General features: G+C 54.8%; 57 protein-coding genes and 1 riboswitch (2 of these 58 running past the window's edge). Of the genes, 34 read left to right on the top strand and 23 right to left on the bottom strand.

From position 1 onward, the window contains the following. Positions 1-801, top strand: the 3' portion of a protein-coding gene (aroG, locus tag IV433_RS10505; RefSeq protein ID WP_152325451.1) for a 3-deoxy-7-phosphoheptulonate synthase AroG. 252 nt of this gene lie to the left of the window's left edge; only the last 801 of its 1,053 coding nucleotides appear in the window; its start codon lies off the left edge, out of view; the stop codon is at positions 799-801. Positions 802-891: 90 nt separating this feature from the next. Next, entirely contained in the window at positions 892-1,110 is a 219-nt protein-coding gene (locus tag IV433_RS10500; protein WP_195814159.1) for a DUF7661 family protein, read from the top strand. Between the two features lie 87 nt (positions 1,111-1,197). On the opposite strand, the gene gpmA is transcribed toward IV433_RS10500, so the two are convergent. The 7 genes from gpmA to IV433_RS10465 all read right to left on the bottom strand — a co-directional run bounded on the left by gpmA (position 1,198) and on the right by IV433_RS10465 (position 8,074). Continuing rightward, on the bottom strand, positions 1,198-1,950 hold the full coding sequence (gene gpmA, locus IV433_RS10495) for a 2,3-diphosphoglycerate-dependent phosphoglycerate mutase (RefSeq protein WP_152325453.1): 753 nt from the start codon (positions 1,948-1,950) through the stop codon (positions 1,198-1,200). Between the two features lie 205 nt (positions 1,951-2,155). Then, positions 2,156-2,488, bottom strand: a complete 333-nt coding sequence (locus IV433_RS10490) for a PsiF family protein (protein ID WP_195814158.1) — start codon at positions 2,486-2,488, stop codon at positions 2,156-2,158. Positions 2,489-2,651: 163 nt separating this feature from the next. Further along, complete coding sequence (gene galM, locus IV433_RS10485) at positions 2,652-3,698, bottom strand: galactose-1-epimerase (RefSeq protein WP_195814157.1); 1,047 nt, start codon at positions 3,696-3,698, stop codon at positions 2,652-2,654. Further along, the gene (gene galK, locus IV433_RS10480; protein ID WP_195814156.1) at positions 3,692-4,840 is read right to left on the bottom strand and encodes a galactokinase; all 1,149 of its coding nucleotides are present in this window, start codon (positions 4,838-4,840) and stop codon (positions 3,692-3,694) included. Before galK ends, galM begins: the two co-directional genes overlap by 7 nt. Beyond that, the gene (gene galT / locus IV433_RS10475) at positions 4,840-5,889 is read right to left on the bottom strand and encodes a galactose-1-phosphate uridylyltransferase (protein ID WP_195814155.1); all 1,050 of its coding nucleotides are present in this window, start codon (positions 5,887-5,889) and stop codon (positions 4,840-4,842) included. The genes galK and galT overlap by 1 nt, the downstream gene beginning before the upstream one ends. Before the next feature lie 19 nt (positions 5,890-5,908). Next, positions 5,909-6,925, bottom strand: coding sequence for a UDP-glucose 4-epimerase GalE (gene galE / locus IV433_RS10470; RefSeq protein WP_195814154.1), 1,017 nt, complete (start codon positions 6,923-6,925; stop codon positions 5,909-5,911). A 243-nt stretch (positions 6,926-7,168) separates the two neighbouring features. Then, complete coding sequence (locus tag IV433_RS10465; RefSeq protein ID WP_195814153.1) at positions 7,169-8,074, bottom strand: LysR substrate-binding domain-containing protein; 906 nt, start codon at positions 8,072-8,074, stop codon at positions 7,169-7,171. A 137-nt stretch (positions 8,075-8,211) separates the two neighbouring features. Here IV433_RS10465 and IV433_RS10460 point away from each other — a divergent pair, with 137 nt between their 5' ends. After that, positions 8,212-8,976, top strand: coding sequence for a hypothetical protein (locus IV433_RS10460; protein WP_195814152.1), 765 nt, complete (start codon positions 8,212-8,214; stop codon positions 8,974-8,976). Between the two features lie 35 nt (positions 8,977-9,011). On the opposite strand, the gene modF is transcribed toward IV433_RS10460, so the two are convergent. Beyond that, complete coding sequence (gene modF, locus IV433_RS10455) at positions 9,012-10,481, bottom strand: molybdate ABC transporter ATP-binding protein ModF (protein ID WP_195814151.1); 1,470 nt, start codon at positions 10,479-10,481, stop codon at positions 9,012-9,014. A gap of 246 nt (positions 10,482-10,727) precedes the next feature. Then, positions 10,728-11,510, bottom strand: a complete 783-nt coding sequence (modE, locus tag IV433_RS10450; RefSeq protein ID WP_195814150.1) for a molybdenum-dependent transcriptional regulator — start codon at positions 11,508-11,510, stop codon at positions 10,728-10,730. 188 nt (positions 11,511-11,698) lie between these two features. On the opposite strand from modE, the gene IV433_RS10445 reads away from it, so the two are divergent. The 4 genes from IV433_RS10445 to modC all read left to right on the top strand — a co-directional run bounded on the left by IV433_RS10445 (position 11,699) and on the right by modC (position 14,796). After that, complete coding sequence (locus tag IV433_RS10445) at positions 11,699-11,857, top strand: AcrZ family multidrug efflux pump-associated protein (RefSeq protein ID WP_152325463.1); 159 nt, start codon at positions 11,699-11,701, stop codon at positions 11,855-11,857. A 185-nt stretch (positions 11,858-12,042) separates the two neighbouring features. Then, on the top strand, positions 12,043-12,816 hold the full coding sequence (gene modA / locus IV433_RS10440) for a molybdate ABC transporter substrate-binding protein (protein WP_195814149.1): 774 nt from the start codon (positions 12,043-12,045) through the stop codon (positions 12,814-12,816). A 227-nt stretch (positions 12,817-13,043) separates the two neighbouring features. Next, positions 13,044-13,733 (top strand): molybdate ABC transporter permease subunit, encoded by a 690-nt coding sequence (modB, locus tag IV433_RS10435; RefSeq protein ID WP_104922867.1) that lies wholly within the window; start codon positions 13,044-13,046, stop codon positions 13,731-13,733. A gap of 1 nt (position 13,734) precedes the next feature. Continuing rightward, positions 13,735-14,796 carry a molybdenum ABC transporter ATP-binding protein ModC gene (gene modC / locus IV433_RS10430; RefSeq protein ID WP_195814148.1) on the top strand — a complete coding sequence of 354 codons (1,062 nt, stop codon included), beginning with the start codon at positions 13,735-13,737 and terminating at the stop codon, positions 14,794-14,796. Here modC and IV433_RS10425 read toward each other — a convergent pair. Then, on the bottom strand, positions 14,793-15,047 hold the full coding sequence (locus tag IV433_RS10425) for a helix-turn-helix domain-containing protein (RefSeq protein WP_195814147.1): 255 nt from the start codon (positions 15,045-15,047) through the stop codon (positions 14,793-14,795). The two genes, modC and IV433_RS10425, sit on opposite strands and share 4 nt — an antisense overlap. A gap of 143 nt (positions 15,048-15,190) precedes the next feature. On the opposite strand from IV433_RS10425, the gene IV433_RS10420 reads away from it, so the two are divergent. Continuing rightward, positions 15,191-15,463, top strand: a complete 273-nt coding sequence (locus tag IV433_RS10420; RefSeq protein WP_195814333.1) for a helix-turn-helix domain-containing protein — start codon at positions 15,191-15,193, stop codon at positions 15,461-15,463. 63 nt (positions 15,464-15,526) lie between these two features. On the opposite strand, the gene IV433_RS10415 is transcribed toward IV433_RS10420, so the two are convergent. After that, positions 15,527-16,348 (bottom strand): pyridoxal phosphatase, encoded by an 822-nt coding sequence (locus IV433_RS10415; RefSeq protein ID WP_152325467.1) that lies wholly within the window; start codon positions 16,346-16,348, stop codon positions 15,527-15,529. A 181-nt stretch (positions 16,349-16,529) separates the two neighbouring features. Here IV433_RS10415 and pgl point away from each other — a divergent pair, with 181 nt between their 5' ends. Both pgl and IV433_RS10405 read left to right on the top strand, forming a co-directional pair. Further along, entirely contained in the window at positions 16,530-17,531 is a 1,002-nt protein-coding gene (gene pgl / locus IV433_RS10410; RefSeq protein WP_195814146.1) for a 6-phosphogluconolactonase, read from the top strand. A 254-nt stretch (positions 17,532-17,785) separates the two neighbouring features. Continuing rightward, on the top strand, positions 17,786-19,297 hold the full coding sequence (locus IV433_RS10405; protein WP_195814145.1) for a methyl-accepting chemotaxis protein: 1,512 nt from the start codon (positions 17,786-17,788) through the stop codon (positions 19,295-19,297). Between the two features lie 72 nt (positions 19,298-19,369). On the opposite strand, the gene IV433_RS10400 is transcribed toward IV433_RS10405, so the two are convergent. From IV433_RS10400 to IV433_RS10390, 3 genes are all read right to left on the bottom strand, one after another. Next, positions 19,370-20,650 (bottom strand): putative acyl-CoA thioester hydrolase, encoded by a 1,281-nt coding sequence (locus IV433_RS10400; protein WP_195814144.1) that lies wholly within the window; start codon positions 20,648-20,650, stop codon positions 19,370-19,372. A 170-nt stretch (positions 20,651-20,820) separates the two neighbouring features. After that, positions 20,821-21,516, bottom strand: coding sequence for a type 1 glutamine amidotransferase domain-containing protein (locus IV433_RS10395; protein WP_195814143.1), 696 nt, complete (start codon positions 21,514-21,516; stop codon positions 20,821-20,823). Between the two features lie 27 nt (positions 21,517-21,543). Next, positions 21,544-22,581, bottom strand: a complete 1,038-nt coding sequence (locus IV433_RS10390) for an NADP-dependent oxidoreductase (protein ID WP_195814142.1) — start codon at positions 22,579-22,581, stop codon at positions 21,544-21,546. A gap of 270 nt (positions 22,582-22,851) precedes the next feature. Between IV433_RS10390 and aphA the strand changes: the two genes are divergently transcribed. Further along, positions 22,852-23,565: an acid phosphatase AphA gene (aphA, locus tag IV433_RS10385; protein WP_195814141.1), complete on the top strand. Its 714-nt coding sequence runs from the start codon at positions 22,852-22,854 to the stop codon at positions 23,563-23,565. Between the two features lie 60 nt (positions 23,566-23,625). Here the strand turns inward: aphA and IV433_RS10380 are convergent, their stop codons facing one another. Next, positions 23,626-24,405 (bottom strand): ABC transporter substrate-binding protein, encoded by a 780-nt coding sequence (locus IV433_RS10380; RefSeq protein ID WP_101077340.1) that lies wholly within the window; start codon positions 24,403-24,405, stop codon positions 23,626-23,628. Between the two features lie 35 nt (positions 24,406-24,440). Beyond that, on the bottom strand, positions 24,441-25,595 hold the full coding sequence (locus IV433_RS10375) for a methionine aminotransferase (RefSeq protein ID WP_195814140.1): 1,155 nt from the start codon (positions 25,593-25,595) through the stop codon (positions 24,441-24,443). Positions 25,596-25,752: 157 nt separating this feature from the next. Between IV433_RS10375 and IV433_RS10370 the strand changes: the two genes are divergently transcribed. Beyond that, positions 25,753-26,715, top strand: a complete 963-nt coding sequence (locus tag IV433_RS10370) for a LysR substrate-binding domain-containing protein (protein WP_195814139.1) — start codon at positions 25,753-25,755, stop codon at positions 26,713-26,715. Positions 26,716-26,757: 42 nt separating this feature from the next. Here the strand turns inward: IV433_RS10370 and bioA are convergent, their stop codons facing one another. Next, entirely contained in the window at positions 26,758-28,035 is a 1,278-nt protein-coding gene (gene bioA / locus IV433_RS10365; RefSeq protein ID WP_195814138.1) for an adenosylmethionine--8-amino-7-oxononanoate transaminase, read from the bottom strand. 136 nt (positions 28,036-28,171) lie between these two features. On the opposite strand from bioA, the gene bioB reads away from it, so the two are divergent. The 4 genes from bioB (at position 28,172) to bioD (ending at position 32,013) form a co-directional block, all read left to right on the top strand. After that, the gene (gene bioB / locus IV433_RS10360; protein ID WP_195814137.1) at positions 28,172-29,209 is read left to right on the top strand and encodes a biotin synthase BioB; all 1,038 of its coding nucleotides are present in this window, start codon (positions 28,172-28,174) and stop codon (positions 29,207-29,209) included. A 2-nt stretch (positions 29,210-29,211) separates the two neighbouring features. Next, complete coding sequence (gene bioF / locus IV433_RS10355; protein WP_195814136.1) at positions 29,212-30,363, top strand: 8-amino-7-oxononanoate synthase; 1,152 nt, start codon at positions 29,212-29,214, stop codon at positions 30,361-30,363. Continuing rightward, complete coding sequence (bioC, locus tag IV433_RS10350) at positions 30,347-31,138, top strand: malonyl-ACP O-methyltransferase BioC (RefSeq protein WP_195814135.1); 792 nt, start codon at positions 30,347-30,349, stop codon at positions 31,136-31,138. Before bioF ends, bioC begins: the two co-directional genes overlap by 17 nt. A gap of 188 nt (positions 31,139-31,326) precedes the next feature. Beyond that, entirely contained in the window at positions 31,327-32,013 is a 687-nt protein-coding gene (gene bioD / locus IV433_RS10345) for a dethiobiotin synthase (protein ID WP_195814134.1), read from the top strand. 9 nt (positions 32,014-32,022) lie between these two features. Here the strand turns inward: bioD and IV433_RS10340 are convergent, their stop codons facing one another. Next, positions 32,023-32,733, bottom strand: coding sequence for an ABC transporter ATP-binding protein (locus tag IV433_RS10340; protein ID WP_195814133.1), 711 nt, complete (start codon positions 32,731-32,733; stop codon positions 32,023-32,025). A gap of 1,144 nt (positions 32,734-33,877) precedes the next feature. Here IV433_RS10340 and uvrB point away from each other — a divergent pair. From uvrB to IV433_RS10325, 3 genes are all read left to right on the top strand, one after another. Then, complete coding sequence (gene uvrB, locus IV433_RS10335) at positions 33,878-35,884, top strand: excinuclease ABC subunit UvrB (protein WP_152325483.1); 2,007 nt, start codon at positions 33,878-33,880, stop codon at positions 35,882-35,884. A gap of 52 nt (positions 35,885-35,936) precedes the next feature. After that, positions 35,937-36,305, top strand: coding sequence for a VF530 family protein (locus IV433_RS10330; protein WP_101077330.1), 369 nt, complete (start codon positions 35,937-35,939; stop codon positions 36,303-36,305). Between the two features lie 87 nt (positions 36,306-36,392). Then, a complete protein-coding gene (locus tag IV433_RS10325) occupies positions 36,393-36,917 on the top strand; it encodes an isochorismatase family protein (RefSeq protein WP_195814132.1) in 525 nt (174 codons plus the stop codon). A gap of 89 nt (positions 36,918-37,006) precedes the next feature. Here the strand turns inward: IV433_RS10325 and IV433_RS10320 are convergent, their stop codons facing one another. Next, the gene (locus IV433_RS10320; RefSeq protein WP_195814131.1) at positions 37,007-37,915 is read right to left on the bottom strand and encodes a gluconeogenesis factor YvcK family protein; all 909 of its coding nucleotides are present in this window, start codon (positions 37,913-37,915) and stop codon (positions 37,007-37,009) included. Between the two features lie 296 nt (positions 37,916-38,211). Beyond that, a riboswitch (molybdenum cofactor riboswitch) is annotated at positions 38,212-38,369 on the top strand. On the opposite strand from IV433_RS10320, the gene moaA reads away from it, so the two are divergent. The 6 genes from moaA to IV433_RS10290 all read left to right on the top strand — a co-directional run bounded on the left by moaA (position 38,359) and on the right by IV433_RS10290 (position 41,920). Beyond that, positions 38,359-39,345, top strand: a complete 987-nt coding sequence (gene moaA / locus IV433_RS10315) for a GTP 3',8-cyclase MoaA (RefSeq protein WP_195814130.1) — start codon at positions 38,359-38,361, stop codon at positions 39,343-39,345. It overlaps the preceding riboswitch by 11 nt. 31 nt (positions 39,346-39,376) lie before the next feature. Beyond that, positions 39,377-39,889 (top strand): molybdenum cofactor biosynthesis protein B, encoded by a 513-nt coding sequence (gene moaB, locus IV433_RS10310; RefSeq protein WP_101077326.1) that lies wholly within the window; start codon positions 39,377-39,379, stop codon positions 39,887-39,889. A 2-nt stretch (positions 39,890-39,891) separates the two neighbouring features. Then, positions 39,892-40,395 (top strand): cyclic pyranopterin monophosphate synthase MoaC, encoded by a 504-nt coding sequence (moaC, locus tag IV433_RS10305; protein ID WP_195814129.1) that lies wholly within the window; start codon positions 39,892-39,894, stop codon positions 40,393-40,395. Next, positions 40,392-40,637 (top strand): molybdopterin synthase sulfur carrier subunit, encoded by a 246-nt coding sequence (gene moaD, locus IV433_RS10300; protein WP_195814128.1) that lies wholly within the window; start codon positions 40,392-40,394, stop codon positions 40,635-40,637. Before moaC ends, moaD begins: the two co-directional genes overlap by 4 nt. A gap of 1 nt (position 40,638) precedes the next feature. Beyond that, positions 40,639-41,091, top strand: a complete 453-nt coding sequence (moaE, locus tag IV433_RS10295) for a molybdopterin synthase catalytic subunit MoaE (RefSeq protein WP_195814127.1) — start codon at positions 40,639-40,641, stop codon at positions 41,089-41,091. Between the two features lie 118 nt (positions 41,092-41,209). Next, positions 41,210-41,920 (top strand): Bax inhibitor-1/YccA family protein, encoded by a 711-nt coding sequence (locus IV433_RS10290; RefSeq protein WP_013576373.1) that lies wholly within the window; start codon positions 41,210-41,212, stop codon positions 41,918-41,920. Between the two features lie 487 nt (positions 41,921-42,407). Here the strand turns inward: IV433_RS10290 and mdtG are convergent, their stop codons facing one another. Then, complete coding sequence (gene mdtG / locus IV433_RS10285; RefSeq protein WP_195814126.1) at positions 42,408-43,613, bottom strand: multidrug efflux MFS transporter MdtG; 1,206 nt, start codon at positions 43,611-43,613, stop codon at positions 42,408-42,410. A 380-nt stretch (positions 43,614-43,993) separates the two neighbouring features. Between mdtG and rhlE the strand changes: the two genes are divergently transcribed. Continuing rightward, a complete protein-coding gene (gene rhlE / locus IV433_RS10280) occupies positions 43,994-45,397 on the top strand; it encodes an ATP-dependent RNA helicase RhlE (RefSeq protein ID WP_195814125.1) in 1,404 nt (467 codons plus the stop codon). Positions 45,398-45,468: 71 nt separating this feature from the next. On the opposite strand, the gene IV433_RS10275 is transcribed toward rhlE, so the two are convergent. Beyond that, on the bottom strand, positions 45,469-46,116 hold the full coding sequence (locus IV433_RS10275; RefSeq protein ID WP_101077319.1) for a helix-turn-helix transcriptional regulator: 648 nt from the start codon (positions 46,114-46,116) through the stop codon (positions 45,469-45,471). A 120-nt stretch (positions 46,117-46,236) separates the two neighbouring features. Here IV433_RS10275 and IV433_RS10270 point away from each other — a divergent pair, with 120 nt between their 5' ends. The 4 genes from IV433_RS10270 to pbpG all read left to right on the top strand — a co-directional run bounded on the left by IV433_RS10270 (position 46,237) and on the right by pbpG (position 50,326). After that, positions 46,237-47,682: an MFS transporter gene (locus IV433_RS10270; protein WP_195814124.1), complete on the top strand. Its 1,446-nt coding sequence runs from the start codon at positions 46,237-46,239 to the stop codon at positions 47,680-47,682. A gap of 58 nt (positions 47,683-47,740) precedes the next feature. Then, positions 47,741-48,670, top strand: coding sequence for a tRNA dihydrouridine(16) synthase DusC (gene dusC / locus IV433_RS10265; RefSeq protein ID WP_195814123.1), 930 nt, complete (start codon positions 47,741-47,743; stop codon positions 48,668-48,670). A 51-nt stretch (positions 48,671-48,721) separates the two neighbouring features. Then, positions 48,722-49,147, top strand: a complete 426-nt coding sequence (locus IV433_RS10260; RefSeq protein WP_195814122.1) for a VOC family protein — start codon at positions 48,722-48,724, stop codon at positions 49,145-49,147. 240 nt (positions 49,148-49,387) lie between these two features. Next, entirely contained in the window at positions 49,388-50,326 is a 939-nt protein-coding gene (pbpG, locus tag IV433_RS10255) for a D-alanyl-D-alanine endopeptidase (RefSeq protein ID WP_195814121.1), read from the top strand. Positions 50,327-50,431: 105 nt separating this feature from the next. On the opposite strand, the gene IV433_RS26465 is transcribed toward pbpG, so the two are convergent. Together IV433_RS26465 and IV433_RS10250 are read right to left on the bottom strand one after the other, a co-directional pair. Then, a complete protein-coding gene (locus tag IV433_RS26465) occupies positions 50,432-50,515 on the bottom strand; it encodes a small membrane protein YohP (protein WP_019105993.1) in 84 nt (27 codons plus the stop codon). A 108-nt stretch (positions 50,516-50,623) separates the two neighbouring features. Further along, positions 50,624-51,256 (bottom strand): aspartate/glutamate racemase family protein, encoded by a 633-nt coding sequence (locus tag IV433_RS10250; RefSeq protein WP_195814120.1) that lies wholly within the window; start codon positions 51,254-51,256, stop codon positions 50,624-50,626. A 266-nt stretch (positions 51,257-51,522) separates the two neighbouring features. Here IV433_RS10250 and IV433_RS10245 point away from each other — a divergent pair, with 266 nt between their 5' ends. From IV433_RS10245 to IV433_RS10230, 4 genes are all read left to right on the top strand, one after another. After that, positions 51,523-52,242 carry a gluconate 2-dehydrogenase subunit 3 family protein gene (locus IV433_RS10245; protein ID WP_195814119.1) on the top strand — a complete coding sequence of 240 codons (720 nt, stop codon included), beginning with the start codon at positions 51,523-51,525 and terminating at the stop codon, positions 52,240-52,242. Positions 52,243-52,298: 56 nt separating this feature from the next. After that, positions 52,299-54,071, top strand: coding sequence for a GMC family oxidoreductase (locus IV433_RS10240; RefSeq protein ID WP_152325501.1), 1,773 nt, complete (start codon positions 52,299-52,301; stop codon positions 54,069-54,071). 2 nt (positions 54,072-54,073) lie between these two features. Beyond that, complete coding sequence (locus IV433_RS10235; RefSeq protein ID WP_195814118.1) at positions 54,074-55,381, top strand: c-type cytochrome; 1,308 nt, start codon at positions 54,074-54,076, stop codon at positions 55,379-55,381. A 228-nt stretch (positions 55,382-55,609) separates the two neighbouring features. Beyond that, positions 55,610-56,057: the 5' portion of a hypothetical protein gene (locus tag IV433_RS10230; protein WP_195814117.1), read on the top strand. It continues 209 nt past the right edge of the window; the window shows 448 of its 657 coding nt (coding positions 1-448); it begins with the start codon at positions 55,610-55,612; its stop codon lies off the right edge, out of view.

Below are 56,057 nucleotides of genomic sequence, written 5' to 3'. Positions count from 1 at the left end.
GGTGAACTGGAAGTGGTCATGCGCGTTTACTTCGAAAAACCGCGTACGACAGTCGGCTGGAAAGGGCTGATCAACGACCCTCATATGAACAACAGCTACCAGATTAACGATGGTTTGCGCATTGCCCGCAAATTGTTACTGGATATTAACGACACCGGCCTGCCTGCGGCGGGTGAATTCCTGGACATGATCACGCCACAATATCTGGCGGATTTGATGAGCTGGGGCGCGATTGGCGCACGTACTACAGAATCTCAGGTTCACCGTGAGCTCTCCTCCGGTTTATCCTGCCCGGTAGGTTTCAAAAACGGTACCGACGGCACCATCAAAGTGGCGATCGACGCAATCAACGCAGCCGGTGCGCCGCACTGCTTCCTGTCTGTGACCAAGTGGGGCCATTCCGCTATCGTCAATACCAGCGGGAACAACGACTGCCACATCATTCTGCGCGGCGGCAAAAAACCAAACTACAGCGCGCAGGACGTGCTGGAAGTGAAAGACGGCCTGAAAAAAGGCGGCCTGCCAGCCCGCATCATGATCGACTTCAGCCACGCCAACAGCAGTAAACAATTCAAAAAACAGATGGAAGTCTGTGAAGACGTTTGCGGTCAGGTTGCCGGTGGCGAACAGGCGATTATGGGCGTGATGGTTGAAAGCCATCTGGTCGAAGGCAATCAGAGTCTCGACAGCGGCGAGCCACTGGTTTACGGCCAGAGCGTGACCGATGCGTGCATTGGCTGGGAAGATACCGAAGTGTTACTGCGTAGCCTCGCGAACGCAGTCAAAGCGCGCCGCGGCTAATCCGTCACAGCAATTCTGAACTGAGCCCCGTTAATGCGGGGCTTTTTTGTGCGAGCCGTTATCATCGCGAGATGTCGCAGGAGAAAATCTATGCTGATTTATAACGTCTTTGGTCGGTTCCTGGGTGTTGAGAAAACGCCGGATGGCTGGCAGGTATTTCGTGCTGAAATGACGGAAAGAAAGTTCTCACGGCTTTATGACATCATTATTCCTGACGATATGACTGAAGCGGAAATCCCCGGCTGGCTGGGCGATATTTATCACGAGTCAGCGACGGAATTACATCCTGAGGTCTTGCGTATCGAGTAATGTTGGTTTTACGCTGAGTCCAGACCATTAAAAAAGGCATGCTTTCGCATGCCTTTTTGTATTTCTGATTAGCTCAGAAACCGCTAATTACTTCGCTTTACCCTGGTTTGCCACGGCCGCTGCTTTTGCTGCGATTTCATCGGCATTGCCCAGATAATAACGTTTGATTGGTTTGAAGTTTTCGTCGAATTCGTAAACCAGTGGAACACCGGTAGGGATGTTCAGTTCCAGGATTTCGTCTTCGCTCAGGTTATCCAGATATTTAACCAGCGCACGCAGGGAGTTACCGTGTGCAGCAATGATCACACGCTCGCCGCTTTCGATGCGAGGTTTGATGACATCAGTCCAGTAAGGGATAACGCGGTCGATGGTCAGCGCCAGGCTTTCTGTGGTTGGCAGCTCTTCAGGTTTCAGTTTGGCATAACGCGGGTCATGACCAGGGAAACGCTCATCAGCACGATCCAGTTCTGGTGGAGTCACAGCAAAACCACGACGCCATTGTTTAACCTGCTCGTCGCCGTACTTCTGCGCTGTTTCAGCTTTGTCCAGACCCTGCAACGCGCCGTAATGACGTTCGTTCAGTTTCCAGGATTTCTCAACCGGCAGCCATGGCTGGTTCAGTTCGTCCAAAACGCTCCACAGAGTATGGATGGCACGTTTCAGCACGGAGGTGTAAGCGAAGTCAAATTGGAAGCCTTCGTCTTTCAGCAGCTGACCCGCAGCTTTTGCTTCAGTACGGCCCTTGTCGGACAGTTCAACATCATGCCAACCGGTAAAACGGTTTTCTTTGTTCCACTCACTTTCACCGTGTCTTACCAGCACCAGCTTGGTTACAGCCATAGCTAAACTCCTCAGTTAACTGAATTTTCAATGATAACAGTTATCATTATAGGGGCTGGGCATCCCGATCGGCAATCTGAATGTATTCAGGAAACCTATGTGTGACGCCCGTTTGTCTTAAACATAACGAATTTGCTGTGGCGATGTAAAACAAAACGCGCAGACGGTCACCCGGACAGCGCGTTTTGTGCAAAAGGACAGCGGATTAGCTGGCTTTTTTCAGGCAGGTACTCATGAAGGTTTTGCGGGCGTCGCCTTTAAGTTCTTGTTTCGCAGCATCAGTATTACAGGTTTTCATCTTTTTCTGCTGAGGATTCATTTTATCGTCTGTTTTGGCCTCGGCTTTCAGGCAGTTGCTCATGAATTTTTTGCGCTCATCGCCCTTAAGCGATTGTGTGGTGGCCTGCTGATTACAGTCGGTCATTTTCTGGCGCTGCTCAGTCTGAGCGGGGGAAGGCACTTTTACGGGATCCGCGGCCAGAGCAGAACCCGCTGCACATAAGGTCGCCAGCAGGGATAACACAACGGGTAAACGCATAACGAACTCCTTTTTGAACGTCCTTTTCGCAGGACACTCTCTAAGCGTAGATGCGGGAGGCGGCTTTAGCTGAAAAAGTGCTGACGCAGATGCGTGATGAGTCACAAATTTGCAGAAGGGAAAAACGCGAAGGGCAGGTTCGGATGAGCCTGCCCGGAGAAGATTACAGCGCGAAGAACTGGTAGGTCGTGGCAGATTTGTACGTCTGGCCCGGTTTAATCCAGCAGCTTGGCTGCGGCCAGGTTGCGTGGTTCGGGCTGTCTGGCAGGAATTCACTTTCCAGCGCAACGCCGCTGTAGCTGGCATATTCGCCGCCGCTGCGGTTTGGCGTGCCACCGAGGAAGTTGCCGCTGTACAGCTGCACTGCCGGTGCCGACGTGAACATCGTCATTTTTACTTTGCCATCGGCTGACCACAAATGCGCAGCCGGATTTGTGCCGGCATTGCAGGTGCGGTTGAGCAAATACGCGTGGTCGTAACCTTTCACGCGCTGCTGATCGCGATCGCTGAGGAAATCTTTCGCCAGCGTTTTCGGCGCATTGAAATTCATGCCGGTATTTTCAACGGACGTCGGATCGGCACACGGGATCCCGTCGCTGTCGACCGGCAGGAAGCGGTCAGCAAACAGTTGCAGCTTGTGCTGTCGTGCATCGGTGCCTTCGCCGTCGAGATTGAAATAAGCGTGATTGGTCAGATTGACCGGGCACAGCTTATCCACCGTTGCTTCATAGCGGATTTCCAGACGGTTATCGTCGGTCAGCTGATAATGCACTTTCGCCGTCATATTGCCCGGATAACCCTGATCGCCGTCGGCAGAAAACAGCCCGAACGTCAGTTTCTGCGCGGTTTGCTCAAGAATTTTCCAGCGACGCGCATGAAAACCTTCCGGGCCGCCGTGCAGCTGATGTACGCCCTGATTGGCGACGACCAGATGCGGTTTGCCTTCAATCTCGAACTGCGAGCGGGCGATGCGGTTGGCGTAGCGCCCGACGGTCGCGCCAAGATAGGCGCTCTGATTCATATAGTCGTGCGGTGTCTGGCAGCCGAGCAGCAGTTCGCGGCTCGAGCCGTCAGCCAGCGGCAGCGTAAAGGATAACCAGGTCGCGCCCCAGTCCATGAATGTGGCGGTTGCGCCCGCCGCATTCTGTAGCGTCACCTGTTCAAACGGCTGGCCATCGGGCGCCAGCTGTGTGTTTTCAGGTTTTAACATATGCCAGCCCCCTGGGAAGCGGTGCAAACGTAGAAGGTTTCTTTCAGGCCGCTGTGGGCGTGATATTGCTGCTCAACGGCGTGACGGACTTTGTCTACCATCTCTGTCGGAACGAGTGCCACGATGCAGCCGCCGAAGCCGCCGCCGGTCATGCGCACACCGCCTTTATCGCCAATCACTTCTTTGACGATTTCGACCAGTTTGTCGATTTGCGGAACGGTGATTTCAAAATCATCGCGCATGGAGGCGTGAGATTCCGCCATCAGTTCGCCCATGCGTTTCAGGTCGCCGCTGGCCAGTGCGTCAGCCGCTGCCAGAGTACGATCGTTTTCCGTGATCACGTGGCGCGCACGGCGTGCAACCACCGGATCCAGTTCATCCTGAATGGAGAAGAACAGGGCAGGGTCTACGTCGCGCAAGGCTTTCACGCCGAAGAAGCGGGCGGCCACTTCGCACTGTTCGCGGCGGGCGTTGTATTCGCTGTCAACCAGACCGCGTTTCACGTTGGAATTGATGATCACCACGGCTGCGTTTTCCGGCATAGACACGGCGCGGGTTTCCAGCGAACGGCAGTCGATCAGCAGGGAATGGTTTTCTTTGCCGAGGGCAGAAATCAGCTGATCCATAATCCCGCAGTTGCAACCGACGAACTGGTTCTCTGCTTCCTGACCGTTCAGCGCCAGCGCCACGCCGTCCAGCGGCAAATCATAAAGAGATTTCAGCGCCTGGCCGACGGCAACTTCCAGAGATGCAGAAGAACTCAGCCCTGCGCCCTGAGGCACGTTGCCGCTGATCACCATGTCTGCGCCGCAGAAATCTTTATTACGCAACATCAGATGTTTCACCACGCCACGCACGTAGTTGGCCCACGGATGCGCGTCACTGTGCAGGATCGGTTCGTCGAGAGAGAACGTATCTTCCTCGTTGTCATAATCGGCGGCGATCACGCGGATCACGCGGTCGTTGCGCTGTGCGCAGGCGATCACCGTTTCATAATCGATGGCGCAGGGTAAAACGAAGCCGTCGTTGTAATCGGTATGTTCGCCAATCAGGTTAACGCGACCCGGCGCTTTGATGGTGATCGTGGCAGGGTAACCGAATTTGTCGGCAAAGATTTCCAGGGTTTTGGTTTTCAATTTCATTATTGTTCTCCGGCTTCACGATAGTGGATATCACTCACCGCCCGCAGACGCTCGGCAGCTTGTTCCGCCGTCAGGTCGCGTTGGTTCTCAGCCAGCATTTCGTAGCCGACCATAAATTTGCGAACCGTGGCTGAACGCAGCAACGGCGGGTAGAAATGGGCATGCAGCTGCCAGTGTTCGTGGTCGCCTTCGGTAAACGGCGCGCCGTGCCAGCCCATGGAATACGGGAAAGAGCACTGGAACAGATTGTCATAGCGGCTGGTCAGTTTTTTCAGCGCCAGCGCTAAATCACTGCGCTGGGCATCGGTCAGCCCGGTAATGCGCTTAACGTGAACTTTTGGCAGCAGCAGCGTTTCGAACGGCCACGCCGCCCAGTAAGGCACCACGGCCAGCCAGTGTTCAGTTTCAACCACCGTGCGGCTGCCGTCTGCCAGCTCACGCTGCACGTAATCCACCAGCATTGGCGAACCTTGCTCGTCGAGATAAGTGCGTTGCAGACGGTCTTCGCGCTCGGCTTCATTAGGCAGGAAACTGTTTGCCCAAATCTGGCCATGCGGATGCGGGTTAGAGCATCCCATCGCCGCGCCTTTATTCTCAAAAACCTGCACCCACGGATAGGTTTTCCCTAAATCCGCGCTTTGCTCCTGCCAGGTTCTGACGATTTCCGTCAGGGCTTCTACGGAAAGCTGCGGCAGCGTTTTGCTGTGGTCCGGTGAGAAACAGATAACCCGGCTGGTGCCGCGTGCGCTCTGAACCCGCATCAGCGGGTCATCGTTTTCCGGCGCAAACGGCGTGTCCGGCATCAGCGCCGCGTAATCGTTGGTGAACACGAAAGTGCCGGTGTATTTCGGGTTCACATCGCCCGTTACGCGGGTATTGCCCGGGCAGAGAAAACAGTCCGGATCGTGCGAGGGCAGAACCTCCTGCGAAACGGCTTCCTGCTGGCCTTGCCACGGGCGTTTGGCCCGGTGCGGGCTCACTAAAATCCACTGATCGGTCAGCGGATTGTAGCGGCGATGTGGATGATCAATCGGGTTAAACGTCGTCATAAACTTTCCTTGGTCTGCCTTAATCCGGGTAGCCCTGCGGGTTTTTCGATTGCCACAGCCAGGTGTCATTGGCCATGTCTTCCAGCGTGCGTGTCACTTTCCAGTTGAGTTCTTTGGCGGCTTTGGACGGGTCAGCCCAGTAGGCTGGCAGGTCGCCCTCGCGGCGCGGTGCAAACTTGTAGTTCACCGGTTTGCCACAGGCTTTGCTGAAGGCCTCAATCACTTCCAGCACGCTCTGGCCGAACCCTGCGCCGAGGTTGTAAATGTGTACGCCCGCTTTGTTGTGCAGGGTTTTCATTGCGGCGATGTGGCCGTCGGCCAGATCGACCACGTGGATGTAATCGCGAACGCCGGTGCCGTCAGGCGTCGGATAATCGTTACCGAATACCGCCACAGATTCGCGGCGACCCACGGCCACCTGAGCAATAAACGGCATCAGGTTATTGGGCACGCCCTGCGGATCCTCACCCATCAGGCCAGACGGATGCGCGCCAACCGGGTTGAAATAGCGCAGCAGGGTAATGCTCCACTCCGGTTCAGCACGTTGCACGTCTTCGAGAATTTGTTCGACCATCAGCTTGCTGCGGCCATAAGGGCTGGAAGGATTGCCGGTCGGGAAATCTTCGACATACGGGGTTTTCGGCTGATCGCCATACACGGTCGCGGATGAGCTGAAAATCAGGTTCTTAACGCCCGCGGCGCGCATTGCTTCAACCAGCACCAGCGTGCCGGAAACGTTGTTATCGTAATACGCCAGCGGTTTAGCGACGGATTCCCCGACGGCTTTCCAGCCCGCGAAATGAATCACGGAATGGATGTGGTGTTCGCTGAAGATCTTATCGAGGAGTGCGCGGTCGCGGATATCGCCTTCATAGAACAGCGGCGTTTTGCCGGTCAGCGTATTGATACGTTCCAGAACGCTAACTTTACTGTTGTGAAGATTATCCAGAATGATTGGCGTATAGCCCGCATCAATCAGTTGCACGCATGTATGGCTACCAATGTAACCGCTACCACCTGTGACTAAGACGTACATAATCGCTCCTCGATGAATATCATGATGCAACGATAACACGCTGCATGACTGAAAAAGGTGATCCATCCCCAATAAAATGGAATCGCTTACACAAACAGTTTACCACCTTTCAGTGCCGCTATACAGGTGCTGTGCGCCGTACAGAAAGCCTGCTGGAGCGCGCCGGAAGCCAGAAATACCGCTAAGTGTAATCGCTTACATTTTGTGGTGTGATTTACTCACCGCAGACTTTTGCGTCATTTTTCAGACTCCAGCCGGAGGGAAAGCCGACATTTTATCCAGTAACCAGTGACGCAGGATCCCGATATCCTCGCGTGCGCTTTTCTCTTTTGTGGTCACCAGATAATAATTTGCACCGGGGAGATGGTGCGGGAAGGGAACGGTGAGGATGCCTTTTTCAATGAAATCCCGCGCCAGCAAACTGCTGACAATCGCCACGCCCTGGCCGGCAATGGCTGCCTGAATCGCATGAGTTTCATCGGTAAAACGCAACCCGTTGTCGATGTTGAGATCTTTCGGGCCGAAATGCGCACGCCAGTTTTCCCAGTCGGGTGAAGGGCGGGGAATGTGACGATTCTCAACATGAAACAGCGTGACGCCCGTCAGGTCTGCCGGGTTTTTCAGCGCCAGCGCCGGGCTGGCGACCAGAATAAACGTGTCGTGATAAAGCAGTGCGGAATTCAGCGACTCATCGGCAGATTCGCTGTAACGGATCGCCACATCCACCGTATTACGCGTTAAATCCACCAGCTCAATGCCGGTATGCAGTCGCAAATCCATCGCCGGTGCTGCCTGTTTTAAATCCGCCAGCCGCGGAACCAGCCAGTGCGTCAGAAAATTCGAGGTGGTCGTCAGCGTCAGCGCAGGCGGTAATCCTGCGTGATGAATTTCTTCCACGGCAGCCTGTAAACCGGCAAAAGCATGGCGCGTTGCCTGCCGCAAAATTTGCCCGGCGGCGGTCAGTTTCACCTCGCGGGCGCTGCGTTCAAAAACGGCGGTGCCCAGCGCCTCTTCCAGAACACGGATCTGGTGACTGATCGCCGTAGCCGTCACGCCGATTTCTTCGGCAGCGCGTTTAAAGCTGGCCTGCTGTGCCACCGCGTCGAACGCTTTCAGTGAACCCAGAGGCGGTAAACGGATTTTCTTCATGATGAGTTATTTTCATCCGTGGCTGAAATCTATGACTTTGAGTCTCCTAAAATAGGCAGTGTAAGCTCCTTTATCAACACGATGAGGATGAATAGCGTTCATCCTGATATCGCAAAGTTTGGAAAAAGGAGTTCTGTATGTCTGTCATTAATTTCCGGGTGCCAGCGCTGGCCTTTTCGCTCGGCGCTTTGTTTATTCTGTCACTGACCATGACGCTGCTGGGTGTGGCGCATCAGGGGCTGGACACACCGCTAACGCACAGCTTTGCGGGCGCGGCGGCTATATTTTTCACGTTGTTTATGATCAGCGAGCGTTATAACCCGCAGCCGCTTTTGCCGCAGACCTTGCGGGTTTGCACCGAATTGCAGATAAGCCTCTGGACCAGCGTTTTCTTTGCCGCCCTTTGCGTACCGGCTTTCTTCCTGCTGGCCTGGCTGCTGAAAAACAGTTACGGGTTTGGTCTGCTGCAAATCCTCCTGAGCATTGCCCTGATCTTGCTGATGGTCCGGGCGGGCCATGCGCTGGGAGAAAAGGTTCAGGCCGAATTCACCCGCGATAAACGCCTGCTTCTGGGCTTTACGCTGGCCGCCGCCGGAACAGGGATGATTGCTGTGATGCAGGAAGGTTGCGCGTTCTGGCTGGCGCCGCTGCCCGCGATGATCCTCAGCGGTATGGGGCTCGGGATGGTGAATCACGCCAGAAATATCAGATTGCAGGTGATTGCGGCGCAGGGAAGGTGGCTCAACGGCGTGGCGCTTATCGCCAGCACTGTGGTTACACTGGCGTTGCTGACAATGATTGTGACGATTTATCCGGGCTATGCGGGGCTCGAAAACGGGTTCACACTGTTAGGGATTTTTGCCCTGGCGGGCATGGTGGTGGCGCTGATGGCCGAGGCGTAAAACCGCCCTCCGTGAACCGGAAGGCGGGTGAAAAATCAGAGCGCGTCAATCTGATAACGGTAGATATCGTCTTCAGGGATAAAGCTCAGGCGGTGCGTGATGCACTCCGGCGCATCTTCAGCGTGATGCGAAACGAACAGCAATTGGGTGTCGCCTTCACCTATCAGAATATCGACGAAACGACGCACCAGCTGGCGGTTTATCGGATCCAAACCTTGCAACGGCTCGTCGAGGATCAGCAACGCCGGATGTTTCACCAGTGCGCGGGCAATCAGCGCCAGACGTTGTTGTCCCCACGACAGGCTGTGAAACGATGTGTCACCGGCATTGCCGCCGAGGCCGAGCAATTCCAGCCACTGATTTGTGAGGAATCTCTGGCGATCAGAAACCGCCTGATAAATGCCAATCGAATCGAAGAAACCGGAGGTGATCACGTTGCGGACGCTGGTGCTGACGCGGTAATCCAGATGCAGGCTGCTGCTGACATAACCGATGTGGCGCTTGATGTCCCAGATGGTTTCACCGCTCCCGCGGCGGCGGCCAAACAGCGTCAGGTGATTGCTGTAACCCTGCGCGTGATCGCCTGTGATCAGGCTGAGCAGCGTCGATTTCCCTGCGCCATTCTGCCCGGTGATTTGCCAGTGCTGACCGTGATCAACCTGCCAGCTTAAGTTGTGCAGGATCGGTTTATCGTTGTATTGGACCACGCCGTCTCGCAGCACGATCAGCGGAGCATCCTGTGGCGGCGTAACTCGCGCCGTCGGATCTTCTGCTTCCGGCACTGCCATGCCGCTGAGGCTTTCGCTGTGCGCCAGTTGTGCGACCAGCGCATCGGCCATGACCTGTTCGCGCGGGCCGACGGAGGCCAGGGTGCAATCCGCCAGCACACCGACGTTTTGCACAAATGACGGAATATCGTCGAAGCGGTTGAGCACCAGCACCATCGTCTGGCCTTCGCCGGAAAGGGTTTCCAGCAACTGCGCCAGCTGCGCGCGGGCATTGACATCGAGCCCGTCGAACGGCTCGTCGAGCACCAGCAGGTCTGGCCGCTGCATCAGTACCTGACACAGCAATGTCTTGCGGGTTTCGCCGGTGGATAAATATTTGAACCGCCGATCGAGTAATTTTTCGAGTCCAAACTGGGCGGCCAGGGCGGCGCAACGGGCAGGATCGCGCACTTCTTCCTGAATGATTTCCGCCGTCGTCCGGCCGGTATCGTCTTCCCCTTCACTCAGTAAATCGGTGTTATTGCGTTGCCATTCATCGGCGACCAGTTTCTGGAGTTGCTCAAACGACAGGCGAACGATGTGCGGAAAACTGTTTTCACGCGTCCCTTTCAGCAGGGTTATATCGCCCGCCAGTGCGCGGGCCAGCGCAGACTTACCGCTGCCATTCGAGCCGACGAATGCCCAGCTGTCGGCCTGATGAATACTGAGATCGGAAAGTGTGAGGGTTCGGGTATCGCTGAGGCGAAAAACGCCTTGCGAGATATGCAACGACGACATTGTTCATCCCTTTTTCCCGTCATATTTCAAGTTACATATGCGTTGGCTACGTTCGCTCACCCGAATCACTTACTTATGTAAGCTCATCGGGATTCACTCTCTTGCCGCCTGCCTGAAACTCGAATTATTTAGGGAAATGAATTTTGATTGATAAATTAAGGGATAAGCGCTGCACTCTCTCAAGTCAATTGACAATTCTGCAAAATGTTAACGCTGATTCTGCAAGATTCTGATTTTTTTATCTTTTCAGCACAGAGTGGCGAGGATCACCTTGTCATCATCAAACTGCGCGAAGACGCTCTGGCCGGTTTTCAGTGCCAGACGGTCAACGTCGCTGTTGGGCACCGTGGCGCACAACGTTTCGCTGCTGGGTAATTTCACCAGCACTTCGCAGTTGTTCTCACCGCGCTGAATACTGATGACGTCACCCTGCAACGCGTTATGCGGATTTTCTGCCGTATAGCCGAGCGTGATCCACGGCGCTTTGATCAGCACCAGCACTTCTTTGCCCGGCGTCAGTGCCAGACGGTCGGCGCTTTGTTCGGTGATCGCTGCACGAATTTGCGTTTTGCCGTCGGCCAGCATGATGTCGATATGCTGCTGAACAACCTCATGCGAACGGTCAATAACGTTGCCGAAAAACTGATTGCGGGCGCTGGTTTGCAGTGAGAAACGCGAAATCGCCGCAAGCAGGCTGTCGAGCGGCAGGGAGTCTTCTTTCAGTACATCAAAGGCTTTTTGCTGGATTTGCGCCAGCAGTTCATACAGCTGAATCAGGCGTTCGCCGTAAGGCGTCAGAACGGCGCCGCCGCCCCCTTTACCGCCGGTGCTGCGTTCAACCAGGGTCTGGTCTGCCAGCTGATTCATTTCATTGATAGCATCCCATGCGCTTTTATAGCTGATGCCTGCGAGCTTCGCGCCCTGACTGATTGAACCGGTATGGCGCACCTGTCGCAGCAATTCGATGCGGCGCGGATCGGCGAACAATCGCTGCTGGAGTTTAAGGGTTAAGAGAATTTCGGCTTGCATTGCAGCGTCCTTATTAGAATCATTATTCATTGTCGCCGCTAAACCCGCAGGCAGGCAAGTTGGCTAAATGCTAAAGTAATCACAGTCCCGTACTGTTATTATCCGCAACAGATTGATTTTTCGTTTTGACTTCAAGCACGAAGTCCAACAACGCCTTCGGGCCGTTCAGCCAGTTAAGTGAGGCTATCATGTTAGAATTATTAGAAAGTTTGCTTTTCGCTGCCATCATGGTACCGATTTTCATCGCGGTTATCCTGGGTCTGATCTGGGGACTGGGCGAAATTTTCAACGTTATTTCCAATGTCGGCCACTCTAAAGAGTCCCGAAATACCCCGATTGTAAAATGAGTTAAGGGGTTTAACCCGCTTTCCGAAGAGCCCGGCCATTGTGCCGGGCTTTCTATTTTCAGGGCGAGATCAAGAAACCGCAGGTTCTTAATGTCTGCGGGGATAAAACGGATGACATCATTTTTTTCGACGCTATATTGGTGCTTACATAACGTAACATCTACTTATAAGGAAGAAGAAAACTGATGAAAACTTCATGGGGCAAATTGTTAACCGCTACCGTCATGGTCGCCGGTCTGGGCGTTCAGGCTCAGGCTGCTGAAAAAATTACGGTCTTTGCCGCCGCGTCGCTGACCAATGCGTTGCAGGATATCGCCACGCAATATCAGAAAGAAAAGGGCGTGCAGGTTGTCTCCTCTTTCGCCTCCTCTTCAACGCTGGCGCGCCAGATTGAACAGGGCGCACCGGCAGATATGTTCATCTCTGCCGACCAGCAATGGATGGATTACGCCATCAGCAAGCAGGAAATCGTTGATAACACCCGTTACACCCTGCTGGGCAACGAACTGGTGCTGATTTCTGCGAAGAGCAGCAAAATCGATAAAGTCGATATTTCTGAAAAAACCGAATGGACCAAACTGCTGGGCGACAGCCGTCTGGCTGTGGGCGATCCCGACCACGTTCCGGCCGGTATTTATGCCAAAGAAGCCCTGCAAAAACTGGGTGCCTGGACCACGCTGGAATCCAAACTGGCGCGCGCCAGTGACGTTCGTGCGGCAATGGCGCTGGTAGAACGTGAAGAAGCGCCACTGGGTATCGTTTATGGCTCTGATGCGGTTGCCAGCAAGAAAGTTAAAGTGGTGGGCATCTTCCCGGCAGCCAGCCACAAGCCGGTTGAATATCCGATGGCGATTGTGAAAGGCCACGAGAATGCGACCGTCAGCGGTTTTTATGATTATCTGAAAACGCCAGCGGCCGCTGAAATCTTCAGGAAATACGGTTTCACACCGCGCGGATAATCCGTTTATCGCCGAATCCCTTAAGTCATCCCTCCGGGGATGACTTCATATTTGTTCCACGTTGTTATGTAATACTAAAGCGCTGATCCTTTCCTGTTATCGCGAATGCAAAATGCCACGAGCACCCAATCTTAAGTCCCCCTGTGGCGGCTGATTAAAGGCTTTATCTTTTTTGCCGATATTTTATGTTTACGGCTTCACATTTTATTCAGGACAAATGAACCGACATGATGTTGAGTGAATATGAGTGGCAGGCGGTACTTCTCAGTTTGAAAGTCTCGAGCCTGGCCGTTGTTTGCAGTCTGCCGCTTGGTATTCTGATGGCGTGGATTTTGGTCCGCTGCCGCTTCCCCGGCAAATCCCTGCTCGACAGCATTATCCATCTGCCGCTGGTATTACCGCCGGTGGTCATTGGTTATTTGCTGCTGGTGGTGATGGGGCGACGCGGCGTGGTGGGGCAGTGGCTCTATAACTGGTTCGGCTTCAGTTTCAGTTTCAGCTGGCACGGCGCCGTGCTGGCGTCCGCCGTTGTGGCGTTTCCGCTGATGGTGCGGGCTATCCGCCAGTCGCTTGAGGCTGTCGATCCCAAACTTGAGCTTGCCGCCCGGACGCTCGGTGCGTCGCCGTGGCGGGTATTTTTCACCATCACACTGCCGCTTTCGGTGCCCGGCGTTATCGTCGGCATCGTGCTGGCCTTCGCCCGCTCACTGGGTGAATTTGGCGCGACCATCACGTTTGTTTCCAATATTCCGGGGGAAACGCGCACCATTCCGCTGGCGATGTATACCCTGATTGAAACCCCCGGCGCAGAAAGTGCCGCCGCACGACTTTGCGTGCTGGCGATCCTGCTGTCTCTGGCGGCGTTACTGATTTCTGACTGGCTGGCAAAACGCAGCCGCATACGGCTGGGAGGCTGAAATGCTTGAACTCGATTTCAGCCAGAAGCTGGGCGACCTGGATTTACAGATTTCACAGGAACTGCCCGCACAGGGCATCACCGCGATTTTCGGTTTGTCCGGCGCGGGTAAAACGTCCCTGATCAACGCCATCGGCGGGCTGACCAGGCCGGACTCAGGGCGTATCGCGCTCAACGGGCGAATTTTATCCGACACGCAGAACAACATTTTTCTGCCGCCGGAAAAACGCCGCGTGGGGTATGTTTTTCAGGATGCGCGCCTCTTTCCGCATTATCGCGTGCAGGGAAATCTGCAATATGGCATGGCGCCGTCGATGCGCGGCCAGTTCGACAGCATCGTCCGTCTGCTGGGTATCGGCGCTTTGCTTGATCGTTTCCCGCTGACGTTGTCTGGCGGCGAAAAACAGCGCGTGGCGATTGGCCGTGCGCTGCTGACCGCACCGGAAATTCTGCTGATGGACGAACCGCTGGCAGCGCTGGATCTTCCGCGTAAACGCGAGCTGATGCCCTATCTGGAGCGTCTGGCGCAGGAAGTCAGCATTCCGATTTTGTATGTGACGCACAGCCTGGATGAGATTCTGCGTCTGGCGGAAAAAGTGATGGTGCTGGACGCCGGTAAAGTGCTGGCGATGGGCGCGCTGGAAGAAGTGTGGGCGAGTAACGTCATGCGTCCGTGGCTGCCGAAAGAAGAGCAGAGCAGCGTGCTGAACGTCAGCGTGCTGGAACATCATCCGCGTTACGAAATGACGGCGCTGGCGATTGGCGACCAGCGTTTATGGATCAGTAAAGTCGAAGAAGCGCCCGGCACGCCGCTGCGCGTGCGCGTGAATTCCACCGACGTTTCGCTGGTGCTGCAACCGACCGCCAACAACAGCAGCATCCGCAATATTTTGCCCGCGAAAGTGCTGGAATGTCTGGACGTGGGCAATCAGGTGGAAGTGAAACTGGCGATGGCCGATCACATTCTCTGGGCACGCATTACGCCGTGGGCGCGCGATGAACTGATGGTGCGTTCAGGCCAGTGGCTGTATGCGCAAATTAAAAGTGTGTCGGTGAACCGTTAAGCTTTTGACGCGTGATACAGCGCCAGAACTTTTTCGGCGAATTCGTCATCGATAATATAGAAATAACACTCCGGCACATTCAGCACGCGGGCGAAATGACACATGGTGTCGAAGTTCGGGCTGTAGGTGCCGTTTTCATATTGTGAAACCCGCGAACGCGCGGTGCTTTCATCAATTCCCGCCATAACGCCGAGTTTTTCCTGCGTCAGTTTCGCCTTTGTTCGGGCAGATTTCAGTCTGTATGAGATCATCGTCAATAACCACAAAAAGAGTATTGACGTTATGTTTAGCATTACTTAACATCATTGTTGTTTAGAGTTACTAGACATCGTAAGGTGAAAGTGTAGTTCACTTTCCGGAATGCCGTACAAACAACAAAGGATGAACGATGAGAATGGAAGATGACTGGCACCCGGCAGATATCATCGCCGGGTTACGTAAGAAAAGAACCACGCTGGCGGCGGTATCGCGGGAAGCCGGTTTAGGTTCCTCTACGCTGGCAAATGCGCTGGCGCGTCCGTGGGCAAAGGGCGAAATGATTATCGCTAAAGCGCTGGGCGTTCCACCGTCGGCTATCTGGCCGAGCCGGTATTTTGATGCACAGATGCGGTCAATTCCGCGCAGCATACGGCCCGTGAAAATCAAACCCGAATTAAAGACCGACTGATGATTTTGTGGCAGAAAAAACGCCTTCCTCTTTAGAAGGGGAAGGCGCGAAAAAGCGCAGGGATTAGTTCAGGACTTTCGTGCGGATAACGTCTGCAATGCCCGGCGTTTCGTGGTCGCCAATGACCAGCGCCGCGCGTTCTTTTATCGCATCCGCCGCATTGCCCATCGCCACGCCCAGACCGACATTTTCCAGCATGCTCAGATCATTGTAGTTATCGCCGAACGCGACCACATCCTGCATGCTCATCCCCTGAGATTCGACCCATTCCTGCAAGCGACGGCCCTTGCTGTTGCCGCCTTTTGCCACGTCTACCTGATCGTGCCACGACCATTCGCAGGCCAGACCCAGATCGTTTTCCACCTGTGCGGCAAACGTATGCAGGGCATCAAGATCCTGATGCGACGTGGCGAATTTCCAGATGGACTGCGCCTCGTCTGCGGCTTCACGCAGGCTGTTCACCTGAACGATATTCGGACGCTGATGTTCCGGCAGGCTCTGACCCCAGGCAATCGAACGGGTCACGTGGCCGCTTGGTTGCTGATACAGCATCGCATCATCGACATACAGCAGGCCGTGAATGCCGTGATGATCCAGCAGGTCGATGACTTTTTTAGCTTTCACGCTGTCGAGCGGATCGGAAGTTAATACCTTACGTGCCTGATAATCATACAAATAAGTCCCGTTACAGCAGATAGCAGGTGTATCGAGCTCCAATGCCTGATAAAACGGATGGATTGCCACATGATGGCGACCGGTGACGACAACCACTTTAATGCCTTGCGCGCGGGCATCGGCCAGCGCAGCAAGGGATTCAGGAAGAATACGTTTTTGACGGTCCAGCAGCGTACCGTCGAGATCGAGCGCAATAATGCGATAAGTCATGAGCAGTCCATCGTAAGTGTGGGTGGATCGAAGAAATTATCATCATGTTACCGTGTTAAGCCTGCTAATTAAACCTTGGATCCGGCACCTTTAGTGCCGCCAGTGCGTTGAGTTATCGTGTTAACCTGAGCTACGCTTTTTAAAAGTCTACCCACTCATTCGGTTTTAATAAGGAGATGTGATGAAGCAAGTCGTCTACGTTGCCAGCCCTGATAGCCAGCAAATCCACGCTTTTCGTCTGGCGGATAATGGTGAACTGAGCCTGCTGCAAACGGTGGAAGTGCCGGGACAGGTTCAGCCGATGGTGCTCCATCCTGACGGTCATCGTTTGTATGTCGGCGTGCGCCCGGAGTTTGGCGTACTGACGTACCACATTGACCACGAAGGGAAACTGGAAGAAGCCGCAATGGCTCCGCTGCCGGGCAGCCCGACGCATCTGGGGATCGACCTTCAGGGGCGTTTTGTGTTCTCGGCTTCTTACAGCTTCAACAACGTCAGCATTCATCCGCTGGATGAAAAAGGTCACGCGCTGGCACCGGTTCAGGTTCTGGAAAACATCCAGGCGCCGCACTCTGCCAATATCGACCCGACCAACCAGTTGCTGATGATCCCGGCGCTGAAAGAAGACCGCATTCGTCAGTACGATTTCAGCCAGAAGGGCGAAGCGACGCCACATCAGACCGCCAGCGAGCTGCGCACTGTTGAAGGTGCCGGTCCGCGCCACATGGCATTCCACCCGAATCATCACTTTGCCTACTGTGTAAATGAGCTCAACAGCAGCGTTGATGTGTACCAGAAAGACGTCGGCACCGGCGAATATCGTCAGGTTCAGACGCTCGGCGTTATGCCGGCTGATTTTACCGGCACCTGCTGGGCGGCGGATTTGCACATCACGCCGGACGGAAAATTCCTCTACACCTCAGACCGTACGGCCAGCCTGATTTCTGTTCTGTCGGTTTCCGAAGATGGCAGCGAGCTTACGCTCACAGGGCACCATGCGACGCAAACTCAGCCGCGCGGTTTCAATATCGACTTCACTGGTCAGTACGTGATCACGGCGGGTCAGAAATCCGATGCCATTGAAGTGGCGAAGATTAATCCGCAAAACGGCCAGCTGACCACGCTGAAAACTTACCCGGTGGGCAAAGCGCCGATGTGGGTAAGCATTCTGGAAATTGATTAATCACTCTGGTGTATTAGTGAGATTGTCTAATGTTTATGTTTTAACATCTCAATAATACCGCCACGGAATAATGATCAAGCCCCTGTAATAAGGGGCTTTTTTATTGCCTGAACCTTTCGGGCGATTGATAAGAAATATTTTAACTTCTCTCTAAATGTTAATCATTGCCGGTCGATAACTCTCCCGTTATTCACTCATTCTTCGGTGGCATTGCCACTTCAGAGTCAGTCCATTTGGAAATCAGGGAGAAGAAAATGAATGTACTTTCAGGGATCGCTGGCAAAGTTCGTCATGCCACCATCGCTGGCAAACTCGGTGCCGGTTTTGCACTGGTGCTGTTGCTGGGATCCTTTATCGCTGTGTCGGGCATTTATCATCTGACCAGCATCAATCAACGCGCCGAAAAGGCCACGCTGCTTAAAACCGTTAACGACTTGCTCAGCGGTGCAAAATTTTCCCGGCTTTCATACATGGCCAGCAAAGACCCAAAATATGTTGAGGAAAACCGCCAGGCGCTGGATAAGCTCGAAGCCCGGCAGGCGCAGGTCGCGGCCTATTCCTGGGATGCCGAAGATCAGCCTCTGGTGGACGCCATGCCTGAAAACATCCGCCGTTACCGCGAAAGCTGGCAGCAAACGCTTAATCCTCCGGCTGGCAGCGACCTGCAACAAATCACCGCACAACTGGCGCAGGCCGGGCTGGCGCTGACATCCGCATCCAATACGCTGCTCGATCATGAAATGGGTAACCTGCACGAAGAAGTCACCCGAACCATTCAGGAAATGCTGGCGATTATCGCCGCGACGGTGATCGTGGGTGTGCTGATTTCCTGGCGTACGACGCGCGGGCTGACCCTTCCGCTGCGCCGCACACTTGCCACCGCTGAACGGATTGCCGCAGGCGACCTCTCAACGCACGCCACCAGCCACAGTCATGACGAAGTGGGGCAACTGACCCGTGCGATTGAAGGTATGAATAAAAACCTGCACGGCATCATCGGTGATATCCGCGAAGGGGTGACTCAGGTCACGCGTGCCTCGAGTGAGATTGCAGCGGGTAACATTGATTTGTCGGCGCGTACCGAAGAACAGGCGGCAGCGCTGGGGCAAACGGCGGCCAGCATGGAGCAGCTCACCTCGACGGTGAAACAGAACGCCGATAACGCCACGCAGGCCAGCCAGCTGGCGTCCGATGCGGCCGTGACGGCTGCACGCGGCGGCAAACTGGTCACCGACGTGGTGGGCGTGATGAAAGAGATTGCCGTCAGTTCGAAGCAAATTTCTGAAATCACCACCGTCATCAACAGCATTGCCTTCCAGACCAACATTCTGGCGCTGAATGCCGCCGTTGAAGCGGCGCGTGCCGGTGAACAGGGCCGCGGCTTTGCGGTGGTTGCCAGCGAAGTGCGCAGCCTCGCGCAGCGCAGCGGGCAGGCCGCCAAAGAGATCGAAGGGTTAATCGAAAAATCGGTGACCAACGTGAATAACGGCTCAACGCTGGTGGAGAAAGCGGGCGATACGATGGAAGAGATTGTCGGTTCCGTCCGTCATGTTACGCAGATCATTCATGAGATTGCGTCGGCGTCGGATGAACAAAGCCGGGGGATCAGCCAGATTGCGCTGGCTGTGGCCGAAATGGACACCGTGACACAGCAGAACTCCGCGCTGGTTCAGCAGTCGGCCAGTGCTGCGGCGTCGCTCGATGAGCAGGCGCTGAATCTGGAACGCACGGTTTCGGTATTCCGTCTCGGCAACGAAAGGGCATAACCGGTAAGATCGTCAGGTAAAAAAATGCCGCCGGAGTTTCCTCCGGCGGCATTTTTATTGCGTCAGACTGAATTACTTCGCAGGCTGAGTCAGCACATTGTTGTACTGCCACAGGCGGTTGAAGTTGGTGTCATTCAGGTTGCGCTGCTGTTTTTCATCTTTCGGCACGTTACCCACAAACGGATGACCGGAGAAGACGGCGTCGCCCCACGGGTTCATCTGGTCGTAGCTGTTGTCGAAGCTGCTGTCGCGAATGACCAGCTGGCTGCTGGCATCGTTAGCATCCCACGCGCGGCCCATTTTCGCTTTCGCTGCCTGCTCGAAACCACGGTCGCCGGTCAGATTGCTGTCGATCACCAGGAAACCGTAAGGTGCTGTGGCTGGTGTATTCGGTGCGAAGATGGACGCCTGTTTCACGCCGCGGCTGCTGACGGTGTGGAATTCAACGTGGTCGAATACGGCATTAGCACGACCAAACACGTAATCCACGTCACCCACGATCAGGCTGTTATGCACGTAAGCACGGCTGTAACGGCTGTTGTCTGTCTGGTTGTGGATGTTGGCGGTGTTCACCATAAAGGTGTTCTGGCGGCCAATCAGACGGACGTTGTCGAGAATCACGTTGTCGCCGTCGGTACGCAGAGCAACGGCTGAATGATCGCCGCCGTCAACGGTATCAAGCAGGGCGTTACCAATGGTCAGGTTCTGTACTTGCAGGCCGTTGCTTTGTGACCAGACGGTCGCCGTACAACCTGTGCCGATAGTTTCGGTCGTCAGATTCGCACAGTTCTGGAACATATAGAATGCGCGGTCGCCCGGCAGGAACTGGCCGTTAGGGCTGACGGTTGCGCGGTACGCCGCCGGTGCCGCAGAGGCTTCCAGCGTTTGCGTCAGCGTGACATCCGCAGAGCTGTTACCTGCACCGAATAAGGTCACTGGCGGTGCGCCAGCCGGAATGTAAACCGCGCCGTTGTATGTGCCCGGCAGGATTTTAATGAAGATACGCTCACCGTGGTTACGCACGGCCAGTGCTGCATTTACCGCCTGTTGTACGGTGGAATACGATGCGCCATCGGTGCCTAACTGCGGGCCAACCACAAAGTTGGTTTTCGCCGCGTCAGTGCTTGCCAGTTTAGGGAACCAGCCCTGTTGCTGAACCTGCAAAGAAGGGCCGCCAAAGGCCAGATAATTTTTCGCTGTAAAGTTGGCCGCTTCGTCCGCTGATAACACGGGCAGTGACGCGGTGCCCGGCGCAACCTGGCTGGATAAGCCTTGATGGCTGCTGCTACATGCCGCCAAAATCAGGCTGGCAGACAACATAGCGCACGCGCGTGACAGGGTGGAAATTTTCACTATGACTGACTCCTTGATGAAGAAAGTTATTCTTTTTTTTCAATGTCGCGGCCATTGCCGCAATAAAAAAACGGCGGCCAGTAAAACTGACCACCTTTTCTGCGTCTTTTATACCACAGGAATCAGCTGTATATCACTGTCAGTGATGCTTTGCCGCCAGCCGCGTCAGATCATTTGCTGAACTCTGCGCCGCCGAGCAATTTCAGCAAGGCTTGTGCGACGGCTTTGGACGACGCCGGATTCTGCCCGGTGATCAGCTTGCCGTCGGTGAGAACGTACGGACGCCAGTCAGCGGCTTTGCTGTAATCGCCGCCGTGCTTTTTCAGCTCGTCTTCTACCAGGAAAGGCACGATGTCCGTCAGCCCGACGGCGTCCTCTTCGCTGTTGCTGAATCCGGTCACGCGCTTGTCTTTGACCAGCGGCGTGCCATCGTCAAGCAGCACGTTGCGCAAAACGCCGGGCGCGTGGCAAACGGCGGCAACCGGTTTGCCTGCCGTCCAGAACGCCTTAATCAGCTCCACCGAATGCGCGTCTTCCGCCAGATCCCACAACGGGCCGTGGCCGCCGGGATAAAAAATAGCATCGAAATCAGCAACATTCACCTCCGCCAGTTTCACCGTTGTGGCGAGCGCGTGTTGAGCGCTTTTATCCTGACGAAAACGCGCCGTGGTTTCAGTCTGTGCATCCGGTTCATCGCTTTTTGGATCAAGCGGCGGTTGCCCGCCTTTAGGCGACGCCAGCGTCAGTGTCGCGCCGGCATCCAGAAATTCGTAATACGGTGCGGTGAATTCCTCCAGCCAGAAACCGGTTTTCTTACCGGTTTCGCCGAGCTTATCGTGCGATGTCAATACAATCAGTAATTTCATGTTACCTCCTGTGGACGCAGTCAGGGATCAATCCTGCCCGACACGAACGACCAGTTTGCCAAAGTTTTTACCCTCAAGCAGACCGAAGAACGCCTGAGGTGCGTTTTCCAGCCCTTCAACAACATCTTCGCGGAACTTCACTTTCCCTGCTTCAAACCATTCGCCCATCTGTTTTGCAAATTCCGGATAACGATGGCCGTAATCATCAAAAATAATGAAACCCTGCATGCGCAGACGCTTTCTCAAAATCGTGCTGGCAAGCAGTGACAGGCGGTCGTGGCCTTCTTTCAGGCCGGTGGCGTTGTATTGCGAAACCAGACCGCATACCGGAATACGGGCTTTGGTATTGAGCAACGGAAGAACCGCGTCAAACACCGCGCCGCCGACATTTTCGAAATAAACGTCGATGCCGTCAGGGCAGGCGGCTTTGAGACGTTGGTCCAAATCTGGCGCGCGGTGATCTAAGCATTCGTCGAAGCCGAAATGCTCCACGGCGTAGCGACATTTCTCTTCACCCCCGGCGATACCCACCACGCGGCAACCTTTGATTTTACCGATTTGTCCGACCAGGGATCCGACCGGCCCGGTGGCTGCGGCGACCACCAGCGTCTCGCCCGGTTTCGGTTCGCCGATATCCAGCAGCCCCATAAACGCGGTGAAGCCCGGCATCCCCAGTACGCCCAATGCCAGAGACGGTTGCCTGAGCGCAGCGCCTTCCAGCTTTTTCACTTCATCTGCGTTCACAACGGCGTAATCCTGCCAGCCGGTTCTGCCCACGACGAGATCGCCGGTCTTGAAATCCGGGTTGTGGGATTCCACCACGCGGGACACTCCGCCGCCGGTCATCACTTCACCGATTTGCACCGGCGCGGCATACGAAGGCGCGTCGGACATCCGCCCGCGCATGTAAGGGTCAAGAGAAAGCCAGACGGTGCGCAGTAAAAGCTGGCCTTCTTTGGCCGCGGGCAGCGGGGCTTTTTCCAGACGGAAATTGTCATCAACAGGTTTACCATGAGGGCGGGACGCCAGAACGATGCGGCGGTTTTCAGACTGAGATTGAGACATACCAATACCTTCCCGTTTCATATAAGAGAGTTAAAAGTCGACGTAATTGGGAATAAGTATAGGACGCGAAGTTGTTTTCGCATGAAGCGGTTTATGCCATGTTCTTATGAGTCATGCGTTTTATACCCAAACTGTGACCATCATCTTTTCCTATGACTTTGTCCGAGAAATCCCTTTAAGTCTGTGAAGGGCGCAGGTATGTTCGGTAAGGTTTTTGACCACTTGCTCCGTTTTATCTTTCAGATTAATAAGCATAAAAAAGGGATCCCGATGCGTAAAATACCTCTGGCACTCAGTGCCGTTTTCCTGCTGCTCAGCCTTGGCCAAACGGCGACGGCAAAAGACGCTGCATCCGCGCCGCTGTATCCGGGCGTTAACGTTGCACAACTTGCCCAACAGTCGCCGGTTCACTGGGTTTCTGTCGCGCAAATTGAAAACAGTCTGCAAGGCCGTCCGCCGCTGGCGGTGGGTTTCGATATTGATGACACTGTGTTGTTTTCTTCGCCGGGCTTTTACCGTGGCCAGCTGGAATTTTCTCCGGGCAAACAGGACTATCTGAAAAACCCGAAATTCTGGGAAAAAATGAATAACGGCTGGGACGAATTCAGCATGCCGAAAGACGTGGCGAAAAGCCTGATTGCCATGCACCTCAAACGCGGCGACAGCATTTATTTCGTTACCGGGCGCAGTGAAACCAAAACCGAAACCGTCACCAAAACCTTGCAGAATGATTTCCAGATCCCGCAAGACAAAGTCAATCCGGTGATTTTTGCCGGTGACAAAGCCGGGCAGAACACCAAAACGCAGTGGCTGAAAGATAAGCAGATGAAGATTTTCTACGGGGATTCGGACAACGACATCACCGCCGCACAGGCCGCCGGTGCGCGCGGCATCCGCGTATTACGTGCGTCAAACTCCAGCTATAAACCGTTACCGCAGGCCGGCATCTTTGGCGAAGAAGTGATTGTGAATTCTGAGTACTGATAAGAAAAGCAGTGGCAGGATTTGCGCCTCACCGGAATACAGGTGAGGCGCAGAAAAAAATTACTTCACACTCACATCAATATCGCCGAAATATTTCTTCGAAAGCGTCTTCACTACGCCGTCGTTCTGCACTTTGGCGATGGCGGTGTCGAGTTTTTCTTTCAGCGCGGTATCACCTTTACGCAGGCCGAAGGCAATGCCACTGCCGAGGATTTTATCGTCGCGCACGGCGTCGCCGACAAAGCCGTAATCCTTGCCATCAGGACGTGACAAGAATCCGCTCTGGCCTGCCGGAGCCAGCACTAACGTGCCGTCCAGACGTCCTGAGGACAAGTCCAGATACACCTGGTTCTGATCCTGATAAGAAACAATATCCACGCCTTTCGGTGCCCAGTGCGCCTGCGCGTAACTTTCCTGAATCGAGCCCTGCAATACGCCGATGTGTTTACCTTTCAGCGCATCAACGGTCGGCAGCAGGCCGGAATCTTTTTTGGCAATCAGCTTCGTCGGTACGCGGTAAATCACGTTGGTGAAGTCGATCGCCTGACGACGCTTTTCGGTTACGTTCATGGCGGAGTTGATTGCATCGAATTTACGCGCCTGAAGGGCGGCAATCAGGCCATCGAAAGAGGTGTCGTACCATTCGCATTTCACGCTGGCCGCGGCGCAAACGGCATTACCCAAATCAATATCAAAGCCCTGCAATTCGCCGGTGGCGCTTTTGGATTCAAACGGCGGATACTGCGCTTCCAGACCGAATTTCAGCGTGGAACCGTCTGCCAGCGCAGAAAAAGACGCCACGGCACAACCTAACAGCAATGCGATTTTCAATTTTTTCATTATTCACAATTCCCCTGCGGTATCAGAAAGTAGGCTCAGACGCGACACAGACGGCGTGCGCCTTCATACAGCGTGTCGTTATCTTTGGCAAAGCTCAGGCGGATAAGCCCGGTGGGTTTGTTATTACTGTAAAAGGCCGACAGCGGGATGGTGGCAATCTGGTGATCCCGGATCAGGCTCAGCACAAATTCATCGTCGGTCAGCGGGCTGAAATGACTAAAACGCGCCAGCATAAAGAAACTGCCACGGCTTGGGAGTAATTCAAAGCGGGATTCGCTCAGCGCTTCCGCCAGCAAATCGCGTTTTTTCTGATAAAAATCCGCCAGACCGAGATAGCTTTGCGGATCGGCCAGCGCTTCGGCAAACGCAACCTGCATCGGCGTGTCGGCGGAGAACACCATAAACTGATGAACTTTGCGGATTTCGTCCATCAGTTCCGCCGGTGCCAGGCAATAACCCACGCGCCAGCCGGTGACGTGATAGGTCTTGCCGAATGACGACACAATGACGCTGCGCTCGGCCAGCTGCGGATGGCAGGCCATGCTTTCGTGGCGCTCGCCGTCGAAAACGACGTGCTCGTAAACTTCGTCCGACAAAATCACGATGTCAGTATCTTTGGTCAGCGCCGTCAGACGTTCGATGTCGAAATCAGTGAAAATCGCGCCGGTCGGGTTGTGCGGGCTGTTGATGATGATCATGCGCGTGCAGCTGTTAATGGCGCTCGCAACCTGATCCCAGTCGATGCTGAAATCTTCCATCGACAGGCCGATCGCCACCGGTTTTGCGCCCTGTAAGCGGACAATTGGCGCGTAGCTGTCAAACGACGGTTCGAAATAAATAACTTCATCGCCCGGATGCACCAGTGCGCTGATGGCGGAATACAAGCCTTCGCTGGCGCTGGCAATCACGGTGACTTCGCTGTCGGCGTCATAATGGCAACCGTAAAGTGCTTCAACTTTGGCGGAAAGCGCATGGCGCAGCGCGGCCACTCCGCTCATCGGTGCATACTGGTTATGACCGTCGCGCATGGCTTTGGCAACGCTGTCGATAAGCGCAGGCTGGCAGGAGAAATTCGGTGCGCCCTGCGATAAGTTCAGGGCATTGTGCTCGGCGCTTAGCTGGCCAATCACGGTGAAAATAGTGGTGCCGACATCCGGTAATTTAGACTGCGGCGACATCGCGCTTTTCATAGCATTTTCCCCAAAGGAAACAGGCCGGGCGGCCATGAGAAGGTTAAAACGGGTGTTTAACGATTAAGCAGCAGTTCGCCTGTGCCGACAATGGAAAATTTGTCATACTCGCCATGATCAGCCGTCATGGCTAAATGCTGAATCTACCGGGGGCTCCGTGACACTTTCGCCTGAACTGTCGTATCTGAATGCACTGAATTTACCGTCGCTCAACGTGCTAAAAACCTTTGCTGTCGTCGCGCAAACCCTGAACCTGACGCATGCCGCCACGTTGCTGCACATCACGCAGGGCGCGGTCAGCCGCCAGATAACCGGGCTGGAAACGTCGCTGGGGTATCCGTTGTTTTTACGTCAGGCCCGCGGGCTGACGCTGACCCCGCGCGGCGCGCAACTATTACCGCCCGTGCAGCAGGCACTGTCGCTGATGGGTGATGCGCTGAAACGCGTCGGTTCACACCCGGACACGCTGCGGATCAAATGCCCGACCTGTTCGATGCGCTGGTTATTGCCACGCGTGATCCAGCTGCAAAACGACCGGCCTGATATGCGCATCGAACTGACGGCCTCGATTGCGCACGGCGTGGATTTCAGCAATGAGCATTTTGATGCCGCCGTGATTTTCGGGCGGCCACCGGAATCGCAGCGCCGCGCGCATCATCTGTTTGACGAAGTGCTGACGCCGGTCTGCACGCCGGATTTTTTGCCCCGTCATAAAGGGAAAACTGCGGTTGCCGATCTGGCGGATAAAACGCTGCTGCACCCGACCCGCGACCGCCGCGACTGGCTTTTGTGGCTGCGGGAAGAGGGCGTGCAGGGGTTGCCGTCGGAGAAATCACAGCATTTCGACACGCTGGATCTGGCAATTAATTCGGCGCTTCAGGGTTATGGCGTGGCGATCGGCGATCTGACGTTAATCGAAGATGACTTGCAGGCGGGCAGGGTGATTGCGCCTTTCCCGTTATGCGTGACGAGCGGCGCATCTTATACGTTGTTGTATCCGGAAAACCCGACGCCCGCACTGAAAGTGGCAATTGATTTTCTCAATGAACAGGCGCGTCTCAGCCGGGAAAAGCTGAGCGCGCTATTGTCGACGTCACACCGGCTGGTCAGCGCCGTGTGAGCAATGCCGTGTTATCAATAAAGTGTGATCAATACCTGGTGATCAATAGAGCGCGCCGAGGGCGCTGGCAATGGCACCGGTCAGTTTACGGAGTTCTTCCTGCGTGATGATGTACGGCGGCATCAGGTAAATCAGCTTGCCGAACGGACGGATCCACACGCCCTGTTCCACGAAATGTTTTTGCAGTTGCGCCATGTTGACCGGCTGGTGCATTTCCACCACGCCAATCGCGCCGAGCACGCGCACGTCGGCCACTGCCGGATGTCCGGCCAGCGGCAGTAATTCATTTTTCAGCTGTTTCTCGATATTGAGTACCTGCGCCTGCCAGCGGTTTTCCGACAATAAGCGCAGGCTGGCATTGGCGACCGCGCAGGCCAGCGGATTGCCCATAAACGTCGGGCCGTGCATGAAACAACCCGCTTCGCCGTTGCTGATCACTTCCGCGACATGCCGCGTGGTCAGCGTGGCGGAAAGCGTCATATAGCCGCCGGTCAGCGCTTTGCCGAGGCAGAGAATATCTGGCGAAATTTTCGCATGGTCACAGGCAAACAGCTTGCCGGTGCGGCCAAAACCGGTGGCAATCTCATCGGCAATCAGCAGTATGCCGTACTGATCGCACAGGTTACGCACCCGTTTAAGATACAGCGGATGGTAAATCCGCATCCCGCCCGCGCCCTGAACCACCGGCTCTAAAATCACCGCGGCAATTTTGCTGTGATTTTCATCGAGCATTTTGGCGAAAGGCGCAATATCCGCTTCGTCCCATTCGCCGTCAAAACGGCTCTGCGGCGCGTCGGCAAACAGATGCTGCGGCAGATATCCCTGATACAAACTGTGCATCGAATTTTGCGGATCGCAGACCGACATTGCGCCGAAGGTATCGCCGTGATAGCCGTTGCGCAGCGTCAGCAGCGTCTGACGTTTCTCGCCGCGCGCCTGCCAGTATTGCATCGCCATTTTCAGTGCCACTTCCACCGCCACCGAACCTGAATCCGCCAGAAACACGCATTCCAGCCCGGCAGGCGTCATTTCTACCAGACGGCGCGACAGCGCGATGGCTGAAGGATGCGTGATGCCGCCAAACATGACGTGCGACATTTTGCCAATTTGCTCAACCGCGGCCTGATTCAGTTGCGGGTGGTTATAGCCGTGGATCGCCGCCCACCAGGACGACATGCCGTCCACCAGCTCACGCCCGTCGGCCAGATGTAAAAGCACGCCGGACGCCGATTCCACCGGATACGCGGGCAGCGGTTTGGTCATGGATGTGTACGGATGCCAGATGTGGCGCTGGTCGAATTCGATATCGGCGGGGCTCATAAAGGATTCCTGCGGGCGGTAAGTTGTAAACTAAAAAATGTAATTATCGTTGACCGTAAACTAAAACGAATCGAGAATGGTTGACAGTATACCGACCATAAAAACGTTCACGAAACATTTATTTTGGAGTTGTCGAATGACTATCCGCACCCAATGGACGCTTGAAAAAACTCAGGCACTGTTTTCCAAACCTTTCCTTGAGCTGATGTTTGAAGCCCAGCAGGTTCACCGTCAGCACTTCGATCCGCGTCAGGTTCAGGTCAGTACGCTGTTGTCGATCAAAACCGGTGCCTGCCCGGAAGACTGTAAATACTGTCCGCAGAGTTCCCGTTACAAAACCGGGCTGGAATCTGAGCGTCTGATGGAGGTCGAGCAGGTGCTTGAATCCGCCCGTCAGGCGAAAGCCGCCGGTTCGACCCGTTTCTGCATGGGCGCCGCGTGGAAAAACCCGCACGACCGTGACATGCCGTACCTCGAGCAAATGGTGCAGGGCGTGAAAGAACTGGGGATGGAAACCTGCATGACGCTCGGCACGCTGAACACCTCGCAGGCGCAGCGTCTGGCGCATGCCGGTCTGGATTTCTACAACCACAATCTGGATACCTCGCCGGAATTTTACGGCAGCATCATCACCACCCGCAGCTATCAGGAACGTCTGGATACGCTGTCGGAAGTACGCGGCGCGGGCATTAAAGTCTGCTCCGGCGGGATTGTTGGTTTAGGTGAAACCGTCAAAGACCGTGCCGGTCTGCTGATGCAGCTGGCGAACCTGCAGGTGCCGCCGGAAAGCGTGCCGATCAACATGCTGGTGAAAGTGAAAGGCACGCCGCTGGCTGATAACGACGATGTCGATCCGTTTGATTTTATCCGCACTATCGCCGTGGCGCGCATCATGATGCCGCAGTCGTATGTCCGTCTTTCCGCCGGTCGCGAACAGATGAGCGAACAGACGCAGGCGATGTGCTTTATGGCCGGTGCCAACTCCATTTTCTACGGCTGCAAGCTGCTGACCACGCCGAACCCGGCGGAAGATAAAGATCTCATTCTGTTTGGCAAACTGGGGCTGAACCCGCAGGTGTTCGAAACCGAAATGGGCGATAACCAGCAACAGGCCGCGCTGGCCGAACAGCTGGTTCATGCCGATACCGCACAGTTTTACAACGCCGCCGTCTGATCATGAGCTGGCAAACGCGGATTAACGATGCCGTTGCCGCCCGCAAAGAAGCGGCGGCTTTTCGTGTGCGTCAGCCGAACAACGGCGGCAGCGCGCGGTTTCTGACACAGGGTGACAAACGGTATCTGAATTTTTCCGGTAACGATTATCTCGGCCTGAGTCAGGACGCGGACGTGATTGCCGCATGGCAGAAGGGCGCTGAAAAATACGGCGTGGGCAGCGGCGGTTCCGGGCACGTCACCGGCTACAGCGTGGCGCACGCCGAATTTGAACAGCAGCTGGCGCAGTGGCAGGGCTATCCGCGCGCGCTGCTGTTTATCTCCGGCTTTGCGGCCAATCAGGCCATTCTTGCCGCGCTGATGCAGGGCGACGATCGCGTGCTGGCGGATAAACTCAGCCACGCTTCTTTGCTGGAAGCCGCTGCCCATGCGCCTTCACAGCTGCGGCGCTTTCACCACAATCAGCCGGATTCCCTGCAACGCTTGCTGGAAAAACCGGTGGACGGTGAAACGCTGGTGGTGACCGAAGGCGTGTTCAGCATGGACGGCGACGCTGCACCGCTGGCGGAACTGCATCGTCTGGCGCAATCGCACGAAAGCTGGCTGATGGTGGATGACGCGCACGGCGTGGGCGTCACCGGTGAAGAAGGGCGCGGCAGTTGCTGGCAGCAGGGCGTACGGCCTGAACTTCTGGTGGTCACATTCGGTAAAGCTTTCGGGTGCAGTGGCGCGGCGGTGCTGTGTGATGATGCCACCGCAGATTACCTGTTGCAGTTCGCGCGTCATCTGATTTACAGCACGGCGATGCCTGCGGCGCAGGTTTGCGCGTTACAGGCCGCGCTGGTACGAGTCCGGCAAGACGACGGCCTGCGTGATAAACTGGCGGCCAATATTGCCCGTTTCCGCGCCGGGGCTACCGGATTACCTTACCGGCTGACCGCTTCACAAACGGCCATCCAGCCGGTGATCGTAGGCGAAAATCAGCCTGCTTTAGATCTGGCGGCGGCATTGCGCGAACGCGGGTTGTGGGTCAGTGCTATCCGTCCGCCGACGGTGCCTCCGGGCAGCGCGCGGCTGCGTCTTACGCTGACGGCGGCACACAGGCCGGAAGATATCGATTTTTTGCTGGAGTCCCTTCATGGGTGCAGTCACTGAATTAGTGAATAAACAAGCGGTGGCCGACGCGTTCAGCCGCGCCGCCGTCAGTTATGAAAGCGCCGCACAATTGCAGCGTGATGTGGGTGAAACGTTGCTGTCGCTGGCCGAACCCTACCTGAAAAATGCTGGAAAAACGGTTGTTGACGCCGGTTGCGGGACGGGCTATTTCAGCCGTTACTGGCGCGCTCAGGGGAAAAACGTGATTGCGCTGGATCTCTCCGAAGGCATGCTGAGCCGTGCCCGTGAGCTGGATTCCGCCGATGAATATGTGCCGGGAGATATCGAGCGTTTACCGTTTGCCGATAACTCGGTTGATATCTGTTTCAGCAATCTGGCGGTGCAGTGGTGTAACGCGCTGCCGCGTGCGCTGGAAGAAATGCACCGCGTCACCCGCAACGGCGGGCTGGTGATTTTCTCCACGCTGGCCGAAGGTTCGCTCAATGAGCTGGCCGCCGCGTGGATGAAAGTCGATGGCCGCCGTCACGTGAATCAGTTCCTGACGCCCGACAAAATAGCCGAAGCCTGCGCGCCGTATCGCCATGAAGTGACCTTCAGCGATCACGTCGCCGAATTCCCGGACGTGATGTCGCTGATGCGTTCGCTCAAAGGCATTGGCGCGACGCACATCAAAAATGGCCGCCTCGGCGGACTGGGCGGGCGCGAGCGCCTGCAATTGCTGGAAAAACATTACGTCCGCCGCGACGGCGTTCTGCCGCTGAATTACCGGCTGGTCTACGGCATTTTGCAGGTGGAAGAACTCATTCCCCGCTGATTTACTCCTCCCCGGTTGAAGCTGGCACGAGCAGCTCCCTCCCCTGCGAAGGGGAGGGTTGGGGTGGGGTATTAATGGCAGGCACGTAGTCGTTTGTAAAACCCCCTCCCGGCCTCCCCCTTCGCAGGGGGAGGAGCAGGCCAAATCTCAGCACGGGTGTGGTTACTTAAACCAAAACCAGGCTTCAAATGAAAAAATACTTTATTACCGGCACCGATACCGAAGTCGGTAAAACCGTTGCCACAACCGCATTTTTACAGGCGGCAGCGCGCGCCGGGCACAAAACTGCCGGGTACAAACCGGTGGCGTCAGGCAGTGAAATGACGGCAGAAGGGCCGCGCAACAGCGACGCACTGGCGCTCCAGGCCTACAGCACCGTCGGGCTGCGTTATGACGAAGTCAATCCGTGCACGTTTATCGAGCCGACGTCGCCGCATATCGTCAGCGAGCTGGAAAATCGCCCAATTGACCCGCAGGTTTTATCCGCCGGATTGCGCCATCTCGAACCGCTGGCCGACTGGGTGGTAGTGGAAGGGGCGGGAGGCTGGTACACGCCGCTGACCGCAGATTATACGTTTGCGGACTGGGTGATTGCCGAGCAACTGCCGGTGGTGTTAGTGGTGGGAATGCGGCTGGGCTGCATCAATCACGCCGTGCTGACGGCGCAGGCCATCGCGCAAAGTGGTTTGCATCTGGCGGGCTGGATTGCCAATGATGTGCAGGAAACGGGGAAGCATCATCAGGCATACATGGCGACGCTCACGCGTATGCTGCCTGCGCCGCTGCTGGGCGAGATCCCGTTCCTGAGTGCCGGTCTGGACATCAATCTGGGGCAATATCTGGATCTGGAACGTCTGCTTCCTGATGGTAAATGAAGTACGACGTCAGACCGTCAGATAATTTTTGATTAACGTCTCGTCAAGCTGTGCCAGCGTGCCCTGTGCCACGTTGCGCCCGCCGTCCACCAGACAAAACCGGTCAGCGACGCTGCGGATAAACGGCAATTTATGCCCGACCAGAAGCAGCGTCAGACCGAGGTCACGGTTCAGGCGGTGAATGATGTTACCCATATTCGCCGCCATCGACGCGCTGGTGTGTTCAGTCGGTTCGTCGAGGATCAGCAGTTCGGGCTCCTGAACCAGCGCGCGGCTGATCGCCAGTTGCTGCTGCTGGCTCTCATCGAGTTCTCCCGCTTTGCGCGTTCCCATTTCCTTAAGCGCCGGAAACAGGTCGTAGACCTCTTCAGGCACGCGACGCGTCTTATTCCGGCTGGCCATCATGGCAATTTGCAGGTTTTCATCGACACTCATCTGCGAAAAAATCTGCCGGCCCTGTGGCACATAACCGATGCCGATTTGCGCACGGCTTTCCACCGGAAGATTTAACAAACTCTGAGGCTCTTCGTCGCGCGACTGCCAGGATATCGCCCCGCTTTTCACCGGAAGATGGCCCATAATGCAGTTCACCAGCGTAGTTTTCCCCACGCCATTTCGCCCGATCAGGCACGTACATTGACCGCGGTACAGTTCGAGATTGATATCCCACAGAATATGTTTTTGCCCATAATACTGATTAACTGATTTTACACTTAACATCAGACCTCCCTCCCACACGGAGCATTCCGCTGAACTTCGCTTTGACCGCCACTGTCATATTTCTGACATTTATGTTCCGCTGTTAATGCCGTAACACAGAATTAAATTCCGTTGATTACCGGCCAACCTCTCAGCATCAATTACAGATAAACAGCCATTAACCAGTGATAAATGGGGTTAACCGCTTTTTCCTTGCACTAAAAATGACATTGCTTAGCAAAAAACAGGGTAATCATCAGATTTCACTTTCAGGTGAAAAAAGCGGTTCCGGCTACAGGAAACGCTTCCTACAGTGACACTGCAACTCTCAGGCCAAGTTTGTAAAAGTGCCGGGGAAAAGAGAAGTTACAGGGGTGTTAACAGCGGAGCGCAGGGCGATTTAGGATTATTCATTAACGTTGTTGAGGTTTTGTGACATCCGTTCAGACGCGGGAGAAAGACAACTGCACTTTGCCAGTGCTGCTCTCTCTGATTTTGGTGCAAACGTAACGGGAATAAGAAGCAAAAAAATCCTGATGAGATGCACTTTTGGATTTTGCAAGAAACATCCGACCAGAAATCTAGGCAAAATAGGCATAAATAAGGAGATAAAAAAGATAAAAAATAACTAAAAAAGACCACTTGAGTGGCCTGAAAGCCTAAATGATGTTTTTTACCAACTCCCGCCGTGCGGGGCGTGCTGAGACTTATCCACTATTCCTGTGGATAACCATGTGCATGAGAGTAAGAAAAGATGCTACAGGCGAGTCAGGGCGCGGGTTGTGCTCACTTTGCCCGTATTCGCAGCTTTTTAATGATGTTGTTTATATTCAGTGAGTTAGTTAAAAGCAATACACCCATAATTCGTTCGTCATAGTTGTGTCAGAATTCGTCAACCTGTGGTCAGAAAGTTAACGGATGAAAAATTTTGGGGATAATTGTCACCTGATGGTGAGAATTCTTTTTCGTAATAACCTAAAAAAGTGCAGATGCAGCAACCGGTTAAATCACCGGTGATTTTTATCGATTGGAGGCTGGTTTTATATACAGTATTATAAGGCGGTAAAATCAAGGCTGGCAAAATTCGCGGAGTCTTTCATACTGTTTTTCCGTGAGCGCCTTACGTACGGCCTTATGCGTTTTCATTTCAGCCAGGTAGCCCGTCATGAGTAAAGAGTTCAAACTGCATTCCGAATTTAAGCCATCAGGCGATCAGCCTGAGGCAATACGCCGTCTGGAAGAAGGGCTGGAGAACGGTCTGGCGCACCAGACGTTACTCGGCGTTACCGGTTCCGGTAAAACCTTCACCGTCGCGAATGTGATTGCTGACCTGAACCGGCCGACGATGGTTCTCGCGCCCAATAAAACTCTCGCGGCGCAGTTGTATGGCGAAATGAAAGAGTTCTTCCCGGAGAACGCCGTCGAATATTTCGTTTCTTACTACGATTATTACCAGCCCGAAGCGTACGTCCCGAGTTCAGACACGTTTATCGAAAAAGATTCGTCGGTGAACGAACACATCGAACAGATGCGCCTTTCTGCGACCAAAGCGCTGCTTGAGCGCCGCGACGTCATCGTGGTGGCATCCGTCTCGGCGATCTACGGTCTGGGCGACCCGGATCTGTATCTGAAAATGATGCTGCATCTGACCAAAGGGATGATTATCGATCAGCGCGCGATCGTGCGCCGTCTGGCTGAGCTGCAATATGCCCGCAACGATCAGGTTTTCCAGCGCAGTACTTTCCGCGTGCGCGGCGAAGTGATCGACGTCTTTCCGGCGGAATCAGACGATCTGGCACTGCGCATCGAGCTTTTCGATCAGGAAGTCGAGCGGCTTTCCCTGTTTGACCCGCTGACCGGTCAGGTGCAGCACGAAGTTCCGCGTTTCACGATTTACCCGAAAACGCACTACGTCACCCCGCGTGAACGTATTTTGCAGGCGATGGAAGAGATCAAAGTCGATCTGGCCGATCGCCGTAAGGTGCTGCTGGATAACAACAAACTGCTCGAAGAACAGCGTCTCAGCCAGCGTACACAGTTTGACCTCGAAATGATGAATGAGCTGGGATATTGCTCGGGCATCGAAAACTATTCCCGGTATCTCTCCGGACGCGGTCCGGGCGAGCCGCCACCGACGCTGTTTGACTATCTGCCTGCCGACGGTTTGCTGATTGTCGACGAATCCCACGTCACCATTCCGCAAATCGGCGGGATGTACAAAGGCGACCGCTCGCGAAAAGAAACGCTCGTGGAATACGGTTTCCGCCTGCCATCGGCGCTCGATAACCGCCCGATGCGCTTTGAAGAATTTGAGGCGCTGGCGCCGCAGACGATTTATGTTTCCGCCACGCCCGGCGCTTACGAGCTGGATAAATCCGGCGGCGACGTGGTGGATCAGGTGGTGCGTCCGACCGGCTTGCTGGATCCGATTATTGAAGTGCGCCCGGTGACCACGCAGGTCGACGATCTGCTGTCGGAAATCCGCAAACGCGTGGCCATCAATGAGCGTGTGCTGGTCACCACGCTGACCAAACGCATGGCCGAGGATTTGACCGAGTATCTGGAAGAACACGGCGAGAAGGTGCGTTACCTGCACTCTGATATCGATACCGTCGAGCGTGTGGAGATTATCCGCGATTTGCGTCTGGGTGAATTCGATGTGCTGGTGGGCATCAACTTGCTGAGGGAAGGGCTGGATATGCCGGAGGTTTCTCTGGTGGCGATCCTGGATGCCGACAAAGAGGGCTTCCTGCGTTCAGAACGTTCGCTCATTCAGACCATTGGCCGTGCGGCGCGTAACCTCAACGGTAAAGCTATTCTTTACGGCGACAGAATCACGAATTCGATGGCTAAAGCGATCGGGGAAACGGAGCGTCGTCGTGCGAAACAGGAAGCTTACAACCTGGAAAACGGCATTACGCCGATGGGCCTGAACAAGAAGATTTCCGACATCCTGCAACTGGGGCAGCCAAAGACCAAAAAGAACAAAGACAAGCGCGATGCCGAAGCGGCGCAAACCTACAAATCGCTTACGCCTAAAGCGCTGGAACAGCGCATTAAGGAGCTGGAAAGCAAGATGTATGCGCATGCCCAGAACCTGGAATTCGAAGAAGCGGCCAATACACGCGACGAACTCCACGCCCTGCGCGAGCAGTTTATTGCTCTTTCGTAAGGGAAAAATGCTAAAGTGCGCGGCCTGAAAATTGATAAGGAAAAGCGAGCCAATGACTGATACACCACAAAATCCCGGTGCGGCGAAAGATCCGCTGCACGGCGTCACGCTGGAAAAACTGCTGACAACGCTGGTGGATAATTTTGGCTGGCCCGCACTGGCTTCGCAGGTCAACATCAACTGCTTCAAAAGTGACCCAAGCATCAAGTCCAGCCTGAAATTCCTGCGCCGCACGCCGTGGGCGCGCAAGGAAGTGGAAACGCTGTATCTGGATTTTATTGAAGGCCATTTGCGCCCTGATATGACGCGCAGCAAACGCCGCACGCCGTTATCCGCTGAAAAACCGCAGAAACCCAAAGTCAGCACTGCGAAACCTGCCGCTGACAGCCCGTGGAATAATCATCCGCTGACCAAAAAATAACAGCCGTTTCCACCGGTTTTTTGAACTGTGAAAAAGCCCCACGATCTGTAAAGTGAAGCGGGGCTTTTTTATTGTGCGGAGAGAAATGTGACCGGGAAAAATGTACTTATTGTGGTGGATATGCAAAACGGAGTGTTCGCATCGCCACGTTATGACCGCAGCGGGCGTACCGCGTTAATTAACCAGCTGATTGACCGGGCAGGGCGCATTATTTTCATCCAGCACGCCGAAGGTGAAATGACCGAAGGCAGCGAATTCTGGCAGGTTTTGCCGGAACTTCATCAGCCGGCGGGTTCTGTTTCCGTCACTAAAACCGCCTGTGATTCTTTCTACCGCACACGTCTTGATGAAGTGCTGAAAGATCTCAATGCGACTGGCTTTACGGTGTGCGGATGTGCCACGGATTACTGCGTGGATACCACCATTAAAGTCGCTGCCAGCAAAGGCTACGCGGTAACCGTTGCCTCCGATGCGCACACCACCGGCGACAGAACCCACGCCACGGCTCAGCAGTTAATCGGCCAGCACAACGAAGTCTGGCGCGAATTATCCGTGCCGGGAAATCCGGTGACGGTGAAAACCACCGCTGAAATCCTGGCCGGCTGGGCATAATGCCTGGCAGCTTTGTGAAACGGTGTGCATGAAAAAGGCCGCATTGCGCGGCCTTTGTCTTTAAGTTTTCAGAATCATTTTCTCAGCACTCAGTGCATCTTTTGCAGCACTTCTTCTACCGCCATCCGCAACATATCGCGGTCATGGCGATACGGAATATCGCTGGCTTCGAGCGGGCTTTGAATAATCAGATGCGCTTTGGCGCTTTCACCCAGCGTCACTTTCGGCCCGACAATTGCCGCATCCGCGCGGCGGCCAATGCGTTTTTCGATCATGTCCAGTTTGTCGTCAAGTGTCAGCGACGCCGCGGCAACGCTCAGCTCTTTCCCCAGATTGCCGATATAAACGATGTGCGCTCGGCTGCGGCGCAGGGCGGTGGTGAGATCTTCCATCAGCAACAGCGGCATCAGGCTGGTAAAGAAACTGCCGGGGCCAATCAGGATGAGATTCGCTTCGGCGATGGCGTGCAACGCTTCGCGCGTGGCCGGAACCTGTGGCTCCAGCAGTAATTCGCGCGGGATTTGCGTCAGTTTATCGACATTCACTTCGCCGTGAACCCGCTGACCGGCCGCGTCGATCGCGGCTAAATCTACCGGCTGCTCGGACATCGGAATCAACTCAGCGTCCACTTTCAGGAGGCTGCGCACCAGATTGATTGCTTCCAGCGGGCGGACGGTCAGGTGATCCAACGCGCGCAGCATCAGATTGCCGAGATTGTGTCCGTCCAGTTCGCCCTGGCCGCTGAAGCGGTATTCGAACATCGCCGAGGCTAAGCTCGGTTCGGTAATCAGCTGGTTGAGGCAGTTGCGCATATCGCCCCAGGCGATGCCGCCCACCGAACGGCGGATGCGGCCGGTTGAACCGCCGTTGTCGGTCGTGGTCACAATGCCGGTGAGACGCGGGCCCAGCGAGGAAAGAGAAGACATCACGCGGCCCAGGCCGTGCCCTCCGCCTAATGCCACCACCCGGTCGAGGTCAGCTAATGTTCTGTTGCGCATAAAGATCCTTGTGAAGCGGCCAGAGGTGAGAATAGTGCGTGCTCAGGGCACAATAAAGATGCAGCAGATAATCGTTTTGCCGGGAGATTTTACCTAATTTTGCAACAGGATGTTATCCCTTCGCCGTACTCTCAGCGCTTTCAAAATCAAGCGGTTTTATCGTTGAAAATGCTCTCTTTTGTTGTGAAAAAACGTTATATATCAAAATGCATAACGAAAAACCACCTTGGCGATCCGGTCTTCAGAGCGTTAAACTGTAGTCCGTTACCCGAATTCTTCATCGTTCTGCACTGAACGTGTTGAATCAACTCCTAGCCCTGGTTCCTAAGTTGCCTTTCTGACGTTGTTCCCACAGAAACAATATGGAGCTCTGGCCGTGACAATCAGTCACCAGGGTGCATGGCAGAAATGCCCGCATCTCCCGTATTTGGAAAGGTGTTTAGGTGCTTCAACTTACTGATGCTTTTGCCCGCAAGTTTTATTACTTGCGGCTGTCGATCACTGACGTGTGCAATTTTCGTTGCACCTATTGCCTACCGGACGGTTACAAGCCGCACGGGCACAGCAATAAAAGCTTTCTTTCGCTCGATGAAATCCGTCGGGTCAGTCGCGCGTTCGCCAATCTGGGAACGGAAAAAGTGCGCCTGACCGGTGGAGAACCGTCGCTGCGCCGCGATTTCTGCGACATCATTGCCGCCGTTCGCGAAAACCCCTCAATTAAAACGCTGGCCGTGACCACCAACGGTTACCGCATGGCGCGTGATATCAGCAAATGGCGCGATGCCGGGCTGACAAACATTAACGTCAGCGTCGACAGCCTTGATGCCCGCCAGTTTCACGCTATCACCGGGCAGGATAAATTCCGCGATGTGATGGCCGGAATTGACGCCGCGTTTGACGCCGGTTTCAGCAAGGTCAAAGTCAATACCGTACTGATGCGCGATGTGAATCATTCCAGCCTCAACACCTTCCTCGACTGGATTAAAACCCGTCCGGTTCAGCTGCGTTTCATCGAACTGATGGAAACCGGCGACGGCGGCGATCTTTTCCGCAAACATCATGTTTCCGGCGAAGTCCTGCGCGAGCAGCTTGTCCGTCAGGGCTGGCAGTTGCAGATCCGCTCACGCAGCGACGGCCCGGCGCAGGTGTTCAGCCACCCGGATTATCTGGGCGAGATCGGCCTGATCATGCCGTATGAAAAAGACTTTTGTGTCAGCTGCAACCGCCTGCGCGTGTCCGCGATCGGCAATCTGCATTTGTGTCTGTTCGGCGAGCAGGGCATTCCTCTGCGCGATTTACTGGCCGACGATCTTCAGCAGGATGATTTGATGGACAGGATCCAGGGCGGTCTCAGCCGTAAAAAACAAACGCACTTCCTGCATGAAGGCAATACCGGGATTACTCAGAACCTGTCGTTTATCGGCGGCTGAGTCCGGCATTAATCGTTTAAGGAGCAAACTGATGAGCAAAGCCAGCAAAGAATTTTTGCCTTTATCTGTCGCGATCATGACGGTTTCTGACCGCCGCACCGACGCGGAAGATACCTCCGGCCATTACCTGAAAGAAGCCGTGACCGAAGGCGGCCACCACGTTGTGGCGCAGCAAATTGTTAAAGAGAGCATTTACAGCATTCGCGCCGTGGTTTCTGCGTGGATTGCAGATGAAAAAATTCAGGCCATTTTGATCAACGGCGGTACCGGTTTTAATGCCGGAAATAATACGCCGGAAGCCCTGAAGCCGTTATTTGACCGTGAAATTGAAGGTTTCGGCGAGCTGTTCCGCATGGTGTCTTTCGAAGATATCGGCACCTCGACCATTCAGTCGCGCGCCATCGGCGGTATTGCCAATCAGACGGTGATTTTTGCCATGCCGGGATCAACCCGCGCATGCCAGACCGCCTGGGAAAATATCATTGAAGCGCAGCTCGATGCCCGCCAGGGGCCGTGCAATTTCACCCCACATTTGAAGAAATAAGCATGTCTGAATTAACCCACATTAATGCGTCCGGTGATGCCCACATGGTGGACGTTTCCGGCAAAGCCGAAACGGTTCGCGAAGCCCGCGCCGAAGCTTTTGTTGAGATGGCGGCCAAAACGCTGGCGATGATCATCGACGGCAATCATCACAAAGGGGATGTGTTTGCTACCGCGCGCATCGCCGGCATTCAGGCTGCCAAGAAAACCTGGGATTTGATCCCGCTGTGTCATCCGCTGTTGCTGACCAAAGTGGAAGTTAAGCTTGAAGCGCAGCCGGAACATAACCGCGTTCGTATCGAATCCCGTTGCCGGTTAAGCGGCAAAACCGGTGTGGAAATGGAAGCGCTGACTGCGGCTTCCGTCGCCGCGCTGACCATCTACGACATGTGTAAAGCCGTTCAGAAAGATATGGTGATCGGCCCGATCCGCCTGCTGGAAAAAAGCGGCGGTAAATCCGGCGACTTTAAGGCGGAAAGCAAGGCTGAAGGTAAGGTGGAAATATGATCGACATTTTATTCTTCGCTCAGGTTCGTGAGTTAACCGGGACGTCCAGCCTGCAACTGCCGGCTGATTTTTCCACCGTGGAAGATTTGCGCAATTCCCTGACCGGACGCGGCGACCGCTGGGCGCTGGCACTGGAACCCGGCAAATTGCTGGTTGCGGTCAATCAGACGCTGACCACGATGGCACATCCGCTGGTAGCGGGCGACGAAGTGGCGTTCTTCCCGCCAGTGACCGGGGGCTGAGATGGACAGGACAAAAATTATTGTTGATGCCGCCTCGTTTAACGTTGGCGAAGAGTACAACTGGCTGGCGCAGTCAGACGCCGACGGCGCGGTGGTAACGTTCACCGGCAAAGTGCGCAATCACAATCTGGGCAGCCACGTCACGGCGCTGACGCTGGAGCACTATCCGGGCATGACCGAAAAAGCGCTGGCGGAGATTGTTGAACAGGCGCGCGCGCGCTGGCCTTTGCAAAGTGTTTCGGTTTATCACCGCGTCGGGCCGATGTATGCGGGCGATGAAATTGTCTTTGTCGGCGTCACCAGCGCTCATCGCGGAATGGCGTTCGAAGCCAATGAATTTATTATGGATCAGCTGAAAACGCGCGCACCGTTCTGGAAGCGCGAGGCGACGGAAGAGGGCGACCGCTGGGTCGATGCCCGTGACAGCGATAAAGTTGCGGCGGCGCGCTGGTAAATAGTGGTTCAACCGCACCGACTCCTCCCATGCTTTTCCCGCCAACTGTGATACGCTTTAAAAAATCGGGAGGCCATTTTGGCCTCATTATTGTCCTCCATGCAAAAGGGTAATCATCATGGATCGATATCCACGTAGTAACGGTTCAATTGTTGAACGCGCAAATACGGGCATTCAGGCGTACATGGCGCAAGTGTATGGCTGGATGTTCTGTGGCTTGCTGCTGACGGCATTTGTTGCCTGGTATGCTTCCGGCTCCGAAAAAATCATGAGTTTTGTTTTTTCCAGCCAGATTACATTCTTTGGTTTGATCATCGCCCAGCTGGCGCTGGTCTTCGTGATTTCCGGCATGGTCAATCGCCTGAGCGGGACGGTCGCCACCGGCCTCTTCATGTTGTATTCCGCCCTGACGGGTCTGACGCTTTCCAGCATTTTCCTCGTCTACACTGGTGATTCCATTTTTGGGACATTCATCGTCGCAGCGGGCATGTTTGGTGCGATGAGCGTTTACGGTTACGTGACAAAGCGTGATTTAACCGGCATCGGCAGCATGTTGTTCATGGCGCTGATTGGTCTGGTTCTGGCGTCACTGGTCAACATGTGGCTGAAAAGCTCAGGTCTTGCGAACATCATTTCCTACGCAGGCGTGCTGATCTTCGTCGGCCTGACTGCCTACGATACCCAGAAGCTGAAAAACATGGGTGCGCAATTGTCGGCGGATGACCGTGATAATTTCCGCAAATATTCCATCGTAGGCGCACTGACGTTGTATCTGGATTTCATCAACCTGTTCCTGATGTTGTTACGGATTTTCGGTAACCGCCGGTAATTGTTTTTGATTTCAAACTTTATGAGAAGGGGCGCTGAAAAGCGCCCTTTTTTTATGCCAGTGCCGGGCATTAGCGGCTTGGGGGCTGCGCCTTGGCTTAACGAAGACCGAGTAAATTTCGGTTTTTCAATGGCGGTGATCGCTTGACTCGCAGCGCCGAAACCGACCAAAAGAGGCCAGGACGGGCCTCTCTTGGATCTCTCGCGTCTTTTTAACTGCGCGCTACCGCTCGCTGGCTATGTTTCAGCAATTCCTGCTAGTGCCGCAAAACCCCGCCGCTGCGCGGTTCCCTCCCGTCGGGTTACAAACCGCGCGAAAAGATACGCGGTTTTCCACCTCTCCATACGGCGCGATTTTTGAAAGCGGCCAATAGCTTATCTAAATTCAAAAAAAGAGCCGCGTTTATCTTTTAAGAATGTAATCTGGCGCGGATCAAACATTCTGCTGAACGAAGCTTCAAATGGCTCCAACCGGTCCGGATCCGCGATCACGGAATCCTCACTCTCCCTGTCGGCACCTGCCGGAAACTCCACCACACCTGTACGGTGTTAAACAGCACCAGAATCGCGGTCACGATAAATACCCAACGGAATCCGAACAGCGCGGAAGCGCTGGAACCTATCAGCGGCCCGACGACATTCCCGAGGTACATAAACGACTGGTTATACCCAAATATCCGGCCAGTGACCTGATCACTGCTGTATTTCACCAGCAACGCCTGCACTGCGGGCATTAACGCGCCATCGCCGAAACCGAGCATAAAGCGCAGAACGCCGAGCTGGACGGGGGTTTTGATCAGTGCCATCAGGCAGAACAGCAGGAAGCAAAAGACCAGCGCGGCGATGAGTATCCGGTGCGCGCCGATGCGGTCGCCGAGTTTACCCAGTTTGGGTGCCGCCAGTAATGCCGACACGCCGGGCACGGCGGCAATCACGCCACTGATAAACGCGATATTGCTGGTATCGGACGAAAGCTCACGGATAAACAATGTCAGTATCGGGCTGATGGAACCGTTCGCCAGCTGGATCATCATGGTGGTGACGAACAGGCTGACAATCAGCCACGGGTAGGGAAGTGTGGTAAACACCGCTTTACCGCTCAGACGGTTGGCTTTGGTGACCGGCACCACGCGCTCTTTGATCAGGAAAAGGGTGATCAGGAAGCTGATAAACAACATGCCGCTGGTGACGAAAAACACGGTGCGCAGGCCGAGATGGTCAGCCATAAAACCGCCTAACAGCGGGCCGATAATGACACCTGAAACCTGACCGGTGGACAGCGTCCCCAGCGCCCAGCCGCTTTTGTCGCGCGGCACCTGCGAGGCCACCAGCGCCATCGCGTTCGGAATATAGCCGGATGTTAAACCCATCAGCGTGCGCAGGATGAAAAGCTGCCAGACGTTGGTCGCAAAACCCTGCAACATCATGACAATCGCCATGCCCAGTGCGGCGCGCAGCAACATGAGTTTGCGGCCCTTGCGGTCAGCGAGGCTGCCCCACAACGGCGCGACAATGGCGGAAACCAGGAAAGTCCCGCTGAAGACCAGTCCTGACCACAAACTCAGGGATTCATGAGACGTAACACCCAGCTGTTCGATGTAAAGCGGTAAAAAAGGCAGGATCTGACTCATCGCCATGCCGGTGAAAAAGCACCCGAGCCAGACGGAGATTAAGTTTATTTTCCAGGTTTCCATGTTGCAGCGGTGTAGCCTTATGGACAAAAGAGAGTGAAAGTGAAAGAAGCATAGCAAGCTAATCCGGGGATTGGGACGCAAAAAGTGGGAAGCCATTCATCAGCTTTATAATTGATTATCCTGTATCAAAGTTTCGGATTAATACCGCAGATTATGCCGCCAGAAAGCGTCACTAAAGTTTGCATTTGTCACGCCCGGTTACAGGCCGGAAGCAGATAACTTCGCGCGGCACGGCGTTCTGTGCTAGTATCCGCACAACTGGCGCACTGCAGTTTGTGCCGAATCCTCGTGGTAATGCCTCATTTGCCTCGTCTGATCATCCATTCTTGAAACTGCACCGAACCCCGTTCGGGTTAGAGTGGACTGGAGCTTTTCCTTATATGTCATTTGATTCCCTCGGCTTAAGTGCCGAAATTTTGCGTGCTGTTGAAGAACAGGGCTATCGCGAACCTACGCCTATTCAGCGTCAGGCTATTCCTGTCGTGCTCGAAGGTCGTGACCTGATGGCGAGTGCGCAGACCGGTACCGGTAAAACCGCTGGTTTTACACTGCCACTGCTCAACATGCTCAGCCATACCAACGCGCAATTCAAAGGACGTCGCCCTGTTCGTGCGCTGATCCTGACCCCAACCCGTGAGCTGGCGGCGCAGATTGGCGAAAACGTACAGGCTTACAGCAAATACCTGACCCTGCGTTCGCTGGTCGTATTTGGTGGTGTGAGCATTAACCCGCAGATGATGAAACTGCGCGGTGGCGTGGATGTTCTGATCGCAACGCCGGGTCGTTTGCTGGATCTGGAACATCAGCGTGCTGTTGATTTATCTCAGGTTGAAATCCTGGTGCTTGATGAAGCTGACCGCATGCTGGATATGGGCTTCATCCATGATATCCGTCGCGTGCTGGCGAAACTGCCTGCCAAGCGTCAGAATCTGCTGTTCTCCGCGACGTTCTCTGATGAGATCAAAGGTCTGGCGAGCAAGTTGCTGACCAATCCTGCTTCTGTTGAAGTGGCCCGTCGCAACACCGCTTCTGCGCAAATTGAACAAAGCGTTCACTTTGTTGATAAGAAACGTAAAAGAGAATTGCTGTCTCAGATGATCGGTGAAGGCGACTGGAAACAGGTGCTGGTCTTTAACCGTACCAAGCATGGTGCGAACCATCTTGCTGAACAGCTGAACAAAGACGGCATTACTGCCGCAGCAATTCACGGCAACAAAAGTCAGGGCGCGCGTACCCGTGCGCTGGCCGATTTCAAAGCCGGTTCAATCCGTGTTCTGGTCGCCACCGACATCGCTGCGCGCGGTCTGGATATCGATCAACTGCCACACGTTGTGAACTATGAACTGCCAAACGTACCGGAAGATTACGTTCACCGTATCGGCCGTACCGGTCGTGCAGAAGCCACCGGTGAAGCGATTTCTCTGGTGTGCGTGGATGAACACAAACTGCTGCGTGACATCGAGCGCCTGCTGAAACGTGAAATCCCGCGTATCGCGCTGGAAGGTTACGAGCCAGACCCGAGCATCAAAGCTGAGCCGATCATCAATGGTCGTCAGGGCAATGGCGGCGGCGGTCGTGGCGCGCCACGTCAGGGCCAGCGTCCGGGCGCACCGCGCTCTGGTGCTCCACGTTCCGGCGCTCCGCGTCAGGGCGGTAACGGTCAGCGTACCGGCAACGGCGGCACGTCTGAAAACCGCGGTTCCGGCGAAAACCGTCCGGCACGTTCGCGTCCTGCACACGCAGGCCAGCGTCGTACGGGTAACGGCGGCACCGGCAACAAATAAGATTTCAAAATCTGTATCGAAATCTGCATCAAACCGCCTTAACCGGCGGTTTTTTTTCGCCTGAAATCCGGCTAACGGATCACATACGCACAGCGGCGCGCGCCCTGTAAAATATGCTCGGTGCGTTCAACGTTCGCTTCCAGCACATCACGGAAGACATCCCGCTCGGCGCGGCAAAAACCCTGACAGGTCGTTGCGGCGGCGCAAATCGGGCAGTGGTTTTCGACAAACAGATAACTGCCGTCTTCCTGCAATGTCCAGTCCGCCATATACCCTTCGCGGGTGCGAATTGCCGTAAGCCGTTGCAGCCTTTCTTCCAGCGAATTCGCGCCTTTCATCGCCTGCCGGTAATTATCCAGCGTCTGGCTTTCACGCGATGTAATCAGCTGATCCAGTGCGGATTCGCCCAGCGACGTGCGGATAAGCTGAAGAAGTTGTACGGTCAGATCGGCGTGCGCGTCGGGAAAGTGCGCATGCCCTTTGGCGGTCAGTTGCCAGTACTGCGCCGGACGCCCGACGCCCTGTGACACGGCTTTCGCTTCCACCAGACCGTCTTTTGCCAGCTTCACAAATTGCTGCCGCGCCGCTTCGCCGGTTGTGCCCAGCAGATGACCCGCATCGCTGGCCTGCATTTCCCCGCGGGTTTTCAGCAGCGTCATTAAGCGCTCAGCGACGCTTTGCCGGACGTCATTTTTATTTTCCAAGTCGTTGCTTGACATATCGCCTCGCCGGGTTCTAGATTATGTAAAACATATTCCAAGTAATTTCTTGTTTTAATCATACCATAATCACAACGCGCTTCAATGTGCGGAAAACATAAACCAAAGGGACGAAGAGAAATGTCGGAAAGTCAGAGCGGCTGGAAGGATTTATTCAGTGCGGAAAACCGGGGAAGCGCCATCACCCTGAGCGCCGGCGTCGCGCTATACGCCACCAACAGCTACATCGTGATTACGATTTTGCCATCCGTTGTGCAGGATATCGGCGGGCTGGCGTGGTACGCGTGGAACACCACACTTTACGTCGTCTGCTCGATTCTCGGCTCGGCGCTTTCTGCCCGGCTGATGCGAACTGCCGGGCCGCGCGGCAGTTATCTTATGGCGACCGGTATTTTTATCGCCGGTGCAGCACTTTGTACCGTTGCGCCGAGTATGCCGGTGCTGCTTATCGGGCGCGCCTTGCAGGGGCTGGGCGGCGGTTTCCTGTTCGCGCTGTCTTACGCGATGATAAATCTTCTGTTTAAAGAATCTCTCTGGCCCCGCGCGATGGCGCTGATCTCCGCGATGTGGGGGATTGCGACGCTGGTCGGCCCGGCGGTCGGCGGAATTTTTGCAGAGCTGCACGCGTGGCGCTGGGCATTTGGTCTGCTTCTGCCGGTCACGTCATTATTTGGCTTGTGGGTCTGGCGGATCCTGCCTAAATCTCAGCGGGAGAAACAGCCGGAAGAACCGTTGCCGCTGATGCAACTGGCGCTGCTGACCGGTGCGGTGCTGGTGGTTTCGGCGGGCAGCCTGTCTTCGCACGGGCTGATTAATCTGCTCGGTTTTGTGATTGCAGTGGTGATGATCCTTATCCTGCGTCACCGGGAGTTCACCGCCAATGTCAGGCTGTTGCCGCGTAACGCGCTGCGCCGTTCATCGCCGCTTTATGGCCTGTACCTGGTGATGTCGTTGCTGATTATCGGCCTGGGCTGCGAGCTGTTTGTGCCTTATCTGCTGCAACATTTGCACGGCCAGACTCCGCTGGCGGCCGGATATATTACTGCCGCCGCCGCCGCGGGCTGGACGTTAAGTGAAGTCGCCAGTTCAGGCTGGACGGGGCGTCGTGCAGATAATGCGATTGTTTCCGGCCCGCTGATTCTGGCTGTCGGCTTGCTGTTATTGCTGTTCACCGTGCCGGTGGCTTTCGGAATGCCGTGGCTGAATATCAGCGGGGTAGTGCTCGGGCTGACGCTGGCCGGTTTTGGCATCGGGCTGGGCTGGCCGCACCTGCTGACCCGCGTGCTGCAACAGGCACCGGAGGAAGATCGCGAAAAAGCCGGTGCGTCGATCACCGTCGTGCAGTCTTTCGCCTCTGCGCTGGGTGCCGCGCTGGCCGGAACGGTGGCTAACTTCTCCGGCGTGAATCAGGGCGATGCAGGCGCTGCCAACGCTGCGTTCTGGATGTTCCTGCTGTTCGCTGTTCCGGCGTTTCTGGCGGTGTGGATTGCCCTGCGTTCCGTGAGGGCGCGGCAAAGAAATGCGGGCGTGAATGAAACGTTAAGCACCGATTTGTCACAGGGATAATTGCCCGGAGGCGGGCCTTGCGGTAATCTTGCGCGTCATTTTTAAGGGTTGAACTGCGATGCGCGTATTACTGGCTCCGATGGAAGGTGTGCTTGATCCCCTGGTTCGTGAACTTCTCACTGAAGTGAACGACTACGATTTGTGCATCACTGAGTTTGTGCGTGTTGTGGATCAGCTGCTTCCCGTCAAAGTCTTCCACCGCCTGTGCCCGGAATTAGAACACGACAGCCGCACGCCTTCCGGCACGCGGGTTCGTGTACAGCTTCTCGGTCAGTATCCCGAATGGCTGGCCGAAAACGCCGCCCGCGCCACTGAACTGGGTTCTTACGGCGTGGATCTCAACTGCGGCTGTCCGTCGAAAATGGTTAACGGCAGCGGCGGCGGTGCCACGTTACTCAAAGACCCGGAGCTGATTTATCAGGGCGCTAAAGCCATGCGTGCCGCGGTGCCTGCGCATTTACCTGTGACGGTGAAAGTGCGTCTGGGCTGGGACTCTCTTGAACGCAGTTTTGAAATTGCTGATGCCGTACAACAGGCGGGCGCGACCGAACTCACCGTACACGGGCGCACCAAAGAAGACGGTTACAAACCTGAGCGGATTAACTGGCAGGCGATTGGCGAAATCCGCCAGCGGCTGAGCATTCCTGTGATTGCCAACGGTGAAATCTGGGATTACGCCAGCGGGCAGGCCTGTATGCAAACCACCGGCTGTGACGCCGTCATGATCGGGCGCGGCGCGCTGAATATTCCTAACCTCAGCCGCGTGGTGAAATACAACGAACCTCGCATGCCGTGGGCGGATGTAATGACGCTGTTGCAGAAATACACCCGTCTGGAAAAGCAGGGCGATACCGGTTTGTATCATGTTGCGCGTATCAAACAGTGGCTGAGTTATTTGCGTAAAGAGTACGAAGAGGCGACAGAGTTATTTACTGAAGTGCGCGTGCTGAAGACGTCGAAGGAAATCGCCGGACGCATTAACCGGTGACTGAATTCCATGACTTCTCCACGCGGCAACGCTTAAAAATGGAGGAGTATCATGGACAATAAAGACATCGGCCTGAGTCACATAGCTTTTGCCGTTAAAGATCTCGACGCCAGTATCGCTTTCTATCAGCAATTTTCCGGAATGAAAGTCATCCACCGGCGCGGCGAAAAAGGCACCCCCGCCCGGCCTGTTGCCTGGCTCAGCGACATGACCCGCCACTTTGCCTTAGTTCTGGCAGAAGACCCGCATTCTACCGACACTCAGCTCGGCCCGTTCGGGCATCTCGGTATTGCCTGTGCCTCGAAAGAAGCGATGGACGCCAAACTTGCCGAAGCGCGTGATGCGGGTGTTCTGCGTCAGGAACCCACAGACTCCGGCGCGCCTGTCGGCTATTGGGCTTTTCTCGATGATCCGGATGGCAATACGCTCGAACTTTCCTACGGGCAGGAAATCGGTTATCTAATCGACCATCAGTAATTGCCGGATAATCAATAATAAAAACGGGCAGGGATCTGAGACCCTGCCCGTTGTCGTCTGAACTCCCTTCAATCTTACGCAAGTGTTCACTAACTCGCCATTGCACGGTCTGCGGGTGGTTGTGACAGACTTTGTGACAAATAGATTTGAAAATTGCGAGTGCTAAGACTATTCCTGTCACTTATAATTCCCGCCGCTGTTCCGACATAACTTCATGACAACTTTCTTAAATACAGAGCAATGCATGTGAAAATCCGTCTTCTGGTTCTGAGCTTATTAGCCTTAAATACAGGCATGTTGTCTGCACCTGCCGCCTTCGCTGCAAAGCACGAGCAGGCTGTCGCCCCGATTGTTCAAATTGCTTCCGGCAGCGCCATGGTGGTGGATCTTAAAAGCCACGAAGTGATTTATTCCCGAAATCCGGATGAAGTGAGGCCGATTGCCTCCCTGACCAAACTGATGACCGCGATGGTGACGCTGGATGCGAATCTGCCGCTGGATGAAGTGATCAACGTTGATATCAGCAATACGCCTGAAATGCGTGGTGTGTTTTCCCGCGTAAAACTCAACAGTGAAATTACCCGCCGCCAGATGATTCAGCTGGCGCTGATGTCTTCCGAAAACCGTGCGGCAGCCAGCCTGGCGGCACATTATCCGGGGGGGTATTCGGCGTTTATCAACGCAATGAATGCCAAAGCGAAATCCCTCGGCATGACGCATACCCATTATGTGGAGCCGACCGGGCTTTCACCGCGTAACGTTTCCACGGCGCGCGATTTAACGCGATTGCTGCTGGCGTCCCAGCGCTATCCGCTGATCGGCCAGCTCAGTACCACGGCTGAGAAAACTGCGGTGTTCAGCCATCCTGCCTACGCACTGCCGTTCCGCAATACCAACCATCTGATCATGAATCCGTCGTGGAGCATTCAGCTGACCAAAACCGGTTATACCGACGTTGCCGGTCATTGTCTGGCGATGCGCACCACCATTAACGGCAAACCGGTGACGCTGGTGGTGATGGATGCGTTCGGGAAATTTACTGCCTTTGCGGATGCAAACCGTCTGCGCACCTGGATGGAAACCGGTAAAACCGTGCCTGTTCCGCAGATAGCGAAGAACTACCGCAAGCAGAAAGAGCAGCAAAAATCTCAGCCATCGGTAGAAGAAGCCGACGATTAAATATCGCCTTTCTGCGACACGAATTATTTAGGGTATTTAGATTGTTCAAACTAAAAAGTCCGGCGCAGGTGCCGGACTTTTGTTTTATGCACAGACTGACGATTTTCAGAAAATCAGTTTAAACACCCCGGTCAGGGTCAGTAAGCCGACGATAAAGATGATGGCGATGATCCACAGAATAATTTTCATGTTTTCTCCTTATCACACCCTTTTGTCGTCATCAGCTAAGTTGGCTAAGCCAATGATTATTCCACTTTCAGTATAGCCAATCCTGCCATTTGCGCTTTTCCGCCAGTCTTAAACCGCGACGACCGCTCTCAGGCCGCACTCCGGGCTGGTGAGCGGTTTGCCCATTTGTGTGAACTGCGCCGCGCCGGTCATCGATGCCTGAGCCAGCACCACTGCGTCTGCGCCACCGATATAGGCTGCGTCGGCCGCTGCGGCGACAGTCTGCAAATATCCCGCTAAATCTCCCTGCTTAAACTTGTCCCAGGCCCCGGCTACCAGACGCATTTCCAGCGCGGCGTCGGGATGTTTTTCTGTCTGTTCAAACAGCTTCCGGGTCGGGCCGAGCGTAGTTTCCACCGCACATAACACCACCACTTTTCCGGCTGTTTTCATCGCGGCTTCGGCCAGCGCCTGATCAACGCGCAAAACCGGCACCTGCGTATTTTCAGCGGCGGCCGCAGCGGCTGCGCCCAGCGTTGAACAGGTAAGTAAAACGCGATCGCTGTCCTGACTCAGCGCCAGCAATGCCTGCGTGGTTTCTTCAAGGATTTCAGGCGTCAGCCCGCCAGCGTGTTCTGCGGCCGCCAGTAAATCCGGGCGGGAAATATGGCGGAATGCATGGTGATTCAGCCCCAGTTCCTGCGCTGCATTTTCAAAAACCGCGATGTTGCTGTCTGCCGTGTGTAAACAGGTGATGCGCATAGACGTCTCCGGAAAGTGTGAAGACTCTACGTTAACGATTTTTGAGCTTCCCGTGGAGGCTTATTTGCCTGTAAAAATTTGTTAATTAGTGTACTAACTCAATGCAGAATAATTAACTTATTGATTTTAAATAGTTAAAATATGAACCCGTTGGTTCGAAATTTCTTACTTTCATCTAACATCTTCGTATAATCTCCGTCACAAATATAAACCCATATCTGATGTGGGTAAGTCACCTCTCAATGTGCGTAAACAGGAGAATTATCGTGAAACGCAGACACTTTCTGACCTCAATGGCGGTGCTGTTATTCAGTACAGCCTTAAAGGTTAAAGCCAAAATTTTCTCCGGTGGCATGCCGTGGATTATCCATTCGGTTCGTCCGCCAAAACCGGTGGTTGCCGGGGAATGGACGTTCTTCACCGCCGCTGAAGTCAGCCTGATTGAAACGCTGGCTGACCGGATCATTCCGGCTGATGAGCTGAGCATCGGCGGGAAAGAGGCGGGCTGTGCGGTATTTCTTGACCGTCAGTTGAGCGGGGATTATGGCAACGCGGTCACGACTTACCGCCTCGGGCCGGTGATTCAGGACGGTTTACCGCAGGCCGGCCCGCAATATAAAGATACGCCAGCCGAACGCTACCGGCTGGGGCTGGCCGCGCTGAACAGCGTGGCGAAAGCGCGTAATGGGGGCAAAAACTTTACCGAACTGACCGGTGACCAGCAGGATGATTTACTGCGCCGCGTGGAATCCGGCGAGATCCCGCTGACCGGCGTCAACGGCCAGCTGTTCTTCAATATGCTGGTGCAGAACATGCGCGAAGGCTTTTTCTCCGACCCGCTTTACGGCGGCAATAAAGACATGGCTGGCTGGAAAATGATTGGGTTCCCCGGCGCGCGGTATGACTTCCGTGATGTCATCGACCGCCGTGGCGAAGATCTGCATATCGAACCCGTCAGCATGCTGACCCAATACGAAAAATCATAAAAAACCGGCAACGCACGGGCTTTGATTATTGAGATATTTTCAGGAGTACATGTCGTATGAGTAATAAAAGAGAGAAGGTCGATGCAGTGATTGTCGGCCTCGGCTGGGCAGGCTCGCTGATGGCCAATGAACTGACGCTGGCTGGTCTGAATGTGGTCGCCATTGAACGTGGTTCATGGCGCGATACCAGCAATGATTTCCCGACCACCATTGATACCGACGAACTGCGCTTCGTCAGCCGTCGCGCGATTATGCAGCCCACGGCGGTAGAAACCCTGACCTTCCGTAATAACCCGATCCAGCAGGCGCTGCCGCTGCGCGAGTTTAATACTTATCAGTTTGGGATGAACGTCGGCGGGGCGGGCACGCACTGGAACGGCATGACCTGGCGCTTCCTGCCTTATGATTTCCAGAGCTACAGCCAGACGGTTGAACGCTATGGTAAAAACAAATTCCTCGAAGGAATGCAGGTTCAGGACTGGGGCGTGACGTTTGATGACGTAGAACCGTTCTACGATAAATTTGAACGTTACGCCGGGACATCCGGGAAAGCCGGTAACATCAAAGGTGAAAAAATTGAAGGCGGCAACGTCTTCGAAGGCCCGCGCAGCCGGGATTATCCGCTGCCGCCGCTCAAGCGCACCCAGTTGTCGATGATTTTCGACAAAGCCACGCGCGAGATGGGCTATCACCCGTTTGCGGTGCCGGCGGGCAATACGTCCGGCGCGTATACCAATCCGCTGGGCGTCAACATGGCGCCGTGCACATACTGCGGTTACTGCGAATTCTTCGGCTGCGGTAACTGGTCGAAGAGCAGCCCGAATGCCTGCATTTTGCCTGCGGTGATGCAGCGCCCTAATTTTACGGTGATCACTGAGTCTGAAGTGTTGCGCGTCAACAAAGCACCGGACGGCAAAACCGCCACCGGCGTGACGTTCATTGGCAGCGACGGCGTGGTGTGGGAGCAGCCGGCGGATATCGTGGTGATTTCTGCTTATCAGATGGATAACGTCCGCCTGATGCTCCTTTCCGGCATCGGCCAGCCTTACGACCATAAAACCGGTGAAGGCGTGGTCGGGCGTAACTATGCATACCAGACCATTTCCGGCGCAGGTTTCTTCTTCGAAGACGAAATGATGAATCCGTTCATCGGCGCAGGTGCGCTGTCACAGGCCATTGATGATTTCAACGGCGATAACTTTGATCACACCGGTCATGACTTTATCGGCGGCGGCGTGGCGCTGGTGCATTCCACCAACGGACGTCCGATCGGTTATTCCAACAATGTACCGCCGGGCACACCGCGCTGGGGCGCTGACTGGAAAAAAGCGGTCAAACACAGCTATCAGAACTACAACAATATTTATTGTATGGGCAACAGCTATCCGCACCGCGACGTGTTCCTCGATCTTGATCCGGAATACAAAGACCGCCACGGCCAGCCGCTGCTGCGCGTGACGTTCGACTGGATCGAAAACGACAAACGCTCAGCGAAATTCATGGCTGACCGCTCGGTTGAAATCGCGCATGCGATGGGGGCAAAAACCGTTGTGCGCCAGGAACCGACGGCTAAACCGTTCTCGCCAATGGATAACCTATCTTCCCATACCACGGGCGGCGCCTGCATGGGCGACAACCCGAAAACCAGCGCGGTAAACCGCTATCTGCAAAGCTGGGATGTGCATAACGTCTTTGTTTGTGGCGCATCGGCATTTGCCAATAACGGCGGTTATAACCCGACCGGCACGGTGGGCGCGCTGACTTTATGGGCGGCAGAAGCGATTAAAACCCAATATCTGAAATCCCCTGGTCCGCTGGTGAGGGTTTAAGCATGAGAATCAAAAAAACGTTAGCGGTGATTGCCGGTGTGGTCGTCATCGGCGGGCTGGGGTTTGTCGGTGTAAAAATGGGGTACAACGCCAGCCAGTCCGGCGATTTTCAGGCACCCGAACCGGCGGCGATGACCGGTAAAACGGCCATCGAACGCGGTAAATATCTGGCGCTGGCAGGGGACTGCGTGGCCTGCCATACCGCGCCGGGCGGTGGCAAGCCGTTTGCCGGAGGCTATGGTCTGAACACGCCGTTCGGCACGATTTACGCCACCAATATCACGCCGGATAAAGAAACCGGTATCGGCGGCTGGACCGATCAGCAGTTCATTAATGCGGTGCGTAACGGCAAAGGGATCAACGGGGAAAACCTCTATCCGGCGATGCCTTATAACGTCTATGCCAAGGTCAGCGATCAGGATCTGAAAGACATCAAAGCGTACCTGAATACCGTGCCCGCAGTGCATTACGACGGGCCGAAAACCGATCTGCCGTTTCCGTATAACATCCGCCTGATGATGTTTGGCTGGAACCTGTTGTTCCTGAATACTGCTCCGTTTGAGGCCGATCCTGCGCAGTCAGCAGAATGGAACCGCGGCGCGTATCTGGTGGAAGGGCTGGGGCACTGCACATCGTGTCATACGGCGAAAAATCCGCTGGGGGGCGATAACTTTGGGGTGCATTTGCAGGGCGGAGAACTTCAGGGCTGGTTTGCGCCGGAAATCACCGGGAATATCCGTCAGGGGCTGGGTGACTGGAGCAACGATGAAATTGTTCAGTACCTGAAAACCGGCGCGAACGCCCGTACCGTGGCCTCCGGCCCGATGGCGGAAGCCGTGACAAATTCGCTGCAACACCTGTCGGATTCCGATCTTCATGCCATTGCGGTTTACCTGAAAAGCTTACCGGGCAGCAAAGATAAGTCTGCCCCGCTGGCAGCAAATTCGGCCATGGCAAATGGCAAAGCGCTGTATGCCGATAACTGTGCGGCTTGTCATCAGAATTCCGGTGAAGGTGTGCGCAATATGGTGCCCGCGCTGAAAGGCAACAATGGTGTTCAGGCCAGCCAGCCGACGAATATTCTGCATGTGCTGATGAACGGTGCGCAGGGTGCCGCGACGCTCAGCAATCCGACCAGCGCGGATATGCCGGAGTTTGGCTGGAAAATGACGGATCAGCAAATGGCCGATGCCAGTACTTACATCCGCAATGCGTGGGGAAACCAGGCGTCTGCGGTCAGTAAAGACGACGTGGCGAAGGCCAGAAAAACGCAGGAAGGCGCGGCGGCGTTGCATAACCCTGCACCGTAAAAAAACCTGAGCGTTTTATCAGGAGTCCCCGTAAAGGAGCCGCGTAAGCGGCTCTTTTATTTGGTATTTATTCATTTTATCAATGCAATTCCATAAGACATAGATTCATAAATAATCACGCCCTGAACGAGAAAGAAATTGATTTGAGGTGTTTATTTATACAGTGCAGACTGACCGCAGATTAAGGATGCCTAAACAAGGATTAGCTTACGTGAGGGACAACACATCATGTTTCAGCTCAGGATGCCAGATTGCTGGCCAGTCAACCCGATGCTCTATCTGCCCGGTGCCCTGACGGTGCCGGAAAATTTTAAGGGAGAATGGATTATGGAAGCGTTAATGCAAAGCCAGATTAACAGTATTGAAAAGCAGGGAATCAAAAACGGTGAGGAAATCGCGGGCCTGAGTTTACGGATGGGAAAGGTTGAACAGCAAGTTGTTCAGCTTACAGAGGTCGTTACGGATACCAATCTCCGTGTGGGAAAACTCGAACACCAGATGGTCACGCTCACCGATGCGGTGACGGATATCGGCGTTCGCGTGGGGAAAACCGAGGAAAGTATTGTTCGCATCGATAAGCATCTGGTCAGGATTGACGAGCATCTGGTGCGAATTGACGATCATTTTGTTCTCATTGATAAGAAATTTGACCTGGTAGATGAACGCTTTGAGAAAG

This window comes from Rahnella laticis (assembly GCF_015644585.1).
Taxonomy (GTDB): Bacteria; Pseudomonadota; Gammaproteobacteria; order Enterobacterales; family Enterobacteriaceae; genus Rahnella; species Rahnella laticis.
This window is presented reverse-complemented; position numbering and strand designations above follow the sequence as displayed.

Coding starts and splice junctions, on each gene's coding strand:
- IV433_RS10500 (WP_195814159.1), top strand. CDS start 892: ATGCTGATTTATAACGTCTTTGGTCGGTTCCTGGGTGTTGAGAAAACG.
- gpmA (WP_152325453.1), bottom strand. CDS start 1,950: ATGGCTGTAACCAAGCTGGTGCTGGTAAGACACGGTGAAAGTGAGTGG.
- IV433_RS10490 (WP_195814158.1), bottom strand. CDS start 2,488: ATGCGTTTACCCGTTGTGTTATCCCTGCTGGCGACCTTATGTGCAGCG.
- galM (WP_195814157.1), bottom strand. CDS start 3,698: ATGTTAAAACCTGAAAACACACAGCTGGCGCCCGATGGCCAGCCGTTT.
- galK (WP_195814156.1), bottom strand. CDS start 4,840: ATGAAATTGAAAACCAAAACCCTGGAAATCTTTGCCGACAAATTCGGT.
- galT (WP_195814155.1), bottom strand. CDS start 5,889: ATGACGACGTTTAACCCGATTGATCATCCACATCGCCGCTACAATCCG.
- galE (WP_195814154.1), bottom strand. CDS start 6,925: ATGTACGTCTTAGTCACAGGTGGTAGCGGTTACATTGGTAGCCATACA.
- IV433_RS10465 (WP_195814153.1), bottom strand. CDS start 8,074: ATGAAGAAAATCCGTTTACCGCCTCTGGGTTCACTGAAAGCGTTCGAC.
- IV433_RS10460 (WP_195814152.1), top strand. CDS start 8,212: ATGTCTGTCATTAATTTCCGGGTGCCAGCGCTGGCCTTTTCGCTCGGC.
- modF (WP_195814151.1), bottom strand. CDS start 10,481: ATGTCGTCGTTGCATATCTCGCAAGGCGTTTTTCGCCTCAGCGATACC.
- modE (WP_195814150.1), bottom strand. CDS start 11,510: ATGCAAGCCGAAATTCTCTTAACCCTTAAACTCCAGCAGCGATTGTTC.
- IV433_RS10445 (WP_152325463.1), top strand. CDS start 11,699: ATGTTAGAATTATTAGAAAGTTTGCTTTTCGCTGCCATCATGGTACCG.
- modA (WP_195814149.1), top strand. CDS start 12,043: ATGAAAACTTCATGGGGCAAATTGTTAACCGCTACCGTCATGGTCGCC.
- modB (WP_104922867.1), top strand. CDS start 13,044: ATGATGTTGAGTGAATATGAGTGGCAGGCGGTACTTCTCAGTTTGAAA.
- modC (WP_195814148.1), top strand. CDS start 13,735: ATGCTTGAACTCGATTTCAGCCAGAAGCTGGGCGACCTGGATTTACAG.
- IV433_RS10425 (WP_195814147.1), bottom strand. CDS start 15,047: ATGATCTCATACAGACTGAAATCTGCCCGAACAAAGGCGAAACTGACG.
- IV433_RS10420 (WP_195814333.1), top strand. CDS start 15,191: ATGGAAGATGACTGGCACCCGGCAGATATCATCGCCGGGTTACGTAAG.
- IV433_RS10415 (WP_152325467.1), bottom strand. CDS start 16,348: ATGACTTATCGCATTATTGCGCTCGATCTCGACGGTACGCTGCTGGAC.
- pgl (WP_195814146.1), top strand. CDS start 16,530: ATGAAGCAAGTCGTCTACGTTGCCAGCCCTGATAGCCAGCAAATCCAC.
- IV433_RS10405 (WP_195814145.1), top strand. CDS start 17,786: ATGAATGTACTTTCAGGGATCGCTGGCAAAGTTCGTCATGCCACCATC.
- IV433_RS10395 (WP_195814143.1), bottom strand. CDS start 21,516: ATGAAATTACTGATTGTATTGACATCGCACGATAAGCTCGGCGAAACC.
- IV433_RS10390 (WP_195814142.1), bottom strand. CDS start 22,581: ATGTCTCAATCTCAGTCTGAAAACCGCCGCATCGTTCTGGCGTCCCGC.
- aphA (WP_195814141.1), top strand. CDS start 22,852: ATGCGTAAAATACCTCTGGCACTCAGTGCCGTTTTCCTGCTGCTCAGC.
- IV433_RS10380 (WP_101077340.1), bottom strand. CDS start 24,405: ATGAAAAAATTGAAAATCGCATTGCTGTTAGGTTGTGCCGTGGCGTCT.
- IV433_RS10375 (WP_195814140.1), bottom strand. CDS start 25,595: ATGAAAAGCGCGATGTCGCCGCAGTCTAAATTACCGGATGTCGGCACC.
- bioA (WP_195814138.1), bottom strand. CDS start 28,035: ATGAGCCCCGCCGATATCGAATTCGACCAGCGCCACATCTGGCATCCG.
- bioB (WP_195814137.1), top strand. CDS start 28,172: ATGACTATCCGCACCCAATGGACGCTTGAAAAAACTCAGGCACTGTTT.
- bioF (WP_195814136.1), top strand. CDS start 29,212: ATGAGCTGGCAAACGCGGATTAACGATGCCGTTGCCGCCCGCAAAGAA.
- bioC (WP_195814135.1), top strand. CDS start 30,347: ATGGGTGCAGTCACTGAATTAGTGAATAAACAAGCGGTGGCCGACGCG.
- bioD (WP_195814134.1), top strand. CDS start 31,327: ATGAAAAAATACTTTATTACCGGCACCGATACCGAAGTCGGTAAAACC.
- IV433_RS10340 (WP_195814133.1), bottom strand. CDS start 32,733: ATGTTAAGTGTAAAATCAGTTAATCAGTATTATGGGCAAAAACATATT.
- uvrB (WP_152325483.1), top strand. CDS start 33,878: ATGAGTAAAGAGTTCAAACTGCATTCCGAATTTAAGCCATCAGGCGAT.
- IV433_RS10330 (WP_101077330.1), top strand. CDS start 35,937: ATGACTGATACACCACAAAATCCCGGTGCGGCGAAAGATCCGCTGCAC.
- IV433_RS10320 (WP_195814131.1), bottom strand. CDS start 37,915: ATGCGCAACAGAACATTAGCTGACCTCGACCGGGTGGTGGCATTAGGC.
- moaB (WP_101077326.1), top strand. CDS start 39,377: ATGAGCAAAGCCAGCAAAGAATTTTTGCCTTTATCTGTCGCGATCATG.
- moaC (WP_195814129.1), top strand. CDS start 39,892: ATGTCTGAATTAACCCACATTAATGCGTCCGGTGATGCCCACATGGTG.
- moaD (WP_195814128.1), top strand. CDS start 40,392: ATGATCGACATTTTATTCTTCGCTCAGGTTCGTGAGTTAACCGGGACG.
- moaE (WP_195814127.1), top strand. CDS start 40,639: ATGGACAGGACAAAAATTATTGTTGATGCCGCCTCGTTTAACGTTGGC.
- IV433_RS10290 (WP_013576373.1), top strand. CDS start 41,210: ATGGATCGATATCCACGTAGTAACGGTTCAATTGTTGAACGCGCAAAT.
- mdtG (WP_195814126.1), bottom strand. CDS start 43,613: ATGGAAACCTGGAAAATAAACTTAATCTCCGTCTGGCTCGGGTGCTTT.
- rhlE (WP_195814125.1), top strand. CDS start 43,994: ATGTCATTTGATTCCCTCGGCTTAAGTGCCGAAATTTTGCGTGCTGTT.
- IV433_RS10275 (WP_101077319.1), bottom strand. CDS start 46,116: ATGTCAAGCAACGACTTGGAAAATAAAAATGACGTCCGGCAAAGCGTC.
- IV433_RS10270 (WP_195814124.1), top strand. CDS start 46,237: ATGTCGGAAAGTCAGAGCGGCTGGAAGGATTTATTCAGTGCGGAAAAC.
- dusC (WP_195814123.1), top strand. CDS start 47,741: ATGCGCGTATTACTGGCTCCGATGGAAGGTGTGCTTGATCCCCTGGTT.
- IV433_RS10260 (WP_195814122.1), top strand. CDS start 48,722: ATGGACAATAAAGACATCGGCCTGAGTCACATAGCTTTTGCCGTTAAA.
- pbpG (WP_195814121.1), top strand. CDS start 49,388: ATGCATGTGAAAATCCGTCTTCTGGTTCTGAGCTTATTAGCCTTAAAT.
- IV433_RS26465 (WP_019105993.1), bottom strand. CDS start 50,515: ATGAAAATTATTCTGTGGATCATCGCCATCATCTTTATCGTCGGCTTA.
- IV433_RS10250 (WP_195814120.1), bottom strand. CDS start 51,256: ATGCGCATCACCTGTTTACACACGGCAGACAGCAACATCGCGGTTTTT.
- IV433_RS10240 (WP_152325501.1), top strand. CDS start 52,299: ATGAGTAATAAAAGAGAGAAGGTCGATGCAGTGATTGTCGGCCTCGGC.
- IV433_RS10235 (WP_195814118.1), top strand. CDS start 54,074: ATGAGAATCAAAAAAACGTTAGCGGTGATTGCCGGTGTGGTCGTCATC.